Here is a 56270-nt window from a genome sequence, read left to right as displayed (position 1 = left end):
GAAGCCGAAGATCTGGCCGAGTGGGCGCGCAACGCCGACCGGCCGATGAGCGGCCTGCTGCGCCTCGGCGTCATCCCGACCATTGCCCCCTTCCTGCTGCCGTCGGTACTGCCGTCGGTGCGCGAGCAGTATCCGGAACTGCGGATCGCGCTGCGCGAGGACCTCACCGCGCATCTGCTGAACCGCCTGAATGCCGGTCAGATCGATTTCGCGCTGATCGCCCTGCCCTACGACACCGGCAAGCTGCAGGTGCAGCCGCTGTTCGATGAGGAATTGCTGCTGGTGGCGCCGGCCGGCCGCGAAGCCGACATGCCGCGAGACATCGGCAAGCTCGATCCGGAGGCGCTGCTGCTGCTGGAGGAAGGGCACTGCCTGCGCGGCCACACGCTGGGGGGCTGCCGGCTGGACGAGCCGCGCAGCACCGGCATGGAGGCGACCAGCCTGTTCACGCTGGCGCAGATGGTGGACAGCGGCCTGGGCATGGCGCTGCTGCCGGAAATGACGCTGGCGTCGGGACTGCTCGGTGGCATGAAACTGGTCGCGCACCGCTTTGCCGAACCGCGCCCGCGCCGTACCATCGCACTGGTGGCGCGGAGTTCGAACGCACGTCAGGAGTGCTTCGAACGGCTGGGCGCACTGATCTCCAGCCGCGCGCCGGTGCAGCCGCCGACGGAACCGGCCGCTGCCTCCGGCACTCACACCGATGTCCGTACAACGAAGGGAGAGAGAACATGAGCACGATCAACATCGGCATTCCGGAAGACCAGCGCCGCGCCATCGCCGACGGCCTGTCGCGCCTGCTGGCCGACACCTACACGCTGTACCTGACCACGCACAACTTCCACTGGAACGTGACCGGCCCGATGTTCAACACGCTGCACCTGATGTTCGAAGGGCAGTACACCGAACTGGCGCTGGCGGTCGATCTGGTTGCAGAGCGCATTCGCGCGCTGGGTTATCCGGCACCGGGCACCTACTCGGCCTACGCGAAGCTCACGTCGATCAAGGAACCGGACGGCGTGCCCTCGGCCAGCGACATGATCCGCCAGCTGGTGGCCGGCCAGGAAACCGTGGTGCGCACCGCGCGCAGCATTTTCCCGGTGGTGGACGAAGCGCACGACGAGCCGACCGCCGACCTGCTGACCCAGCGCATGCAGATCCACGAAAAGAACGCGTGGATGCTGCGCAGCCTGCTCGAGAACTGATCCGGCGCGCGCCGGACCGGGAAGAAAAAGGCGGCCTGCGGGCCGCCTTTTTCATTGTGCCGCCACAGTGGGGGCACCCATCTGCAAGCGCCCCTGCTTGAAGGCCATCGCCGCAGTCTGGTAGTAGGCGATCGCCTCCTTCATCCGTTGCGGATCGGGCTCGGCCGGCGTCGATTCCAGCGTCTGCGGATCCACCCGGTAAGCCTTTACCCCGCGCCGCGGCGACAGCACGGTGAGCAGATCGCCGCGCAGATAGCCCAGATCCTGATAGTTGGAAATGAAGGCGCGGTCCAGCGGCGGCGTGTCCTCGAAGAAGGAGCGACCGAAGAAATGGTCATCGCCGCGCTTGTTCATCACCTCCAGCAGCGTGGGCGCCAGATCGATCTGGCTCACCCGGTCGGCGTAGACGCCAGGCTTGAGCAGCGCAGGCGCATAGAACACCAGCGGAATGCGGTATTTCGCCACCGGCAGACGGGTCTTGCCGGCGACCGAGGCGCAGTGGTCGGCGACGAACACGAACAGCGTATCGTCGAACCAGGGCTGCTTCTTCGCGTCACGGATGAACTGTCCGATCGCCCAGTCGGTGTACTTCACCGCGCCGTGCCGGCCGCCCGGTGAAGGAATGTCGATGCGACCATCCGGATAGGTGTAGGGCCGGTGGTTCGAGGTGGTCATGAGCTGCGCGAAGAAGGGCTTGCCGGCCGCCGCCTTCGCATTCATCGCCGCCAGCGCGTTGGCGTACAGCGACTCGTCGGCCACCCCCCACACGTTCTCGAACACGATGCTGTCTTTCGGGAAGTCGGTCCGGTCCACGATCAAGTAGTCGTTGCCGCGGAAATAGCTGTTCATGTTGTCGAAGTAGCCGTAACCGCCGTAGATGAACATCGGCACCACGCCTTGCGGCGCGAGGATTTCGCCCACGGTCGACAGGTGGTTGTTGTGGGTGCGGCGCACGATGGCCTGGCCGGGGACCGGCGGCGTGCCCAGCGACAGCGCCTCCAGCCCGCGTACCGTGCGTGTACCGGTGGCGAACACGTTGGCGAAACGCAGGCCTTCTGCGGCCAGGCGGTCCAGTTCAGGCGTCAGACCCTCCTTCGCGCCGTAGGCGCCGACGTATTCCGCCGACAGGCTTTCTATCGTCACCAGCACCACATTGCGCGGACGGCGCGAGAAGGGCACGACATCGCCCGGTTCGTCGTCCATCGCGCTCGGCCGGTCGTCCGCGGTCAGCGGCAGGCGCTCGACGTGCAGTCCGGCCAGAATGTCGTCCGCCTCCTCCTGCGGCAGCGTGGCGTACCAGCGGCCGTAATCCAGCTCGTTGCGCCTCATCGCGGCGGCGAAGGTGAACAGCCCGTTGCCGGCCAGTTCGTCCGCCTGCGCATCGCCGCTGCCTTCCATCTGTTCGATCTCGGCCAGCCGGTCGGCCGCCAGCGGCAGCAGCAGCGCTGTCGCCAGCATCGCCAGGCGCGCGCGGCCGCTGCGCGGCGCGTCTGCAAAGCGCACGATGCGGCTCACGGCCCAGCACAGCGCGCCCGCCAGCAGCGCGATGCCCGCCAGCAGCCGACCGACCGGATAGGACTCCAGGATGTTGCCGATCACCTCCTGCGTGTAGACCAGATAGTCCACCGCGATGAAGTTGAAGCGGGTCGAGAACTCCTCCCAGAACACCACCTCGGACAGCGCGCCGAACAGCAGCAGCGCGACCACGCCACCGAGCGCAACCCAGCGCAACCGGCCGAAGGCGGCGCTGGCCCGCAGGCGGGCAGGCAGCAGCGCCGACAGCAGCAGCAGCGGCGACACCATCCAGGCCAGCGTGGCCAGATCGAACCAAAGCCCGCGCGCGAATACATGGACCGCGTGTCCGCCGCCGGTCGCAAGCCAGAGCCCGGCGCGCAGCAGCGTCCAGATGAGCAGTGCGGCGAGCGCGGCCACAGCCAGCCAGGGCAGGGTCGGACGGGAAGACGGCATGGCGGACTTGGGCATCGGGCAGGTTCAGGCAGAGATGGACGACTGACTGAAGCGTTTGTACAGGATGGGCAGCAGCACCAGTGTTAACGCGGTACAAGACACCAGTCCGCCGATCACCACGATGGCCAGCGGCCGCTGGATTTCCGAGCCCGGACCGGTGGCGAACAGCAGCGGCACCAGACCGAGGGCCGCCATCGACGCGGTCAGCAGCACCGGCCGCAGCCGGCGCTGGGCGCCCTGCACCACCACCTCGTGCAGCGGCAGGCCGGCGGCGTGCAGCTGGTTGAAATAGCTCACCAGCACCACGCCATTGAGCACCGCGATGCCCAGCAGCGCGATGAAACCGACCGACGCCGGCACCGACAGGTATTCGCCGGACAGCGCAAGCGCGAACACACCGCCTATCATCGCGAACGGCACATTGGCCATCACCAGCGTGGCCTGACGCAGCGAATTGAAAGTGCTGAACAGGATGAGGAAGATGAGCACCAGCGCGATCGGCACCACCAGCGCCAGCCGCTGCGCGGCGCGCTGCTGGTTCTCGAATTCGCCACCCCAGGTCAGACGGTAACCCTGAGGCAGTTCCACCTTCTGCGCCACCCGCGCCCGGGCGTCCTCGACGAAGCCGACCAGATCGCGGCCGCCGACATTGGCGATCACCACCATGTTGCGGCTGCCCAGCTGGCGGTTGATCTGCACCGGCCCGTCCACCCGCTCGAAGCGGGCCAGCTGGCCGAGCGCGATGCGGCCGCCGCCGGGCAGCGCTACCGGCAGCTGCGCCAGTTCGTCGGTCGCGCCGGCGCGGCCGGTCGAGCGCACGATGAGCGGAATGCGCCGCTCCTGCTGCTGGATCAGCCCCACCCGCTCGCCCTCGATCTGCGCCCGCAGCGCGGCCGCCAGCGCATCGATGTCCAGCCCGGCGCGCGCCAGCGCGTCGGTGTCCGGCAGCACGCGCAGATACTGCACGCCCGCGTTGCGCACGAAGAACACGTCCTCCGCGCCCGGCGTGCTCCGCAGCACCTCCGCGATCTCTTCGGCCTTGCGGTTGAGCACGTCGAGGTCCGGGCCGAAGATGCGGATGGCCAGATCGCCACGCACGCCGAGAATCATTTCCGACACCCGCATTTCGATCGGCTGGGTGAAGGCGTAGGCCACGCCCGGAAACTCCTTCAGCAGGGTGCGGATGCGTTCGGTGATGGCCGGCTTGTCCACGCCCGGCGGCAGGCTGACGAAGGTATCGGTCTGGTTCAGACCCATCGGGTCGAGGCCGATCTCGTCCGAACCGGCACGCGCCACGATCTGCTGCGCCTCCGGCACCACGTCCTTCAGTGCGCGCTGGAAGCGGGTGTCGATGTCCAGCGACGCGTCGAGGCCGATGGACGGCAGCTTTTCCAGCTGCACGATGAGGCTGCCCTCGTCCATGGTCGGCATGAAGGTCTTGCCCAGGCCGATGTAGAGCACCACCGCCACCACGCCCAGCGCGCCGGCGATGCCGCCCACCACGCGCGGTGCGGCCAGCGCCTTCTGCAGCAGCGGCGTGTAGAGCCGCGACAGCGTGCGCGGCAGCCAGGGATCGGCGTGGCTGTCGGCGCGCAGCAGCAGGCGGGCCAGCAGCGGAATGACGGTGAGCGACAGCAGCAGCGAACCGGCCAGCGCGAACACGATGGTGAGCGCCACCGGACCGAACAGCTTGCCCTCCAGCCCCTGCAGGCTGAGCAGCGGCACGAACACCAGCGCGATGATGACGATGCCTGCGGTGGTGGGCACTGCCACCTCGCGCACCGCCTCCAGCACCACTTCGTGGCGCGGCCGGCCTTCCGCCGACCGGTCGTGCAGATGCGCCACCACGTTCTCGACCACCACCACCGCCGCATCGACCAGCAGGCCGATGGCGATCGACAGGCCGCCCAGACTCATCAGGTTGGCCGAGAGCCCGGCCTGACGCATCAGCAGGAAGGTCCACAGCGCGGCCAGCGGCAGGATGACCGCCACCGCGATGGCCGCCCGCAGATTGCCGAGGAAGAGGAAGAGCAGCACCAGCACCAGCACCACCGCCTCGATCAGCGCCTTGGACACGGTGCCGACCGCACTGGCCACCAGTTCACCGCGGTCGTAGAAGGGCTCGACCGTGACGCCGGCCGGTAGGCTGGCCTTCACCTCTTCCAGCCGCGCACGGACGCCGGCCACCACCTGCTGCGCATCGGCGCCGCGTAGGCCGAGCACCAGCCCCTGCACGGTTTCGCCGCGTCCGTTATGTGTAACGCCGCCCATGCGGGTGAGCGCGCCGAGCCTCACGTCGGCCACGTCCGCCACCCGGATCTGGGCCGACGGGGTGGCGTGCACCACCAGCCTGCCGATGTCGTCGAGCGAGGTGAGACGGCCCTGCACACGCACCAGCAGGGTTTCGTCGCCCTCGTTGATGCGGCCGGCGCCGTCGTTGCGGTTGAAGCGCTCAAGCGTCGAACGCAGTTCGTCCAGCGTGACGCCGGTGGCCGCCATGCGTGCAGCGTCCGGCACCACCTCGTAGGCGGCCGCCTCGCCACCCAGCACGTTCACGTCGGCCACGCCGCGCACGGTGCGCAGCGCCGGGCGGATCACCCAGTCCAGCAGCGCGCGCCGCTCGACCAGCGGCAGATCGCCTTCGACCGTGAACATGAACATTTCGCCCAGCGGCGTCGTGATCGGCGCCAGACCACCGGTCAGGCCCGGCGGCAAATCGCCCATGATGCCGTTCAGCCGCTCGCTCACCTGGTTGCGCGCCCAGTAGATGTCGGTACCGTCCTCGAAATCGATGGTGATGTCAGACAGGCCGTACTTGCTGGTCGAGCGCAGCATGGTCTGCTTGGGCAGGCCCAGCATTTCGATCTCGATCGGCGTGGTGACGCGCGCCTCCATCTCTTCCGGCGTCATGCCCGGCAGCTTGACGATGATTTTCACCTGCGGCGCCGACACGTCGGGGAAGGCGTCGATCGGCAGATTCATCGCGGCGTGCAGGCCGCCGGCGATCAGCAGCAGCGCGGCGAGCACGGTGAGCAGCGGCCGTGCGAGGGCGCTGCGGGTCAGGGCGTCCAGCATCATTCGCCTCCGTGACCGAGCCACACCGCCTTCAGCGCCGCCACGCCGCCGACCGCCACCGGGGCGGTGGCATCGAGCGCGCCGCTGACCGTGGCGGCGGTGGCGTCCTGCGCCAGCACGGTCACCTCGACCGCGCGATAGCCGCTGGCGGTGCGCGCGAACACCCAGTTGCGGCCACTGTGATGGCTGAGCGCGGACGCCGGTATGGTCCAGGCGTTGCCGGCCGGCACGCTGCGGCGCGCCTTCACCCACTGGCCCGGGCGCAGCCCGGCCTTGCCGGCCGGCAGTTCGGCGCGGATGCGCACGGTCTGGGTGGCATCGGACGCGCCCCAGCCGATCTGCGTCACGCGCGCTTTCGCGTCCATGCCGTCGAGCGCCAGCAGGTCGCCTTCGCGCACGGTTTCCGCGTGCAGCACCGGCAGATTCAGTTCCAGCATGAGCTTGCGCGCGTCGGCCAGACGCAGCAGCGGATCCGCTTCATTGAGCCGCTGACCGGGCAGCGCCATCCGTTCGAGCACGGTGGCGGCCGCCTGCGCACGCACCTGCACCCGGCCGGCCGATGCGTCGCTGGCCGATACGCCCAGCAGCCGGAGCCGCGACTGGGCCGCACCCAGCGCCGCTTCGGCCTGCAGCGCGGCGGCTTCCGATTCGCGCAGCCGGCGTTCGGCGATCAGACCTTCGGCATGCAGCGCGCGGTCGCGGTCGCGATGAGTGCGCGCCAGGTCGGCCGCCGCCTTCGCCTGCGTAAGCGCAGCGCCCATTTCCGGCAGCTCTGCGCTGCGCAGTTCGGCCAGCACGGTGCCCGCGGCCACCTGCTGGCCCTCGACCACCGGTACCCGGACGACCACGCCACCGGACGGCGCGGTCACGACCCATTCGGCGTCAGGTGAGGCCACCACCCGCGCCGACCAGGCGGCGGCGCGCGCGTCCTTGGCCGCCTGCAGCTGCGCGTCGCGGATGCCGAGACGCTGGATCTGGGTGGCGTCGAGCGTGATGTCGGCGGCCTGCAGCGGCAGTGCCGCGCTGAGAAGGATGGAAAGAACGGCGGTACGGAGCTTCACGGCAGGATTCCCAGGCTGTGGTTGTAGCGCGCGATAGCGCGCGACCAGGCGATGTCGGCCAGCGCGGCGGCGCGGCGTGCGCTGGCAGCGCGCGCCTCGACCAGCAGGCGCTCGGCCAGCGACGTTTCACCGATGCGGTAGGCGCGGCGGGCCAGTTCGACCTCGCGCTCGGCCACCGCCTTCTGTTCGGAGGCGAGGCGGCGCACCTGTTCGCGCGCATGCAGTTCGTGTTCGGCCTCGTGCAGCGCGAGCGTGGCGCTGCGCAGTGCCCAGGCCAGTTCGTCCTCGGCGCGCGCCAGTTCGAGATGCAGCGGCGACTGCGCTGCCGCGCGGTGAACCTCGCCACCGAAAGGAATGGACAGCGTGGCGCCCACGCTGTCGGTGGTCGGCGTGTCGGTGGCGCTTTCCGAGCGCACGCCTATCAGCACACGCGGCGCGCCGCTGCCCTGGGCCTGCACGCTGCCCAGCGCACGCCGCACCCGCTCGACCGCGGCGCGGGCGATCAGCACCGGCGGGTAGGCGGAGGGGTTGTCGTCCGACGCACTGGCGGCGGGCTCGGCCGGGCGCTCGCGCACCACCGACGGCAGCGCCTTCAGTCCGGTCAGCGCGCTCCAGCCGAACAGGCTGTGCGCCAGTTCGACCTGTGCCTCGTACAGCAGCGCATCGCGCTCGCGGCGCGCGGTTTCCGCGGCCAGCTTCTCGACCGGTGCCGCATCGCCGCCGCGCACCCGCTTCGCAACGTCCTCTTCCAGCGCACGGTACAGATCGACATCGGCATCGGCCAGCGTCACTTCGGTTTCGGCCGCCAGCACCCGCCACAGGTTTTCGCGCACCTCGCCGGCCACCCGCCAGCGGAAACTGCGCAGCTCCTCTTCCGACTGCAGCCGGCTCGCGTCCGCCTCGCGGCGCAGCGCGTCGCGCTGGCCACCGCGCCACAGCGGCAGTTCAAGGCCGGCTTCCAGCTCGCGCAGGCCGCCGCCGCGACCGGGCAGGCGATCGGTCTGGTAGCGCATCTGCACGGCCGGCGGCGCGGACAGCAGGCTGTCGGCGCGCTCGGACAGCACGCGGGATTCGTTCTGGCGCGCCTGCGGCAGAGCGCTGCCCGGCGCGCGGGCGACCGCACTGTCGAGCGCGGCGGACAGCGTCAGCGCCGGGTCACGCACCACCGGCTGGTCATGCTCGTCGGCATGCGACGCCGCCAGCTGGGCGGAGGCCGGCAGCGCAGCCAGCAGAAGCGCCGTCAGAATGAGAGGTCGGAACATGGAAGCGGCATGGTGTAGGGACGATGCAGTGTGCAGTGCTCCGCCTTGCCGGCGGGTGAACACAACATGAACGATGATTCATGTTGTGGACAGCTTGCTGCAAACCGCCCGGGCGCAGTCTGACCATCATCATGGGCCCACCGCAACAGGCCCGCTACACAGGGAGACCTTTCATGCACAGCGATACCCCGGACACCGATCACAGCCGCTGGAGCCTGCCGCGCCGTCTGGCGCACGGCGCGCTCGCGCTGACCGTGCTGTTCCAGACCGTCAGCCCGGAATGGATGAGCAAGCCGTGGCGCGAAGGCGACGCCGCCGGCCGCCTCATGTTCGAACTGCACGAATGGGGCGGACTGATCGCCGGGCTGGCTGCGCTGGCGGTGGCGGCCGGGCTGTGGTGGCGCCGCCGCGCCGCCGGCCCCTCCGGCCTGAACGCGGTGCTGGCACAATCGCGCCTCGTGCTGACCGGAGCGGTCGCGCTGCGTCTGCCGCCGGCAAGCGCCACCCATGCCCTGGCACGGGCGGTCCAGATCATGGGGCTGGCGCTGATCGGCTGGTTCTGTGTCACCGGCGCGGCCATCTGGTGGGTGGGCGCGGCCAGCGACACTGCGCACCGCATCGGCGAACTGCACGAACTGGCTGCACCGCTGCTCTACCTGTACCTCGGCGGCCACATCGGCATGGCGCTGCTGCACCGGCTCGCCGGCACCGACTGACATCGACGGAACAACCATGCGCATCCTGGTGGTCGAGGACGACAACGAAATCGCCGGCTTCATCTGCCGCGGCCTGCGCGAGTCCGGCCATGTGGTCGATCACGCGCCGAACGGCCGCGAAGGCCTGTTCCTGGCCACCGGCGAACAGTACGACGCCATCGTGCTCGACCGGCTGATGCCGCAGATGGACGGACTGGCGATGCTGGCCGCGCTGCGCGCCACCGGCTCGCGCGTGCCGGTACTCATCCTGAGCGCGCTGTCCCATGTCGATGAACGCATACGCGGCCTGCGCGCCGGCGGCGACGACTATCTGGTCAAGCCCTTCGCGATGTCGGAACTGGAGGCGCGGCTGGAGGTGATCACCCGGCGCGGCCTGATGCCGGCGGCCGAATCGGTGCTGCGGGTGGCCGATCTGGAGCTGGACCGCATGACCCACCAGGTCAAGCGCGCCGGCGAGGACATTCCGCTCAAGCCGCAGGAATACCGGGTACTCGAATTCCTGATGCGCCACGCCAACCAGCTGGTCACCCGCACCATGCTGCTGGAAGGCGTGTGGGACTACCACTTCGATCCGCAGACCAATGTGATCGACGTCCACATTTCCCGGCTGCGCGCCAAGATCGACCGCGCGCCCTGGGCACCGCTCATCCACACGCTGCGCGGCAGCGGCTACTGCCTGCGCACGCCGTCATGATGCCGGAGCGCAGCGCCGAAGCCGGCCAGCCCTATCTGGTCGAACAGGACGGCCAGCTCACGCTGGCCTTCAGCGAACTGGCGGTGCAGAGCACGATGGACGCGGCCGACCCGCAGCGTCTGGTGCTCGAGTATTCGCGCCTGATGCTGGCGTCGCTGCTGTTCGTGCCGTCGCCGCGCCACATCGGCCTGATCGGTCTGGGCGGCGGTTCGCTGGTGAAGGCGGCGCACCGCCTGCTGCCGCAGGCGTGCATGACGGTGGCGGAAATTTCGCCCGAAGTGATCGCGCTGCGCGACCGCTTCCGCATACCGCCGGACGACGCGCGGCTCACCGTGCTGCAGGCCGACGGGGCCGACTGGGTGGCCACCCAGGACGGCGCGCTCGACCTGCTGTGGGTCGATGGCTTCGACATCGGCGGCATGGCAGCGGCGCTCACCACGCCCCGCTTCTTCGACGACTGCCACGCCGCGCTGGCCGACGGTGGCGTGATGGCGATGAACATGTATGCGCGCGATCCGCTGGTCGGCGTGTGGGTCGAACGCATCGCCGCCAGCTTCGCCCGCTCGGTCAGCGTGGTCATCACCGCCGACGGCGACAACCGCGTGGTGTTCGCCGCCCGCGGCGACGCCTTCAGGCTCAGCGAAACCCGGCTCGCGCAGCGCGCCGCCGCGCTCGAAGCGCATACCGGCTGCGCACTGCCCGGCATCGCCCGCGCGCTGATCGACGGCCGGCGCCGCGCGCTGGCCGAGGCGGACGCATGAAACTCGGCACCGCCGCCCGGCTCACGCTGGCCAACGCCGCACTGCTGGCCAGTGGCTTCGCGCTGCTGCTGGTGCTGGTGAGCTGGCTGGCCGGCCAGTACATGCTGGGTCACGTCGAGGAAAGCGTGGAAGCGGAACTGGACATCCTGGCCGCCGAATACCGGGTCGACGGCGTGCGCGGCATCACCGGCCTGATCGGCCAGCGGCTGGACATGCGCTCGCCCGACCACGACCGGCTGTACCGGCTGGAAGACGCGCAGGGCCGCGCGCTGGTCGGCAATCTGGATCACTGGCCGGCCGAGGCCGGACGCGAAGGCGAACCGCTGCGCCTGCCCAGCCTGCGCCACGCCGGCCACACCGACATCGTCGCCCGCTGGCAGCGCCTGCCGGACGGCAGCCGGCTGCTGGTGGGCTTTGACGAATATGAAGTCGAGAAGGTGCGCAGCGACATCCGCCATGCGGCACTCGCCAGCTTCGGCATCATGCTGCTGCTGTCCCTGGCCGGCGGCTGGCTGCTCACCCGCGCCGCGCTGAGGCCAGTCGAAACCATACGGCGTGCGGCGCAACAGATCATGGACGGCGACCTGCAGCACCGCATTCCGCTCGGCGCCGAAGGCCGGGAGAAGGACGAGTTAAAGGACGAGTTCGACCGCCTCGCGCAGACCCTGAACGCCATGCTGGACCGGATCGAAGGCCTGATCGCCAGCGTGCGCGGCGCCACCGACAACATCGCGCACGACCTGCGCTCGCCGCTCACCCGGCACCGCGCGCGGCTGGAGGCGGCGCTGCGCCACCCGCCGGCCGCCGACGAACTGCCGGACTGGCTGGAGCGCAATCTGACCGACATCGACCAGGTGCTGTCCACCTTCCAGTCGCTGCTGCGCATCGCCCGGGTCGACTCCGGTCTGCTGCGCAGCGAATTCACCGACATCGACCTGGCGCGGCTGGTGCGCGACGCGGCCGAACTGATGGAGGCGCTGGCCGAGGAACGCGGGCTGACGCTGGACCTGTCGGTGCCGCCGCAGGCACCCTGCACCGGTCACCGCGACCTGCTGTTCCAGGTGCTGCTCAATCTGATCGACAACGCGATCAAGTACAGCCCGGCCGGCGGCCAGGTGCGGCTCGCGCTGACGCCGGCGGGCGAGGGCTGGCGCATCGAGGTGAGCGACCAGGGGCCGGGCATTCCGGCGGCCGAACGCGAACGGGTGTTCGAGCGCCTGTACCGGCTGGACAGCGCGCGCAGCACACCCGGCCTGGGTCTGGGCCTGAGTCTGGTGCAGTCGGTGGTGACCCTGCACCGCGGCCGCATCCTGCTGTCGGATGCGCGGCCCGGACTGTCGGTCACCCTGCTCCTGCCCGGCCGGACGGTGGCGGGCGAGCGCCTCGGCGGCGGCTGAAGCGGCGCGGCGGGCCGACGTCTCTAGACGCCCGCGAAGCCCTGATCGTCGTCCGGCGGTTCGGGGCTGCGGAAGCCGCCCACCCAGTCCTGGAACTGTTCGGCCGGCATCGGCCGGGCGATCAGATAGCCCTGGGCCACGTCGCAGCCGAGCGCGGCCAGCGCATCCCAGTGCTGCCGCGTTTCAACACCCTCGGCCACCACCTTGCGGCCCAGGTCGTGCGCCAGATCGACGGTAGACCGCACGATGACCGCGGACTCGCTGCTGCCGGTCATCGCGCGCACGAAGGACTGGTCGATCTTGATGCAGTCCACCGGCAGCTTGAGCAGATAGCTCAGCGACGAATAGCCGGTGCCGAAGTCGTCGATATAGAGTCGCAGGCCTTCCGCGCGCAGACCGTTCAGCACGCCCAGCGCGAACTCGGCATCCTCCATCAGCGCGCTTTCGGTGATTTCGATCTCCAGCAGCCCGCTGCGCGTGGTCCAGTGGCCCAGCATCTGCCGGATCCGGTCCACCAGATCCTCGTCGCGCAGCGAACGGGCCGACAGGTTCACCGCGATCGGCAGCGCGCGCCCGACCGCCTCCCACCCGGCGTTCAGCTGCAGCGCGCGCTCGAGCACCCATTCGGTGAGTGGCTGTATCAGGCCGGTCTGTTCGGCCAGCGGGATGAATTCGGCCGGCGGTATCAGGCCTCGCTGCGGATGCTGCCAGCGCACCAGCGCCTCGGCACCGCATACGCGACCGCTGCGCATGTCGACCTTGGGCTGCAGATGCAGTCTCAGATCGCCCGCCTCGATCGCGCGCCTCAGTTCGCCGGCCATGTTCAGCCGGTGCGACGGCCCCTGATAGCAGTCCGGGTCGAACACCATGCAGTCGACACCGCGCTTCTTGGCGTGCCGCACCGCGATGTCCATATGCCTGAACAGGTCGTGCGGTGTCGAGCCGTGGTCCGGATACAGCGCGATGCCGATGCGGGTGGACACCTCGATCGGCAGTTCGGCCAGCGCGAAGGGCTGCGACAGGACGGCGCGCAGCCGCTGTGCCATCGCCAGTGCGGCCGCGCGCCCGCTGGCCGGCAGCAGCAGCGCGAACTCGTCGCCGCGCAGACGGGCGATGCTGGCACCGGGCGGCGCCACCTCGCCCAGCCGCCGGCCGAACTCCTTCAGCATGTCATCGCCCTGACCGAAGCCGAGCGCGTCGTTGATTTCGCTCAGCCGCTCGATATTCATCTGCAGCAGCGCGAACGGCCGCGCCATCCGCAGGCTGTCTTCCAGTTCCGCCGTCAGCAGTTCGCCGAACAGCATCTGGTTCGGCAGCCCGGTCAGCGTGTCGTACTGGGTGAGCCGGTACATCTGTTCACGGGTGCGCAGGCTGGTCACGCCATAGGCCAGATCGTCCGCCGACTCGCGTATCAGCGACCGGTCCTCCCGGCCGTCACCGTCCGCCGGCACGCGCACCGCCAGCACGCCGATCAGCTGGTCGCCCGCCCGCAGCGCACACGCCATCACCGGACCGCCCTCCAGCGCGTCAAGCGGTAGCGGCAGACAGTCCTGAGCGAAGCAGGCGATGCGGTCTCCTGCCTGCAGCGCCTCGATGACCGGCGCCGCCTCGGCGGCGGAGGCGGCGATCAGCGCGTCCATGCCGCCCGGATGCCCGCACTGCGCGGTCGGCACCAGCGCCCCGCCGGCATCGCTGAGCCACACCGCGGCCATCGGGTAGCCGCCCTTGTCGACCAGTTCGCGGCACATGCTGTCCAGCAGATCGTGCTCGCCGGTCGCGCGCAGCATGGCGCGGTTGCCGGCGCTCAGCGTGCGCAGCGCACGACTCACCCGCTCCAGTTCACCGACGCGCTGTTCCAGTTCGCCATTGAGCTGGCGTATCCGCGCCTCCGCCCGCTTGCGGCCGGTAATGTCGGCCCCCAGTACGTAGTAACCGGTCACCTGGCCCCGTTCATCGAAGCGCGGCAGATAACTGATGAACTGCCACTCGCCTGGAAAGGGCTCCCAGTCATAGTCCTGCGGCTCGCCCTGCAGCACGCGCCCGATCAGCGGCGCCACGACCGCGTAGCGCGCTTCACCGATCACCTCGCGCACGGTCAGGCCGGTCAGGTCGCTGCGTCCGGGTGCAAACCGTTCGAGATATCGGGCATTGACATACACGTATCGCTGACGTGCATCCACATGAGCAATGATGGCCGGCGTCCGGCTGATCACGTTGCGCAGGTGATCCTCGCTGTTGCGCAGCCGCTGACGGATCAGCACATAGGTGGCACCGAGCAGCGCACACAGCAGGATGACGACCGCAACACCGGCACCGACCAGCGCGTCGCGCGTCCTCAGCTGGGCGGCGGTGCGCTGCCTGAGCTGGCGGCGCTGCGCGTCGTCCATGTCGCCGAGCAGCCCGTCGATGCGCTCACGCGTCTGCTTCAGCGGCGCGGTAGCGACGAAGGCGCTCGCCGCGGCCTCGCCCCCGGTCTTGCGCAGCATCTCAATCTGCCGCGACAGCGCGATGCGCTGGTCGATCACCGCCTTCAGGTCGGCCCAGCGTGCGCCTTGCACCGGATCATCGGCAATCAGTTCGCGCACCCGTGTCATCACCTCTTCACGCCGGAGCATGGCACGGTCACGCTCCGCCAGCCGCGCCGGATCGCCGGTGAGCCTGAAGCCCTGGGTGCTCAGTTCCACCTGCAGCGTTTCGGCCCGGGTGCGGGCCAGTCCGTTCAGCAGCTCGTGGGCGGACGCCAGACGCAGGGCGGCGACGTGGGCGTCATGCACCACCGTCCACGCGGTGACCGACATGCCGGCCACGACGAGCACGGCCAGCAGGAACACGATGCGTATCCGCGCTTCGAAACGGGCGTGTTCCGGCGCGGGACTCATCCGGCGCTCAGTCGCCTGCCGCAACGGGCTTCACGTCGAAGGCGATGCAGATGCGTTCCTCGTTCGACTGGAAGGGAATCGTGCGGTGGAACAGCGAGGACGGGAACAGCACGATGTCGCCCACCTCGGGCAGCAGGGTCCTGCGCGGAAAGTCGTCGTGCTCGCGCGGGTAGTCGTCACCGTCGGTGCTGAATTCGATGCCGCCGGCGGTGCTGCCCTCGGGCCGGTCCGACGGCATGGCGAGATAGAGCACGCCGGACAGCCAGCCCTCTTCGTGGATGTGCGAGGTCAGATGGCCGCCCCGACTCATTTTCACGTACCAGGAACTGGCGAATTCGGTGGTCGGCGGAAAGTCCTGCGCGTACACGCAGTCCTCACCAATCAGCCGCTGCCGGTAGCGCTCGATCTCGTCGCGGATCAGCTCGACCAGCCGCGCGATCGAGGCTTCCGGCCGGCGGAACAGGTGGCCGGACGACTGCACGCCGTAGTGCAGCCGGCCCTGCTTGCGCGCCTGGATGTCGGCCTGCGTGATGTCGCGCAGCAGATCGCTGCGCAGGCTGTCCGCCGGATCGGTCAGCGGGTCGAGACGGGCGTGATGCACCAGCGCGATCGGGTCCGGACAGAAGCGGTAGGGGTCGGGCCGGCGCCGGTTGGTCGCGTGATGGGCCGACAGCGTGGCCAGCATCGGCGAGCGGTGGCGTTCGCCCAGACGGGCCTGCAGCCGCGCCTCGAATTCGTCGCTGCGGCGCAGCTTGTACAGGCAGTACAGCACGCGGTCATCGGCATCGAGCACACCCGCCTTTTCGAAACAGGGCAGCGCCTTGTCGTACTCGTGCAGGTCGTGATGCAGCAGACCGAGGTTGTAATGCGCGCCGCCGTGATCGGGGTCGATCGCCAGCGCGGCACGGAAGGCGGCCAGCGTGCCTTCGCCGTCGCCCTGGTCGCGCAGGATTTCGCCGAGATTGCTGTGCGCGTCGGCATATTCCGGCGCCAGCGCGATCGCGCGGCGATAGCTTTCGGCGGCATCCATGATCAGGCCGAAGGCACGCTGCGCGGTACCGAGGTTGAACCAGGCGGTGGCGGTGGGCTGGATGTCCAGCGCCTTCTGGTAGCAGCGCACCGCCTGTTCCGCCTCGCCCGACTGCTGCAGCGCCGCGCCGAGATTCGACCAGGCTTCGACGAAGCCGGGTTCGGCCTCGACCGCGCGCCGGTAGACCTCGATCGCCTCGCCGCGTGCGCCCTGGCGGTCGAGCACGCTGCCCAGATTGAACAGCGCCACCGCGAAGCGCGGCTGCAGCGCGATCGCGCGCCGGTAGCTGGTCGCGGCCTCGTCCAGCCGGCCCAGCGCGTCCTGCACCACACCCAGGTTGTACAGCAGTTCCGGAAAATCGCGGCGGATGGCGAGCGCCCGGGTGTAGGTGCTCAACGCCTCCTGCAGCCGGCCGCGCTGCTGCTGCACCAGGCCGAGGTTGGACAGCAGTTCGGCCGAGCCGGGATTGGCCTTCACCGCGCCGGCGAACGCCTGCTCGGCCTCGTCCAGCCGGCCCAGCGCAGCCAGCGCGGAACCGAGCACGCTGTGCACCACCACCGCAGCCGGGTAGCGGGCGGCCAGCTGGCGCGCGGCAGTCACCGCCTCGGCCAGGCGGCCTGCGTTGTACAGATTGAACAGGGGCTGTAGTTCGCCCGGTCCGGGCTGGCGTGCAGTGGCGTTCATGACGGTTCTCGTGTGGTCGTGCGCGGCGCCGCGACGACGCCGGGCGCATATATATAGCGCCCCGCGGCCCGGCGCCAGTTGACCGCGCTCAGTCCGCGTCCGATACGGCGACGCAGCAATCGGGCGCCACGGTCTGCGATGCCCGGAGCACGGGCGATCCGTCCACACTCACGACGCCGGCATCGACCAGCCGCTGCGCCGCAGCACGCGACGGCGCCAGACCGCGCGTCACCAGTAGCGCGTCAATGCGCACCTGACCGCCGCGGTCCGGCGGCGCCTTCACGGCGGCTGCAGGCTGCGGTGCCGGTCGTGCGGTACGACGGTGAAAGGACTTCATTTCAGCACCGACGGATAGGGCGCACCGGGCAGCACCGCGGTCGGCACACCGAAGCCGCCGGCCGCCGGGGCCGCGTAGCCAGCGGGTGGATCGCCGGTTTCCAGCTTCACGATGCGGCGCTGCGACGCTTCGTCCGCCACGTCCTCGACCCAGGTGATGCGCAGCCACTGACCGTCGTGCAGATCCAGCGGCGGCGTCTGCGCGTTGGTGAAGCCGGGCTGCTGCGCACCCGGCGGCCAGATGAAGGTGACGCCACCGACCACCACCCGCTCCCAGTGCCGGTAGCGACGCGTGCTGTCACGCCGGCTGTCGGTGATGTCCTCGCGCCAGCGCGCGTGGGCGAACACCGCACCCTCGACCGTCTGCACCTCGCCTGCCGCCAGGTGAGTGGCCAGCCGGTTCTGGTCCCAGGTGTTCACGCCATAGCCCAGCACCGCCACCAGCACGCCGAAGCCGGCCACCACCTTGGCGGTGGGCGAACGCTCGCCGCGCCGTCGCGCCCGCCACAGGAAGCCGCCGGCCAGCACCAGCATGCCGGCGCCGAACAGCACGAAGCCGATGTACTCGTGGGCATCGGCAGTCGAAAGGTCATAGACGGTGTGCCAGTTCATGGCAGGTCCTCGCCGTCGGCATTGAATTCCGCCAGCCGCCAGCGGCGGTCGGCGCCGGTGCGCAGGTAGAAGGTATAGGGCGCGCAGTGCAGCAGGCGGTCCTGCCCTTCGGTCAGCGGGCGCGCCTGCGCCAGACAGCGGCTGAGCCGCGCGTCGAACAGTACCGGCACCGCGCGGATGAAGGTGGCGCGGTCAAGCCGGCGCCCTTCGTACAGGAAGGGCAGTTGCGTGAGGTCGGCGATGGCCGCGGCATCGCGCGCCATGAGCGCGCTGCGGAAGCGGCCGAGGAAAGCGTCGACATCGTCCGCCTGCACCGGCAGCGCGACCAGCATCAGCAAGCACAGCGCCAGCCGCTTCATTCGGGATCGCGCCGGCAGGCCGGGTGCTCCGGCTGTTCTGTGCAAAGCCGCGGCCAGGTCGGCAGGTCAGGCGCGGTCAGCGGATTGCCTTCGATGCCGCCACAGCCGGGCGCGTCGAAGGGGCGGACGCAGGTGCGCGCGCTCTGGCCGCCGCGGCCGTCGAAGCCCTGTACCGCCTCCAGGCGGCCGCCGGGGAAGTAGAGCCGCATCAGCAGCGGCGTATCGTCCGCCGACTGCATCACCCACAGCGTGCGGCAGCCGCTGTAATCGCGGGCAAAGCCAGCGTTGCGCGGCCACACCAGCAGGAAGCCGCCGGGCGTGACATAGGCACCGGCATCGGCTGGCGGCCGGGTAAGCCCGCAGTGGCGACCGTCGGCGGGAATGCCCGCGGCGGCGACCGACAGCCACGACAGGCAGGCGCATGACAGCAGCAGACGGATTTTCATGCCGGCTCCGGGATGACGACGTGATCCCTGAAGTGTAGGGCCTGCCGTGATCCGTTTCATGCCGATCGCGCAGTCCGGAATCCGGACGCTTCCACCTCGTCGCTCGTTCGATTCCTGTCCGCCTGCTGCCGGCTGCTGATCGCCCGCCGGACTTCAGGCATGCGCGTCGAAAGCACATCCACACTGGTTCTTCGGCAATCCGACGTCATCAAACGGGATGCTTTCCCGTCACTGGCACAGCGCTTGCGCAGTCGCTGCGTCCGCGGTCGCCGAGCCGCCCCACTGGAGACAGGAAGATGAAACCGCATGTCCTCGCCGCCTTCGTGCTGGCCGCCCTGACACAAGGCACGCCGGCCCACGCCGGCGTCACCACCGCCGACATCGAGAACGACGCCCGCAGCACCGGCGACGTACTGACCTGGGGTCTGGGCACCGAAGGCCAGCGCTACAGCCCGCTGGCGAAGATCAACGCGAAGAACATCAAGCGGCTGGTGCCGGCCTGGTCCTTCTCCTACGGCGGCGAGAAGCAGCGCGGCCAGGAAGCGCAGCCACTGATCGTCGGCGGCAAGATGTTCATCACCGCGTCCTACTCGCGGCTGTTCGCGCTCGACGCCAAGACCGGCCGCAAGCTGTGGTCCTACGAGCACCGGCTGCCCGAAGGCATCATGCCCTGCTGCGACGTGATCAACCGCGGCGCCGCCGTCTATGACAATCTGGTCATCTACGCCACGCTGGACGCCCAGCTGGTTGCGCTCGACCAGAACACCGGCAAGGTGGTGTGGAAGGAAAAGATCGACGATTACCAGGCCGGCTATTCGTCGTCCGCCGCGCCCATCATTGCCAAGGGTCTGGTGCTGACCGGCGTGTCCGGCGGCGAATTCGGCATCATCGGCCGGGTCGAGGCGCGCGACGCGAAGACCGGCAAGATGGTGTGGGTACGCCCGACCATCGAAGGCCACATGGGCTACAAGTTCGACGAGTCCGGCAACAAGGTCGACAACGGCATCAGCGGCACCACCAACGCGAGCTGGCAGGGCGACCTGTGGAAGACCGGCGGTGCGGCCACCTGGCTGGGCGGCACCTTCGACGCGAAGACCGGCCTCGCCTATTTCGGCACCGGCAACCCGGCGCCGTGGAACAGCCATCTGCGCCCGGGCGACAACCTGTACTCCTGCTCGACGGTGGCCATCGACGTCGCCACCGGCCAGATCAAGTGGCACTTCCAGGGCACGCCGAACGACGGCTGGGACTACGACGGCACCAACGAATTCGTCACCTTCGACGCCGGCGGCAAGCGGCTGGGCGCCAAGGCTGACCGCAACGGCTTCTTCTACGTGCTGGACGCGAACACCGGCAAGTTCGAGCGCGGCTTCCCCTTCGTGAAGAAGCTGGACTGGGCCAAGGGTCTGGACGAGAACGGCCGCCCGATCTACGACCCGGCCAAGCGCCCGGGCGACCCGACCGCCAGCGAGGACGGCAAGAAGGGATCGTCGGTGCACGTGTCGCCGTCCTTCCTCGGCGGCAAGAACCAGATGCCCATGGCCTACAGCCCGGACACCGGCCTGTTCTACGTGCCGTCCAATGAATGGAGCATGGACATCTGGAACGAGCCGATCAGCTACAAGAAGGGCGCGGCCTATCTCGGTGCCGGCTTCACCATCAAGACCGCCGACCCGAAGGACATCGGCGGCGACTACATCGGCGCGCTGCGCGCGATCGACCCGAAGACCGGCAAGATCGTGTGGGAAGTCACCAACAACGCGCCGCTGTGGGGCGGCGTGCTGACCACCAAGGGCGGTCTGGTGTTCTGGGGCACGCCGGAAGGCCTGCTGAAGGCGGCGGACGCGAAGACCGGCAAGGAGCTGTGGTCCTTCCAGGTCGGCACCGGCATCGTCGCGCCGCCGATCACCTGGGAACAGGACGGTGAGCAGTACGTCGCAGTCACCGCCGGCTGGGGCGGCGCGGTGCCGCTGTGGGGTGGCGACGTCGCGAAGAAGGTCAATTACCTGAACCAGGGCGGGTCGATGTGGGTGTTCAAGCTGATGAAGAACTGAGCACCCGCAGCCGCCGACCCGGCGCCGCGCGACAGCGGCCCGGGGCAACGTCTCCTCATGGTGTTCGTCCGTACCGGGCGAACGCAACCGGCGCCCCGTGCGCCGGTCTTTTTTTCCGCCACCGACATCCGCCCCAGATGAACATGAGCACCCGCACCGCCGCCGCCCTGTTCGGGCTGGCCCTGCTGATCGCCTGCCTGCCCGATCTCGCGCGCGATCCGTCACCCGACCTGGCCACACGTCCGCTGGGGGCGCAGCAGGCCGGCAAATAACTGTTTCGCCGCTTCAGGAGTACGGAAGCCCTGCCGTTGTTCGGACAGCCCGAAGATTTCACGGGTGAATCAAAAGCACCGTGTCATGATGCGCGCCGCATCAGACCGTCCGTTCACACAGGGATTATCCGAACCATGAAAAAAGCCGCCCTGATCGCCGCGATCGCCCTTCCCGTTGCCTACACCGGCAGTGCCTGGTATCTCGGCCAGCGCATCGAAACCTCTCTGAATGACCAGGCAAAACAGGTCGAAGGCATCCCCAGCATCAAGGTGGTGAAGCGCGACTACCAGCGTGGTCTGTTCTCGTCGACCGAAACCGTCACCTTCGAACTGATGGGCGATGTCACCCGCGCGATGCAGCAGGCCGGCGGCCCGGCAATGGAGGCGGTGAAGATCACCGTGCGCTCCGACATCCGCCACGGCCCGTGGCTGGGCGGCGCCGAATTCGACGCCGGCGTCGCGCAGGCCGAACTGGTGCTCGAAGGCGAAGCGAAGGAATGGGTGAAGAAAGTGTTCGGCGACCGGAAGCCGATCGAGGTCCGCACCGTCTATCACTTCGCCGGCGGCGGCCGCTCGGATTTCAGCAGCCCGGGCTTCACCTTCGATCTGCCGGTCAGCGATCCGTCGGACGCCCTGCGCGTGGTGTGGGACGGCATTACCGCCCGCGTCGATTTCGCCGAGGGCATGGCCCGCTACACGCTGCAGGGCAGCGCACCGAAGATGGAAATGACCGACGCCAAGGGCGGGCGCATCGTGATGCAGGGCCTGAATTTCAGCGGCGACCAGGCGCGGCTGTTCGCCGACGATCCGCTGCTCTACACCGGCACCCAGCGCTTCACACTGGACAGCTTCGGCATTCATGATCCGAGTGGCACGCTGCCGCCGGTGGAACTGGCCAAGGTCGTCTATGAGGTCGACATTCCGAAGCAGGGCGATTTCATTGACCTGATCGCCCGCATCGGCAGCGAAAAGCTGACCGTGGCCGGCGCGAACTACGGGCCGGCGCACTACGACTTCTCCTTCCGTCACCTGCACGCCCAGACCGCCTCGCGCATGTACCGCAGCTTCGTCGCGATGTCGTCCGACCCGCAAACCATGCTGAATCCGGAGGCCATGCAGGCCCAGATGGGCCAGCTGATGGGTCCGGCGCTGGAACTGCTGGGCCATGCGCCGGTGATCGCGATCGACCGCCTCGCCTTCAACACGCCGCAGGGCCCGGCTTCGCTGAACGCCCGCGTCGCGCTTGCCGGCATCACGCCGGATGACCTGTCGAATCCGCTCGGCCTGCTGGCCAAGCTCGACGCTGCCGGCGAACTGTCGCTGCCCGAAGTACTGGTGCGCGAAACCGTGTCCGGCCGCAACCAGGGCCAGATCTACGCCAGCTACGGCGAAGAGGCGGACCCGCAGGAAGTCGCCGCGATGGCCAACGCCCTGTTCGACCAGCAGCTCACCACCTTCGTCGACCAGGGTCTGGTCAGCCGCACCAACGGTCAGCTCACGGTGAAGGCCGCCTTCAGCAAGGGCCAGTTCACGGTGAACGGCCAGCCCTTCAATCCGGCTGCCATGGGCGCGATGCCGCAGTAAGCCCTCGCCCCCTTCCCCGGCGCCTCAGCGCGGCGGCGCTCGCTCAGGCGGGCGCCCAGCCACAGCATAGACAGGCCGGCCAGCATGAGCAGCGACATGCGCGGCTCCGGCACCGGCGCCACCTCGACCGCGTTCAGCACGAAGTTGTTGCCCTGGCTGGCGCCCGGCGGCAGCTCGGTGATGAAGCCGCGCTGCAGCGCGAAACTGCCCGCAGCCCAGCTGGCCGGCACGTCGTCACCGGTGAGCGAGGACGACGGCGCGGCGGTGCTGTTGCCGAAGGTGAGCTGGAAGAAGCGCGGCAGATCCGGCGTCGCCGCCTCGACCACCGCCACGCGGAACAGCAGGGTGTCGCGATACAGACCGAGCACGAACTCGTCATTGATCACGTCGATTTCGCTGTTCGGCGCCTGCGCGGTGTACTGGGTGTAGTGCTGCGACCCGAGGGTGGCGCTGAAGCCGGTAATGGCCCCAGGGTAGTAGCCCATCCAGTTCAGCGGCTGGCCGTCGGCCACCGCCGGATCGAACAGCAGCGAGCCGGACACCGCATCGCCGACCGCGATGCCCGGAATCGCATCACCTGCGCTCAGGCTGTCCACCACGCCGGAAAAGGTGAGCCGTGACACCGCGCCGGCCGGACCGCTGACCGCCAGCATCGCAGCCAGCGCCAACCCGGCGGCCACAGCCCGACCCCTGCATGCGCGACCGAGTGTGCCACCGAGTGCACGACCCCTAGCGCCCTTCGGCCCGCACCGACGCTTCGCTCCATCCTTCATGCCCTTCTCCTCGCTGAGTGGAACTTCCAGTCAAGCAGCGCAGGGCGGGACCGTGTTGACGCGGATCAGACCGGACCCGGATCGCCCGGCGCCGCTGCTGCGACCAGCGCGTCGGCCAGCTCGTCGGCCAGCACTGCGGCCCGCTCGTACAGCCGCTGCGCTTCGTCCTCGTCGAATTCGCCGTGCTGACGCTTGCGCACGCCGTGTTCGTGCAGCCGCAGGTGACGGTCCGGCTGCAGATCGTGCCGCGCCAGGCTGTGGCGCACGCATTCCAGCGGGCAGCCGTCGAGCGCCAGTATCGGGCGGCCTGACAGCGCGACCCGCAGCAGCGGTTCGACGTCGCCGCCCACGCCGGCGATGCAGGACATTTCCGCCCGTTCGCTGCGGTCCAGCTTCACCGCGATGTGATTGGCCATCTGCGCCGCGCTGGAACAGCCGGAGCAGGCATAGACGAGGGGCAGCTGACGGTGACGGGCGCTCATGGCGGGCCTCCTTGCCGGCGAAGTGCGCGGATGCGGACGCGCCAGTCTGTGCCTGCGCCTGCCGCCCCGCCTTGCGCTGGCGCAAACCTGACGCGAACCGATGGCGCGTGGCCGCTGTCATCCGGATGGAGCCTTCCGGCAGAAGCACCGCGAAGGACGCGTCGAAGGAGCAGGCCATGAACGACTCCGCCACCGCATCACCCGCCACCCCGTCACGCGTGCCGCAGGCGAGCGCGCAGCGCATACGCGCCATCCGCCGCTGGACCGCGGACCTGTGGTCGCTGCGCATCGAGCGGCCGGCCGGTTTCCGCTTCCAGCCCGGCCACTACCTGCGGCTGGGCCTGCCGGTGGAGACGCCGGCCAGCGCGGTGTGGCGCCCCTACTCCATCGTGTCCGCGCCGGACGACGAGGCGCTGGAAATCGTGCTGGTACGGGTGCCGGACGGCGCCTTCACCTCGCAGCTGGCGCGGCTGGGCGAGGGCGACCCGGTGCTGCTGGAACAGGCGGTATTCGGTTTCTTCCTGGAAAGCCAGCTCGCACCCGGCGACACGCTGTGGATGCTCGCCACCGGTACCGGCATCGGGCCCTACGTCTCGCTGCTGCGTACGCCGGGTGCGCTGGACCGCCACCGTCGCGCGGTGCTGGTGCACAGCGTGCGCCGGGCCGACGAACTGAGCTACCGCGACGAGATCGAGGCGGCGGTGGCCGCGTCCGGCGGACGGCTGCACTACCTGCCGGTGGTCACGCGCGACACCGTGGGCGGCACGCTGAGCGGCCGCATTCCCCGGCTGATCGATGACCGCCTGCTGCAGTCGGCGGCCGACGCCGCGCTGGAACCGACCGGCAGCCGGGTCATGGTGTGCGGCAATCCGGCGTTCACCACCGACATGCGGGCGCTGCTGTCGGCGCGCGGCTTCACGCCCTGCCGGCGCGGCAGCCCGGGCACCATGCTGTTCGAGAAGTACTGGTAGGCGCCGACCTCAGACGGTGCGCGGCACCCGCCACAGATACCAGCTGGCGGCGGTGCGGTGCGGCGACCAGGGCAGCGCCAGCGCGCTCATCTGCCGCGGTGTCGGCGGTCTGTCCAGCCTGCGCAGCCGGCGGTAGCCGTCGCGCACGCCCAGATCGTCCGCCGGCAGCAGGTCGGTGCGGCCCAGCGTGTAGATGAGCATCATGTCCACCGTCCACCGGCCGATGCCGTGCAGCGGGGTGAGCCGGGCGACCAGCGCGTCGTCGCCCAGCGTGAGCGCCTCGGCCAGCGACGGCACCGTGCCGTCGAGCGCGGCCGCCGCGATGGCGCGCAGCGTGTCCGCCTTGCGGCCGGAAAAGCCGCATGCACGCAGCGCCTCGACCGGCGTGTCGCACACCTGCTGCGGCGACGGAAAGGCGACGTCGCCATAGAGCGCAAGAAAGCGCGCGATCATCGTGTCGCCGGCGCGCACGCTGAGCTGCTGGTAGGCGACCGCGCGCAGCAGCGCCTGCCAGGGCTCGCGCAGCGGCTTGGGCGCGTGCAGGCAGGGACCGACGGTGGCGACCAGCGCCGCCCAGTCCGGGTCCAGCGCGGCGAGGAAGCGTTCGGCTTCGCGGAAATCGGGCGCGTTCATGGCGACCGAGTATCGGCAGCCAGGCCCGGCGCGGCAAGCACGAATTCGAAAGCAAGCCGCGGAGTGCGCGCCGGACATGCGACGATTAAGGTCCGTCCATCGGCACCCTGCGTGCCGCTACGGAACGATGGCATCACGATGAACACGACGACGCCGCCCCTGCTCTCTCCTACCGGCTCGCAGCCGGCCTCCGTCCGCGCGCGCGCCGCCGCCACACTGGCCGATCCGCGCTGGGCCGCGGTGCGCACGCGCGACGCCACGGCCGACGGGCGCTTCTTCTACTCGGTCCGCAGCACCGGCGTGTATTGCCGCCCGTCCTGCGGCGCGCGTACGCCGCGACCGGAAAACGTGGGCTTTCACGCAAGCGCGGCCGACGCGGAAGCGGCCGGCTTCCGCCCCTGCCGGCGCTGCCGCCCGGATCTGCCGCCGCTGGCCGAAAGGCAGGCGGCGCTGGTCGCGGCCCTGTGCCGGCAGATCGACGCCGCCGACACCGTTCCGTCGCTGGACGCGCTGGCCGCGTCGGCCGGGCTCAGCCGCTTCCACCTGCTGCGCGTGTTCAAGGCGCACACCGGCCTGACCCCGCGCGCCTGGGCGGCCGCCCGCCGTGCGGAGCGGCTGCGCGCACGTCTGGCCGACGGGGCCTCGGTGACCGCAGCCATCGTCGACGCCGGCTACGGCTCGACCAGCCGCGTGTATGAAAAGTCGGCGCAGCCGCTGGGCATGACGCCACGCCGCTACCGCGCGGGCGGCGCCGACACCGACATCCGCTTCGCGATCGCGCAGTGCGCGCTGGGCGCCCTGCTGGTGGCCGAGAGCGGGCGCGGCGTGTGCGAGATCGCGCTCGGCGACGACCCGGACGCGCTGGCGCGTGCGCTGCAGGACCGCTTTCCGCAGGCGCGCCTGACCGGCGACGATCCGGCCTTCGCACGCCGGGTGGCGGAAGTGGCCGGCTTCGTCGAGGCACCGGGCATCGGCCTGGCGCTGCCGCTGGATATCCGCGGCACCGCCTTCCAGCAGCGGGTATGGGCGGCGCTGCGCGCGATTCCACCGGGCGCCACCGTGAGCTACAGCGAACTGGCACAGCGCATCGGCGCACCGGCCGCGGTGCGCGCGGTGGCCAGCGCCTGCGCCGCCAATACGCTGGCGGTGGCGGTGCCCTGCCACCGCGTGGTGCGCACCGACGGCAGCCTGTCCGGCTACCGTTGGGGCGTGGCGCGCAAGCGGGCACTGCTGGACCGGGAACGCGGCGACTGATGGATCTGTTCGACGAGCAGGAGCGCGAAGCCGGTCTGCAGCCTCTGGCGCCGGGTGCGGCGCTGCTGCGCGGTCACGCGCGCAGTCGCGGCGACGCGCTGGTGGCCGCGGTGCATGACATTGCGGCGGCGTCGCCCTTCCGTCATCTGGTCACGCCGGGCGGCCATCGCATGTCGGTCGCCACCACCAGCTGCGGCACGCTGGGCTGGCATTCGGACGAAGGCGGCTATCGCTACACCGCGCGCGACCCGCACACCGGTCACCCCTGGCCCGCGCTGCCCGAGCTCTTCGTCGCGCTGGCGCGGGACGCCGCCGAACGTGCCGGCTTTCCCGGCTTCGTACCGGACGCCTGCCTGATCAACCGCTATCAGCCGGGCACCCGGCTCACGCTGCATCAGGACCGCAACGAGCGTGACGAGTGCGCCCCCATCGTATCGGTGTCGCTGGGCATACCCGCGACCTTCCTGTTCGGTGGCCTGCAGCGCAGCGACCCGGTGCGCAGACTGCGTCTGGTCCATGGCGACGTGGTGGTGTGGGGCGGCCCCTCACGCTTCGTGTTCCACGGCGTGCAGCCGCTGATGCACGCGGAACATCCGCTGACCGGCGCCTGCCGCATCAATCTCACCTTCCGCCGCGCCGGCTGAGCGCGGCCGGTCGGCCGCTCAGGCCAGCAGCGCCTGCATGATGCGGCGATGCACGCTGCGCGGCGTGAAGCGCGTCGACCATGCGGACAGCTTGTTCATGACGCCGGGCACCACGCAGGCGCGCCCGGCCTCCAGCGCGCGCAGGCCGGCTTCGGCCACCGGCCGGGGCTTCATCCGCATCAGCGCGAGCGTGGCCGACACCTTGTGGCCGGCGGTGCGGGTGAAGGCGGTATCGGTCAGGCCGGGCGCCAGCACGGTGACCGTGACGCCGTGCGGCGCCAGTTCGTCGTGCAGCGCCTCGCCCAGGCTGAGCACATAGGCCTTGGTCGCGGCGTAGGCGGCATAGACCGGCGAGGCCATGAAGCCAAGCAGACTGGACACCAGCAGCATGTGACCGCGGCCGCGCCGGCGCATGTCCTCGCCGTACAGCCGCGCCAGCCGGGTGAGCGCCGACACGTTGAGATCCAGCATCTGCTGCAGTCGCTGCGGATCGGCCCCGGCGAAATCGCCATGCACGCCGACGCCCGCGTTGTTGATCAGCACGTCGATGCGCAGCCCCTGCCGGTCGGTGCGCCGTTTCAGCTCGGCCGCTGCGTCCGGCAGCGCCAGATCGAGCACTTCCACGTGCACTGCAACACCGTGCGCGCGGGCCAGCGTCTCCGCCAGCACGGTCAGCGCCTCGGCGCTGCGTGCCACCAGCACCAGATTGCATCCGCGCTCCGCAAGCAGCTGCGCGAACTCGGCGCCCAGTCCACCGGATGCACCGGTCACCAGCGCCCAGCTTCCCCTGTCGAGGGCCGTCATGTCGTCTCCTGTGCTTCGTGCACCGCATTCCGTCGTCTGCCAGGCGGCTGCGATGCGTTTTCTGATTCTGCGGTGTTCTTCGGTATAGACCGGCGCGGGCCGCGCTGCTGCTAATCTGCGTGCATGCGCGGCCGGGCCGGTCTCCGGTGCGCGTTCAATCGAGTCACACCCCGTGCATCTACCCATCCTCCTCGACCCGTCGCTCGGCAGCACGCTGCAGGCGCAGATCGTTGCGCAGATGCGGGCGCTCATCGAGCACCGGATGCTGCCGCCGGGCGCGGCCGTACCGGCCACGCGCGACCTCGGCCGCCAGCTCGGTGTGTCGCGCAACACGGTCACTGCCGCCTACGACGAGCTGATCGCGCAGGGCTACCTGTATACCGAGCGCGCGGTCGGCACCTTCGTTGCCCGCACGCTGCCCGACCACCTCATCCGCTCGCCGGACAGCCACGACGATCTGCGCAGCGGCGCCGAGCACCGCGCACTCAACCTGCCGCTGCCCTACGGCGGACGCGGGCTGACCGGCCTGCACCGGCCGGCGCAGCCCGAACTGGACGCCGACTTCGTGTTCGGCCGCATCGACCCGCGCAGCTTCCCGGAGCGCACCTGGCGCAGGCTGATCACCGAATGCCTGGGCGGAGCCGCCGAGCGCATGAGCGAGTACAGCCACCCGGCCGGCCTGCCCGAACTGCGCCAGCTCATCGTGAACCATCTGGCCAGCACGCGCGGCATGGTCGCCTCCGCCGAACAGGTGATGCTGGTGGCCGGCTTCCAGCAGGGCATAGACCTGGTGGCCCATCTTTTCGTCGGCACCCGCACGCCGGTGGTGATGGAAGCGCCCACCTACCGCGGCGCGGCTTTCCTGTTCGAAAGCTATGGTGCGCAGGTGATTCCGGTCACCGTGGACGCGCATGGCGTGGAAGTGCGGCAGCTGCCGCAGCGCCGGGTGAAGCTGGTCTATGTCACGCCCTCGCACCAGTTTCCGACCGGTGTCACCATGCCGCTGCACCGCCGGCTGGCGCTGCTGGAATGGGCGGCGCGCAACGGTGCCTACATCCTGGAAATCGACTACGACGCCGACTTCCGCTACGAAGGCGCGCCGCTGCCCACGCTGCAGTCGCTGGACCGCAACGGCTGCGTCATCTACGTGAATTCATTCACCCGCTCGCTCGGACCCGGCCTGCGCATCGGCTACATGGTGCTGCCGCGCGATCTGGTGCGCACCGCCACCACCATCAAGTCGCTGATGGACAACGGCCTGCCCTGGCTTGAGCAGGCGGCACTGACGCAGTTCATCCGCGACGGCAGTTACGACACCCATCTGCGCCGGCTGCGCACCGCGCACGAAGCGCGCCGTAACGCACTGATCAGCGCGCTGCGCGCGCGGCTGCCCGACGTCCGCGTGCAGGGGGCGGACGCTGGCCAGCACGTGCTGCTGCATCTGCCCGACGCCTGTCCGCCGGCAAGCGAGGTACAAACGGCCGCGCGCCGCCTCGGCACCGGCGTCTATCCGCTGGCCGACAGTCCTGCCTGGTTCCACGAACTGCTGCCGGCACACGAACGCTGCCTGATGCTGGGCTATACCCATCTGGCCGAAGCGCAGATCGAAGGCGGCATCGACGCGCTGGCGGCAGCGCTCGGCCACTGAGCCCGGCGCGGGCGAGGCCGCTGGCACCATCGTTTTTTCTCGAACTGGCCCTGTCTCCCTTCCGCAGCGCTGACTAACTTTCATCCGGCAGACATCGGGACCGGGCTCCGCAGAGGGCCCGTCCATCCACCCCTTGTCACCTTTTCCACCGGGAGAAAGCCATGTCCACCCATTCGAGCGAAACCCTTGTCGTACGGGGCGCCTGTCCGCAGGACTGCCCCGATACCTGTGCCTTCCTGTACCACGTCGAGGACGGCAGGCTGGTCGAGGTGACCGGTGATCCGGATCACCCGATGACGCGTGGCGGGCTGTGCGTGAAGCTGAAGAACTTCGCCGAGCACCACTACAACCCGGACCGCCTGCTCTACCCGATGAAGCGGGTCGGGCCCAAGGGTTCGGGCATGTTCGAGCGCATCAGCTGGGACGAGGCGCTGGCGACGATCAAGTCGAGGTGGACCGACATCATCGCCGAGTACGGCACCCAGGCCATCATGCCGCACGCCTATCTCGGCCATCAGGGCACGCTGAACGGCCTGACCGCCGGTGACGCCTTCTTCAACCGGCTGGGTTCGACCGTGGCCGAGAAGACCTATTGCGAATCCGGTTCATCGACCGCCTGGATCATGACCGTGGGGCCGACCGGCGGCATGGACGTCGAAAGTCTCGCGGTGTCGAAGTACATCATCGTGTGGGGCATGAACATGCTCAACACCAATCTGCATGGCTGGCCCTTCGTGCTGAAGGCCAAGGCGGCCGGCGCCAAGATTGTGGTGATCGACCCGGTGCGCACCCGCACCGCCAAGCAGGCCGACTGGCATATCCGCATCAGGCCGGGCACCGATGCCGCGCTGGCGCTGGGCATGATGAACGTGATCATCAGCGAGGACCTGTACGACCACGACTACGTCGAGAAATACACGCTGGGCTTCGACCAGCTGAAGGCGCGCGCGGAGGAATTCCCGCCCGAGCGGGTATCCGAGATCACCGGCATTCCGGTGGTCGACATCCTGACGCTGGCGCGCGAATACGCCGGCACGCAGCGCTCGGCGATCCGGCAGGGCGTGGCGGTCGAGCGCAGCCCGGGCGGCGGCGACGCGGTGCGCGCCATCACCTGCCTGCCGGCGCTGACCGGCGCCTGGCGCTACCCGGGCGGCGGCACCATCGAAATGCCGATCTGGGAATTCCCGTTCAAGTTCGACTTCATGTGCCGGCCGGACTGGATTCCGCCGGGCACCCGCGTAATCAACGAACTGGAGCTCGGCGCCGCGCTGACCGGCGCGATGCCGCTCGACCCGCCGATCAAGTCGCTGTTCGTCTACAACTCCAACCCGGTGTCGCAGGCGCCGGGCGCCGGCACCATCGTCGAAGGGCTGCAGCGCGAAGACCTGTTCATGGTGTGCAGCGAACTGTTCATCACCGACACCGCCAAGTACGCCGACATCCTGCTGCCGGCGACCATGCAGGCCGAACAGCTGGACATCATGGTGACCTGGGGCCACCTCTACATGCACCTGAACCAGCCGGCGATCGCGCCGCCGGGCGAATGCGTACCGAACGTCGAACTGTTCCGCCGGCTGGCGAAGACCATGGGTTTCACCGACGAGCACTGGGACCTCGACGACTGGGACATGCTGCGCCGCTGCTACGACTGGGACGCGCCGGTGATGAAGGGCATCACGCTGGAAGCACTGAAGGAAAAGGGCTGGATGCGGCTCGACGTCGGCCTGCCGGACGAGCGCACGCCGCACGCCACCGGCGACTTCAGGACGCCCTCGGGCAAGTGCGAATTCGCGTCCAGCCTGGCCGCCGGCGGCAACTTCGTCGTACCGGTGTGGCGCTCCGGCTACGAGGCGATGCAGCCGGGCACGTCGGTCGATCCGGTGCCGAACTACATCCCGTCGGTCGAAACCATGCTGCCGGACGGCGCCAGCGCCTTCCCGATCAATCTGGTGTCGCCCAAGCCGCACGCCTTCCTGAACACGCAGTACGCGAACGAGCCGACGCAGCAGCGCCGCCAGGGCGAACAGATCATCGTCATCCACCCGATGGACGCCGGCCCGCGCAGCATCGAACAGGGCAGCTATGTGAGGGTGTTCAACGAGCGTGGCGCCTTCGAGGCGCGCGCCGAGGTCAGCGAGGACGTGTCACCCGGCCTGATGATGACCAATGTCGGCCACTGGCCCGGGCTGAACCGCAGCGGCACCGCGGTCAACTCGACCACCTCGACCCGGCACTGCAATCTCGGCCAGGCCGGCACCTATTCCGACAACCGCGTCGACGTGCAGAGGGTCTGAACCATGACCCATGTCGTGACTGACAACTGCCGCGGCTGCCGCTATACCGACTGCGTGGCGAGCTGCCCGGTGGCCTGCTTCCACGTGAACGAGGTGCGCGTCTATATCGACCCGGCGGTGTGCATAGACTGCAGCGCCTGCATTCCGGCCTGCCCGGTGCACGCCATTTTCGAGGAATTCGACCTGGCGGACGACCAGCAGCACTGGATACGCATCAACGCCGAGGCGGCGCAGCGCTATCCGGTCATCCGCACGCGCCTGGCGCCGCTCGACGGCGCCGACGCGCGCCGCCAGCAGCTCGGGCTGTGATGCGCGATGTCGATACCCGGAACTGAAGGCCAGCCACTGCGCGTGGCCATCGTCGGCAGCGGGCCCGGCGGCTTCTACGCCGCCGAAGCCCTGCTGGAAAGCGGCCTGCAGGTGGAGGTCGACCTGATCGAACGCCTGCCGGTGCCCTTCGGCCTGGTGCGCTTCGGCGTCGCGCCCGATCACGCAAAACTGAAATCGGTCACCGCGGTATTCACGCAGATCGCCGAAGACCCGCGACTGCGCTTCTTCGGCAATGTCGAGCTCGGGCGCGATGTGTCGGTGCGGCAGCTGGGCGCGCTCTACCACGCGGTCATCGTCGCCACCGGTGCGGCCGGCGACCGCCGGCTCGGCATAGCCGGCGAACACCTGCCGGGCGTGCACGCGGCCGGCGATTTCGTCGGCTGGTACAACGGCCGGCCGGAATGCGCCGACATCCAGTTCGATCTCGACCAGGAGGTCGCCGTGGTGATCGGCCAGGGCAATGTGGCGATCGACGTCTGCCGCATCCTCGCGTCGCCGATCGACGCGCTGCGCCGCACCGACATCGCCGCGCACGCACTCGACGCGCTGGCGCGCTCGCGCGTCCGCGAAATCCATCTGGTGGGCCGGCGCGGCCCGGTGCAGGCGAAATTCACCCCGAAAGAGCTGCGCGAACTGGGCGCCCTGCCCGGCTGGCAGCCGCGCGTCGATCCAGGCGCACTGGTGCTCAACGACGCCAGCCAGGCCGAACTGGCCATGCCGGGCTTCGTTCACGCCCCGCGCAACCTGGACATCCTGCGCGGCTTCGCGCAAGCGCCGGTCGAAGACGGGCGGCGCCCGCTGCACCTGCATTTCCACCGCGCGCCGGTGGCGCTGAGCGGCAGGTCGCGCATCGAACGGATCGAACTGGAAGCGCAGGTGCTGTCGGGTGAAGCCGGCGCGCAATCGGCCACGCCGACCGGCGAGCGGCTGAGCCTGCCGGCCGGGCTGGTGCTGCGCAGCGTCGGCTACCGCGGCACGCCGCTGCCCGGCCTGCCCTTCGATCTGGTGCGCGGCGCGCTGCCGCATCGCGACGGTCGCATCGTCGACACCGGCGGCACGGTGCTGCGCGGCTGGTACGCGACCGGCTGGATCAAGCGCGGCCCGACCGGCGTCATCGGCACCAACCGCGCCGACAGCGTGGACACGGTGGCGGGCCTGCTGGCCGACCTCGCACAGCTCGACACGCTGAAAGCCGGCCGCGCCGGCCTGCTGGCGCAACTGTCAGCCGACCGCAGAAAGGTGATCGATTTCGCTGGATGGCGCGCGATCGCGCAGGCCGAAGCCGAGCGCGGGCGCGCGGGCGGCAAACCGGCGGAGAAGTTCGTCCGGGTCGACGACATGCTGGAGGCCGCCGTGGTGGCCGGTGCACCACGGTCGTGGGAGCGCGCCTGATCGCGCCAGCGGCCGGAATCAGCGCCCATGGCCTGCCAGCGCTGCATCGCGACCGGAGGCTGCTCCCACCCGGAATGCGCCCGATCCATGGCTGGCGCCAGGGCCGGTTTTCTGTAGGAGGGGTCTTCTGACCCCGACAGCCACCTCGATCGACGCCTGCGGACTGCCGCGGCCGTGTCGCGGCCAAGGCCGCTCCCACCAAAGCACTCGCGAATCGCGGCTCGGGCCGGGGTTCGTGGAAACGAGCCTGCCCGTGATTCCGACCCGACCGTCAGACGCTGCCGTAGCGCTGGCGTGCCACCACGGCGAGACCGCAGCCGACGCTGCCGTAGAGGTCACCCTCGACCGCCTCGGCATCGGGGAAGCGGGCGGCCAGCGCGCGGCGCAGCGCCGGCACCCCGCTGGAGCCGCCGGTGAAGAACAGCGTGTCGACCGCGGCCGGCGTCAGCCCGGCCTGGGCCACGCAGTCGAGCGCGGCGTCGCCGACCCGGGCGATCTCGGCGGCGATGGCGTCCTCGAACGCGGCGCGGCTCACCGGCACGTGCAGGCCGGCTTCGGCCACGTCCAGATCGAGGTCGACCGTCGGCGCATCCGACAGCGCGATCTTGGCGGCTTCGGAGCGGATGGCGAGGTGGTGACCGCTGCGCTCGCGCAGCACCCGCAGCAGGCGCTCGAAGCGACGGCCGTCGACCACGTCACGCGCCATGTCCTGCAGGCCGGGCAGCACGTCGCGCCGGTAGGCCAGGTGAATGGTGTGCCAGGTAGCGAGATGGAAATAGGTGCTGTTGGGCAGCACCGCACCCTTGATCAGCAGGCCGCCCATGCCCAGTTCGGGCATGACGCAGGCCAACGACAGCCGCTTGTCGAAATCGGTGCCGCCGATGTGCACGCCGGTATTGCCCAGCAGGTCGGCCGAGCGGTCGACCTGCGCGCGGCGGTCGGGCGACAGCCGTACCAGCGAGAAGTCCGAGGTGCCGCCGCCGATGTCCACCACCAGCACCAGCGATTCGCGCTGCACCGTCTGTTCATAGGCGTGCGCGGCGGCGATCGGCTCGAACTGGAAGCTCACGTCGCTGAAGCCGGCACGGCGCACGATATCGGCCAGCGTGTCCTCGGCCAGGCGGTCGGCGTCGGCGTCGTCGTCGACGAAGCGCACCGGCCGGCCGACCACGACCTGGTCAAAGCGCGTGCGCGCCGCGGTTTCGGCACGCTTCTTCACCTCGCCGATGAAACCGCCGATCAGGTCGCGGAAGGCCAGGTGACGGCCGCCGACATCGGTACCGGCGTCCATCAGGCCGCTGCCGAGCAGGCTTTTCATCGAGCGCATCAGCCGGCCTTCGTAGCCTTCGAGGTATTCGGCCAGCGCGGCGCGACCGACCGCCATCGAGTCTTCGTCCAGATTGAAGAACACCGCCGACGGCAGAGTGGGCTTGCCGTCTTCCAGCGGGAGCAGGCGCGCCGGCCCGCCATCGACGATGGCGACGGTGGAATTGGACGTACCGAAGTCGATACCGCAGGCGGAGATGTTCATCGGGCGGGGGGATGCGGCGAGGGCGCGCAGGGTAAGCGGCCTGCGCCGGCGGTGCAAGCCCGGCGCAGGCCTGCGCGGACGCTCAGGGCGCCGCCCGCAGCGCCGCCGCCAGCCGGTCGGCGCTGCCCGGCGCGGTGTCGAGGAAGAGCGAGGGCTCGATCAGTTCCAGTTCGATCAGCACCGGACGAGCGTCCAGCCTGAGCATGTCCACCCGTGCGTAGACCCAACCGGCCGGGGCGGCCGCCAGCGCCGCCTCGGCCAGCGCGCGTTCGTCGGCGTCCGGTTCGTGCGGCAGCGCGACGCCGCCGTACAGGTCCTGGCAGCGGAAATCGCCGGCCTGCGGCACCTTGCGGACCGCGTGCGAGAACCGGCCGCCGAAAAAGATGAGCGACACCTCGCCGTCCGCGATGGCGGGCAGGAAGGGCTGCAGCAGCACGTCGCCCTCGCTGGCCAGCGCCCGCAGGTGATCGGCCATTGCACCGCTGTCGGCAGCGCCCCGCAGCGCGCCGAAGGCGCCGATGGACACCGCCGGCTTCACCACCACCTCGGCGCCGCCGAACGCGGCCAGCGCGGCCGCCGCCGCCGGCTCGTCGCGCTCGATGAAGCGGGTGGGCACGATGGCCACGCCCTGGCGCTGCAGGTCGAACAGATAGCGCTTGTGGCTGTTCCACTCGATCACCGGCAGCGGATTGAGCAGCCGGCTGCGGGCGGCCACGCGACGGGCCCAGGCCAGGAATTCCGGCAGGCGGGTGTGGTAGTCCCAGGGCGAGCGCAGCACGACGCGGCTGAAGCGCGACCAGTCGGCGTCAGCGTCCCAGGACAGCAGTTCGACCGGCTCGCCGAGCGCCTGCATCAGCAGCGCGCCGTCGCTGTCCGGCTTGGGCATGTCGGCGCAGGTGATCACCGCAACCGGCTCAAAGCCCGCCCCGGCGCGGTTCCGCGCGGGATCGGGACATTCATGGGGCATTTGCATCAAATGACTTTTCAAAACAAGGGGATGAAGTTCAAGTCGGGACGGCGGAGACCGTTAACCGACACTCACGATCTCCCGGTTTTCAGGCTCCGGATTCCGGACCTCATCTTATACGCGCCACGGCACACGCCCGATCATGAACACCCCCGACCCCGACGGCTGCGGCCGTCTGCCGCCCGAAGACACGCGGACCGAAGCGCGTCGCCTTGAAGCGCTGCATCTGTACCGGATCCTCGATACGGTCCGCGAAACGCACTACGACCGCATCACCGCGCTGGCCGCCTCGATGCTGGACATGCCGGTGGCGCTGATCAGTCTGGTGGACCGCGACCGCATCTGGTTCAAGTCGGCGCACGGGCTGGAGGTTGGCGAAATTCCGCGCTGCGAGGGCTTCTGCGGTTCGGCCATCCGGCAGGACGGCGTGTATGAGGTGCCGGACACACTGGACCATCCGGTCACCCGGCACGATCCGCTGGTCACCGGCGCGCCCGGCATCCGCTACTACGCCGGCGTACCGCTGCAGGTGGAAGGCGGTCACGCGGTCGGCGTGCTGTGCGTGCTCGACTTCCGGCCCCGCCGGCTCGACGAAGAAGGCCGCGCCCGGCTCATCGCGCTGGCCGAACTGGCACGCGACCAGATCGAGTTCCGCCACGCGCTGAGCCGCCTGCGTACGCTGGCCGACGCGGACCGTCGCTTCCGCGTGCTGTTCGAGAAGATCGCCGATCCGATGCTGCTGCTGGACGTGGAATCCGGCGTCTTCACCGACTGGAATCCGGCTGCGCTGCGCATGCTGAACTATCCGGACCGCGCCCAGGTGATCGCGCTGAGGCCCGCCGACATTTCGCCCGAGTGCCAGCCGGACGGTCGCCCGTCGGCGGACAAGGCGATCGAAATGATGGCCATCGCACGGCGTGAAGGCAGCCACCGTTTCGAATGGGTGATCCGCAGCCCGTACAGCGCGGAGCGTTCGATCGAGGTGCTGCTGACCGCGGTGGTGCTGGATGGCCGCGACGTGTTCATCACCACCTGGCGCGACCTGAGCGCACACAAGCAGGCCGAGGCCGAACTGGCGGAAAGCCGTGTGCGCCTGAAGTTTGCGCTGGAGGGCACCGGCGACGGCGTGTGGGACTGGGACGTGGTGCACAGCACCGTGTTCTTCAGCCCGCGCTGGAAAGGCATGCTGGGCTACGCCGAGGACGAGATCGGCAACGGTCTCGACGAATGGTCGAGCCGGGTTCACCCGGACGATATCGGTCAGGTGATGGCCGACGTGCAGGCCCACCTCGAAGGCCATACCGAACAGTATGTGAACGAGCACCGGGTGCGCCACCGCAACGGCGACTACCTGTGGATACTGGACCGCGGCAAGGTGGTGGCACGCGACGCTGACGGGCTGCCGCTGCGCATGGTGGGCACCCACACCGACGTGACCGAAAGACGGCGGGTGATGAACGATCTGGCGCAGTCGGAACTCGCGCAGCGGGCGCTGCTCGACGCCATGGCCGACGGCGTGTTCGTCGCGCAGGACTTCCGCTTCGTGTTCGCCAACACCGCGCTTCCGCGCATCCTGGGCTACAGCCGCGACGAGTTCATCGGACTGCACTTCACTGACGTGGTGCACCCGGATTTCCTTGAACTGTGGTGCGAGCGCTTCCGGCTGCGCATCAGCGCCGGCCCGGAACCGCTGCGCCGCTACGAGGTTCAGTTCATGCACAAGAACGGCCAGCGGCCGGTGTGGATCGAACTGATCGCCTCCCGCTTCGTGCACGAGGGCGATCCGGCGGTGCTGGGCATCGTGCGCGACATCAGCGAGAAGAAGATCAACGAACAGATGATCTGGCGCCAGGCCAACTACGACGCGCTCACCGGCCTGCCCAACCGGCACATGCTGATCCACCGGCTGGATCAGGAAATGAAGCTGTGCCAGCGCCACAGCTGGTCGCTGGCGCTGCTGTTCATCGATCTCGACCGCTTCAAGGAAGTGAACGACACGCTGGGACACGCGCTCGGCGACCGGCTGCTGAAGCAGGCCGCCCAGCGCATCAGCGGCTGCCTGCGCGAAACTGACGTGGTGGCCCGCTTCGGCGGCGATGAATTCACCGTGCTGCTGGGCGCGATCGAGCAGCCGGAAGTGATCGAGGCCATCGCCGCGAAGATACTGGACCGTCTGCACCAGCCCTTCCAGCTCGATCAGCACATGGCCTATGTGTCGGCATCCATCGGCATCACGCTCTATCCGGGCGAGTCGGACAGCGTGGACGATCTGATGATGCATGCCGATCAGGCCATGTACGAAGCCAAGCGCGCCGGCCGCAACCGGGTGAGCTACTTCACCCGCTCGCTGCAGGACGACGCCGAGCGCCGCATGAGACTGGTCGCCGACATGCACGCGGCGATCGAACAGGCGCAGTTCAGCCTGGTCTACCAGCCCATCGTGCACATCGCGTCCGGCAAGGTACGCAAGGCGGAGGCGCTCATCCGCTGGCAGCATCCGGAGCGGGGCCATGTGTCGCCGGCCGACTTCATCCCGATCGCCGAGGAAACCGGCCTCATCCTGCCGATCGGCGACTGGGTGATGCGCACCGGCATCAAGTTCGCACGCGACCTGCAGGCCCGCCTCGGTGAAACCGTGCAGATCAGCCTGAACAAGTCGCCGGTGCACCTGCGCAACCGCAAGCCGGGCTATCCGTCGGTGGTCGAACTGCTGGCCGAATACGGGGTGTCGGGCAGCCTGATCGCGGTGGAAATGACTGAAGGCATGCTGATCGAGGCGGACGAGCAGACGCTGCAGCGCCTGTATGCGCTGCGTGACGCCGGTGTCCAGGTGTCGCTGGACGATTTCGGCACCGGCTACTCGTCGCTGTCCTATCTGAAGAAGTTCGACATCGACTACCTGAAGATCGACCAGTCCTTCGTGCGCGGGCTGTCCGCGCACTCCAGCGAACGGGCGCTGTGCGAAGCGATGATCGTGATGGCCCACAAGCTGGGCATCGAAGTGGTGGCCGAGGGGGTGGAAACCCATGAACAGCTCGCACTGCTGCGTGAAGCGGGCTGCGACTATGCCCAGGGCTATCTGTTCTCGCGCCCGCTGCCGGCCGAACACTTCGAAGTCTGGTTGCGCGAGAATGGCTGAAAGGACGTCCGTACCCCGGGCGGACCGCCCCTGAGCATCCGCCGGGAGACCGGCGGAAACGACCGCAGCAACCGAACACGACCATGGCACTCGACCTCATCAAGGCCACCGCACTGCTGCTGGCGCTCAGCCTGCTGGTAGGACTGAACGCCCGCGTCTGGCGCCAACGCCTGCTGGCGCGGCAGATCGTCGAAGGGCTGATCTACGGCGGCATCTGCGTGGTGGGCATGATGATGCCGATCACGCTGGCGCCCGGCCTCATCTTCGACGGCCGCTCGGCGGTACTGTCCATGGGCGCGCTGTTCGGCGGACCGGTCGCGGGCGGCATCGCCGGTCTGATCGCGGGCAGCTACCGGCTCAGCCTGGGCGGCACCGGGGCCACCGTCGGCTTCAGCGTGATCGCGCTGTCGGTGCTCAGTGGTCTCGCGCTGCGCCTGCTCATCCGGGGTGGCAAGGTGCGCGAGGGCTTCTTCGCCTTCCTCTGTCTGGGCACCGTGGTGCATCTGGCCGCGCTGCTGCTGTTCATGACCTTTCCGTCGGCACTGGCCCGGCAGGTGCTCGACGAACTGGCCCTGCCCTATCTGCTGACGCTGGCGCCGGCCACCGCGCTGCTGGGCATGCTGCTGCTCGACCTGGAACGCCGGCGGGCGACCGACGAAGCGCTGGTGGCCAGCGAGGCCCGGATGCGGGCGATTACCGAAGCCATCCCGGACGTGCTGATGGTGATCGACGAGGACGGCCGCTACCGCAAGATCCGCGCGCCCGACAGTTCGCTGCTCGCCGCCGGCATCGACCGCCTGGACGGTCAGCTGATGTCGGCGGTGCTGCCGCCGGACAAGACCGCGCTGTTCCAGCGCTACATCGAGCGCACGCTGAAGTCGGACGCCACCGAGGTGCTGGAGTATTCGCTCGATACGCTGGCGGGCCCGCGGGTATTCGAGGCCCGGGCGCGGGCGCTCGACATCACCTTCGAAGGGCGGCGCGCGGTGGTGCTGCTCACCCGCGACATCACCGAGCGGGTGCGGCTGGAGCAGGAACAGCGCATCGCGGCGATCGCCTTCGAATCGCAGCAGGGCATGATGATTACCGACGCCTACAGCGTCATCATCCGGGTGAACAAGGCCTTCACCGCCATCACCGGCTTTTCCGCCGAGGAAGCGGTGGGCAAGCGCACCAGCCTGCTGTCCTCCGGCCGCCACGACGCCGCCTTCTATCGCGCGATGTGGGCACGGCTGCACGCCGACGGCGCGTGGGAGGGCGAAATCTGGAACCGGCGCCGCAACGGCGAGGTGTTTCCGGAGCGGCTGTCGATCAGCGCGGTACGCAGCAGCCAGGGCCTGGTCACCCACTATGTGGCCGCCTTCATGGACATCACCTTCAGCAAGGCGGCCGAGGACGAGATACGCAGGCTGGCCTTCTACGACGCGCTGACCGGCCTGCCCAACCGCCGGCTGCTGTCGGACCGCCTCGGCCAGACCATGGCGGTGAGCGCGCGCAATGGCCGACACGGCGCGCTCATGTTCATCGACCTCGACGACTTCAAGAACGTGAACGACCTGCTGGGCCACCACAACGGTGACCTGCTGCTGCAGAAGGCCGGCGCGCGGCTGCGTGATCTGGTGCGTGAAACCGATACCGTCGCCCGCTTCGGCGGCGACGAGTTCGTGGTGCTGCTGGCCGATCTGCCGGAGCGGTCCATCGATGCCGCGCAGCAGGCGGAACGGGTGGCCGAAGCCATGCTGGCCGCACTGAACCGCCCCTATGTGCTGGACGGCCAGACGCGGCAGATCAGCGCCAGCATCGGCATCGCGATGTTCGCTGGCACCACGCACAGCATCGACGAAATGCTGCGCCGGGCCGATCTGTCGATGTACGAATCCAAGCAGCTGGGCAAGAACCGGCTGCAGTTCTTCGATCCGGTTATGCAGGAAACGGTGACCGCACGGCTGCGACTGGAGGACGAAATCCGTCTCGGTCTCGAACGCGACGAGTTCGTGGTGTTCTATCAGCCTCAGGTACGCGACGGTCAGGGCATCGTATCGGCCGAGGCGCTGGTGCGCTGGCGCCATCCGGGCCGCGGCTTCGTGCCGCCGGTGCAGTTCGTGCCGGTGGCCGAGCGGGCCGGGCTGATGCCCCAGCTCGGCCGGGCGGTGATGGACGCCGCACTGGCACAGCTCTCGGAGTGGTCGCGCGCACCGGCCACTTCCCACCTGTCGGTGGCGATCAACATCAGCGCCGCCCAGCTCTATCAGGACGGCTTCGCCGAATCGGTGCTCGACGCGCTGAAGCGGACCGGCGCGCCGCCGACCCAGGTCATGCTGGAGCTGACCGAATCCATCCTGCTTGGCGACATCGAAGGCGCGATCGCGGTCATGCAGACGCTGCGCAGCCACGGCGTGCGCTTCTCGATCGACGACTTCGGCACCGGCTATTCCTCGCTCGGCTATCTGCAGCACCTGCCGATCAGCGAACTCAAGATCGACCGCACCTTCGTGCGCGACCTGCCGGACAACGAAAGCAATATCGCTATCGTGCGCGCCGTGGTCGGGCTGGCTTCGGCCATCGGGCTGAGCGTGATCGCCGAAGGCGTCGAAACCGAAGAACAGCGGGCCAGCCTGGCCGCCCACGGCTGCCACGTGTTCCAGGGCTATCTGTTCGCGCGGCCGCTGCCGGCGGACGAATTCGCGCAGCTGCTGCAGGACGGCGCCCGGGCCGACGCCTGAAGCCGCCGCCGGCGTTGATGCCGGTCAACGCCCGGGCGCGCCCGGAGTGCCAGCATGTCCGCACGGAGGACATCGACATGGCACGACACACCCTGAATCCGGCCGATCTCGACCGGCTGGCCACCCGCCTTACCGAGCGCCGGCGCGCACTTGTCGCGCAGCGCCACCAGCACCTCGGCGGGCAGAGCCGCGCCGAGCACGCGCACGAGGTGCTGCAGCAGGACGGCGATGACGCGCCCCAGCGCGCGGCCGACCGCGAGGTCGACCTGATGCTCACCGATCAGGAAGAGGTCGAACTGGGCGCCATCGACGCCGCGCTGGAGCGGCTGGCCGATGGACGCTACGGCCTGTGCGAGGACTGCGGCGAAGGCATTCCGCTGCAGCGGCTCGAACTGGCGCCGCAGGTACAGCACTGCGTCGGCTGCCAGTCGGTGCGCGAACGCGGGCGCCTGCGCAGCGCCAGCCTGTAGGCGGGGCCAGCGGCCTGCCGGCGCCGGCTCAGGCAGCCGGCCTTTCCAGCACCGGGGGCAGTTCGCTCACCGGCTTCGGCCGGCTGAGCAGATAGCCCTGGAAGGCCGGGCAGCCGTGGCGGGCCAGAAACGCCAGCTGTTCCGCCTTTTCCACGCCTTCGGCCACCACGCCCAGCTCCAGGCTTGCAGCCAGCGACAGGATGGTGCGCGCGATGGCCGCGCTGTTGGCGTCGCTGAGCACCTCGTCGACGAAGGTCTTGTCGATCTTGAGCTGATCCAGCGGCAGCTTCTTCAGATAGCTCAGCGACGAATAGCCGGTCCCGAAGTCGTCCAGCGCGAAACGCACGCCGCGCTGCTGCAGCGCCCGCATGGTCTGCAGCGTCATGTCGAGATCCCGGTGCAGCATGCTTTCGGTCAGTTCGATGCGCAGCCGGTGCGGATCGGCGCCGGTGTCGGCGAGCGCCTTCTCGACCTTGTGCAGGAAGGCCGGGTCGTGGAACTGGCGCTCGCTGACATTGACCGCCACGGTCCAGCAGGCGCGCAGCGGATCGTGCGCCCAGGCCGCGAGCTGGGCACAGGCGGTTTCCAGCACCCACTGCCCCACTTCCAGGATGAGGGCACTCTGTTCGGCCAGCGGGATGAACACGCCGGGCGGCACCATGCCGCGTTCCGGATGACGCCAGCGCAGCAGCGCCTCCACGCCGAGGATACGCCAGCGCGCGTCAGCCACCGGCTGATAGTGCAGTTCCAGTTCACCGCGCGCGCCGGCACCGCGCAGTTCGCGCAGCAGCGTGGCGCGGCGGGTGGTTTCCGCCTGCAGCCCGGGGTCGAAGAAGCACACCCGGTTGCGGCCGGCCTCCTTCGCCTTGTACAGCGCGATGTCGGCCTGCTTGAGCAGTTCGTCCGGGTCGTCGCGGGCGTCGCGGAAGAACACCACGCCCATGCTCACCGTGCTGCCCACCATCTGGCCGCCCAGTTCGCAGGGCTGGGCCAGCGCCTCGCGCAGCGCTTCGCAGATGTGGCCCATGCGTATCGACGCCTCGTCCAGCTCCGCCCCCAGTTCCTCGACGATGACCACGAACTCGTCGCCGCCGAAGCGCGCCACCGTGTCGCTCGCACGCAGCCGCGCCAGCAGCCGGGAGGACACCTGACGCAGCAGCGCGTCGCCCTGGGCGTGGCCCAGCGTGTCGTTCACTTCCTTGAAATTGTCGAGATCCATCAGCAGCAGCGCGCCGTACTGGTGATCGCGGTCGGCGCCGTCGATCGCGTGGCGCAGCCGGTCGCTCATCAGCCGCCGGTTGGGCAGCCCGGTCAGTTCGTCGTGGAAGGCCAGGCGCTGCGCCTCTTCCTCCGCCCGCTTGCGCTCGGTGATGTCGGCACGGATGGCGATGTACTGCGCCGGCTGGCCATCGGCGTGCGACAGCGGCACGATGGTGGTATGCACCCAGTACAGCGAGCCGTCCTTCGCCCGGTTGCAGATGTCGCCGTGCCACACCTGCCCGGACGCGATGGTGCGCCACAGGTCGTCGAAGAAGCTGCGCGGATGGTGGCCGGAATTGATCACCTTGTGGGTGCAGCCGATCAGCTCGTCGCGCGGGTACTGCGAAATCTGGCAGAACTTGTCATTCACCCGGGTAATCACGCCGCGCGCGTCAGTCACGGCGACGATGGCGTGCGCGTCGAGTGCCGCCTTCAGCTCGCGCACCTCTTCCAGCGACTCAAGCCAGTGACGTCGTGCCCGCTCGCGCTCGGTAGTGTCGGACAGCATGATAAGCAGGCTGCGCGGCTGGCCTTCGGTCGCCGGCTCCGGCACCAGCGTGACCGCCAGATGCAGCCCGGCGCCCTCCGGCTGGGCGGCGTCGAATTCCACCCGCTCACCGGCCAGCGCGCGCATCAGCGCCGGCTGCAGCGGCTGCAGCAGGAAGGGCGGAAAGGCCTGCTCGACCGGTCGATCGACCAGCGCGTCCTCCGGCAGGCCGATCAGGCCAGCGCACACCCGGTTGGCGTAGCCCACCCGCAGATCCTGGCCGATGCGCGCGATGCCGACCGGTACATTGCCCAGCAGCGCATTCAGCTCCGCCTTGCGGGCGCGCAAGCCGGCTTCCGACAGCCGCAGCAGCTCGTACGGCTCACGCAGCCCGAGCACGAAACTGGCGCGGAACACGAAGCCGTAGGCCACGATCTTGTAGACGTGGCCGAACACGTTCAGGAAATCCGACGGCGTGACATAGCTGGTGAATGACAGCTCGCCCACCCCCATGACGAAACCGGCCACCGCGAAATGCAGCGTGCGCGGATCCGGGTTTCGGCGGTACTGCGCGAACAGCCACACCGCAGCCAGCACATTGCCGGCGCACAGCAGATACTCGGTGACCGCCTTGAAGCGGGTCACGCCCTGCCCGGGTACGAAGGTTTCGGGGAACAGGTGCAGGCCGAGACTGCCGAACAGGAAGGCACCCAGCAGCGTGAGCGCCCCGAGGGCCGACCACAGCGTACGTCCTCCGGGCAGGCGCACCCGGGCGGCCAGCATGAGCACGGTCAGCAGTTCGAAACTGCGGCCCAGCAGCCAGAAGAAGATGGCGCGCGAGGTGCTGCTCTCCACCAGCAGCGGCGGCATGCCTTCGTAGGTCAGTGCGTGAATGAGGTCGGCGCCCGCCACCACGCTGAAGCCGTAGATCAGTATCCTTGAGGCATCGTCGGCGGTGCGGTCGAGGCGGTGCCAGGCCATGACCACCACCATCGACGACACCATGACCGAAAAGATTTCCAGCACCAGGTGGTTCGCCAGCATCAGGCCATGCCGCCCCTGGAACAGTGCGACCGGCGGCAGCATGATGGCTGCCGCCATCAGCAGCACCGAGGCAAGGCAGACCGCAGGCACCCAGAAAGGCACCCGCGCAGGGGTGTTCGCTTTTATTGTCATGGTCATGGCGGAAAAGGCCGGGCCGGTCGGGCGGGCTGCTTTGCCGGCGATGAAAGCACGCTAAGTCCTCACCCGCAGCCGGTCAAGCCGTACAGGACGCAGGAGCGCGCTCGCGCGCCCCGGCTGTCGTTTTTGTCGATATGCGCACGCGCCGTTCGTCGTGTCGGGAAGCCGGCACCCCGCCGGCCCCGAACCCGAAGGAGCACGACCATGAGCGAACATCCCGCCGGCGCCCTGCCGGCAGACATGCATGCCGTCACCCCGCATCTGCTCTGCCGCGACGCGGCCGCCATCATCGACTTCTGCGTACGCGCCTTCGGCGCCACCGAAACCCTGCGCCTGCCCTCACCCGACGGCCGCATCATGCACGCCCAGATCCGCATCGGCGACTCGGCCGTCATGCTGGCCGACACCCATCCGGACTGCGGCAGCCGCGACCCGGACGGCCTGGGCGGCACGCCGGTGGTGCTGCACCTGCAGGTGCCGGACGTGGACGCGACCTATGACCGCGCGCTCGCCGCCGGCGCGGTGCCGGTCATGCCGCCGCAGGACATGTTCTGGGGCGACCGCTACGGCCAGGTGCGCGATCCGAACGGCCACGTATGGGCGCTCGCCACCCGGGTGCGCGAGGTATCGGTGCAGGCACTGCACGCCGCCGTTGCCGCCTTCGGCGCCGGCAATGCACCGAAGGAGGCCTGAATGCCCCACATGCTGCTCATCATCGAACCGGTCGGCCAGCGCGCCACCCGCACCGAAGCCGAAGGCCGCGCGGCCTACGACAGCATGACCGCCTTCGCCGGCGAACTGGCCGCGGCCGGTCTGCTGGCCGGCGCCGAATCACTGCGGGTGGAGGCCAGCCGCGTGCAGGTGCGCGGCGGCCGCACCGAAGTGGTGGACGGCCCGTTCGCCGAAGCCAGGGAAATGATCGGCGGCTATTTCATGCTGGCCACCGAGGACAGGCAGCAGGCGCTGGACATCGCGGCGCGCTGCCCGGCCGCCGCCTGGGCCACGGTGGAAGTGCGCAGCTTCGGCCCCTGCTTCGACGACAGTCACGCGCCCGGCTGACCCGGCCCGCGCCGTGTCGAAAACCGGCGCCGTCGTCCGTCGTGACGATGACGGCGCCCACCCGACCTTCGCGGGCGCCACTGCCGGGGAGACCGCACCATGCGTTACATGATCATCGTCAAGGCCAGCGCCGACAGCGAAGCCGGCGTCATGCCGGAGGCGCCGCTGCTCGCGGCCATGGCCGGCTATCACGAAGAACTGGCCCGCGCCGGCGTACTGCTCGACGCCAACGGCCTGCAGCCCAGCGCACGCGGATGGCGCATCCGCTACCGCGGCGGCGAACGCAGCGTGACCGACGGCCCGTTCGCCGAATCGAAAGAAATGATCGCCGGCTACACGCTGATCCAGGTCGGCTCGCCGGAAGAGGCGCTCGAATGGAGCCGCCGCTTCCCGAATCCGGCCGGAGAGGGGCGTGACGCCGAAATCGAGGTGCGCCGCGTATTCGAGCTGGAGGACTTCACGCCCGGCGCCGAGATCGAGCGCTTCCGCGCGCTCGACGGGCGCGCCGCCTGAGCATGGCCTGCAGCGACCTGCACCGCACGCTGGACGCGGTCTGGCGCATCGAGTCGGCGCGCATCATCGGCACGCTGGCGCGCATGGTGCGCGATGTCGGCATCGCCGAAGAACTGGCGCAGGACGCACTGGTGGCCGCGCTCGAACAGTGGCCGCACAAGGGCGTGCCGGACAATCCGGGCGCCTGGCTCACCGCCACCGCCAAGAACCGCGCGCTCGACCTGCTGCGCCACCGCAGCATGCAGGCCGGCAAGGCCGACGCGCTGACCTGGGAAATCGAGACCCAGATGCAGGACGGCGCCCCGCCGGCACCGGACGCCGGCGTCGACAATCCGGTCGGCGACGACGTGCTGCGCCTCATGTTCGTCGCCTGCCATCCGGTGCTGTCACCGGAAGCCCGGGTCGCGCTGACCCTGAAAATGGTCGGCGGTCTGGCGACGCCGGACATCGCGCGCGCCTTCCTGCTGCCGGAAGCCACGCTGGCCCAGCGCATCGTGCGCGCCAAGCGCACGCTCAGCGAAGCGCGCGTGCCCTTCGAACTGCCGGGTCCGGCCGAACTGGGCGAGCGGCTCGACGCGGTGCTCCGGGTGATCTACCTCATCTTCAACGAAGGCTACGCCGCCACCGCCGGCGAGGACTGGACCCGCCCCGCGCTGTGCGACGAGGCGCTGCGCCTGGGCCGGGTGCTGGCCACGCTGGCGCCGGGCGTGGCCGAGGTGCACGGGCTGGTCGCGCTGATGGAAATCCAGGCCTCCCGCCTGCGCGCGCGCACCGATGCTGCGGGTCGACCGGTACTGCTGCTGGACCAGGACCGCGGCCGCTGGGACCGCCTGCTCATCCGCCGCGGCCTAGCCGCGCTGGAGCGGGTGGACGCACTCGGCGGCGCATATGGCCCGTACGCGCTGCAGGCCGCCATCGCCGCCTGCCACGCGCGGGCCGCGCAGGCCGGCGACACTGACTGGCAACGGATCGCGGCGCTGTACGACGCGCTGGCCCAGGTCGCGCCGTCACCGGTGGTCGAGCTTAACCGGGCGGTCGCGGTGAGCATGGCCTTCGGCCCCGCCGCCGGCCTCGACATCGTCGACGCGCTGCGGGACGAACCGGCCTTGCGCCACTACGCCCTGCTGCCGGGCGTGCGGGGCGACCTGCTGGCCAGGCTGGGCCGGCATGCCGAAGCGAGCGAAGAATTCCGCCGCGCCGCCGCGCTGACGCAGAACGAAAGCGAGCGCACGCTGCTGACCGAACGCGCCCGTCTCAGCGCGGACGCCGCCGGCTGACACCGGGGCGGGGGCTGCGCGGCGACGGCGGCTTGCGGGCCGACGAAAAAAAAGCGGCCCGGAGGCCGCTTTGGAGAACTCACAGCCATTGCTGTGGAGGAGGAGCGCGCAGTATCGCCGCACTTCATCCGCCCGCAGCGCCGTCACGGCCGCGTCCATCCGCCGCTGTTCCGCCCTCGGCTCAGGGTGCGCAATCGCCGCCATCGATGTGATCGAGGCCTGATGCACTGCGCCCCGGCCTGCCGCGGTGTGGTGCAGCAGGCGCGGCGACGCAGGAAGGTGGGGCACTGCCCCGCCCCGCCGCGCGGTGTCCGGTCCGCACGCTCAGGGCGTGAAGAAATAGCGCGTCAGGTGGAAGAACACCGGTGCGGCGAAGCTGACCGAATCCATGCGGTCCATCATGCCGCCGTGGCCCTGGATCATGCTGCCCCAGTCCTTCGCGCCCAGGCTGCGCTTGACCGCCGACAGCACCAGCCCGCCGAGGAAACCCATCACGACGATGGCGGCCGACATGCCCGCCGCCTGCAGCGGCGTGAAGGGCGTGATCCACCACATCGCGGCACCGACCGCGGTGGCCGACAGCGCGCCGCCGACGAAACCTTCCACCGTTTTCGACGGGCTCACCACAGGCGCGATCTTCGTCCTGCCGAACAGCTTGCCGAACACGTACTGCAGCACGTCGCTCAGCTGCACAACGAGCAGCAGGTAGAACAGCAGCAGCGCGTTCTGGCCGGCGTAGTCGGGAATGTCGAGCAGCAGCAGCGCCGGCACGTGGCTGATGCAGTAGATGGTGAGCATCACGCCCCACTGGATCTTGGCGGCGCGTTCGAGAAAGTGTTCGACGTCCTGCGCGAGCACCGACAGCGAAGGCAGCAGCAGGAAGCCGTAGACCGGAATCAGGATCGAGAACAGCGCGTACCACTGGTCGGCGATCAGCGCGTACTGCAGCGGAATCGCGATGAAGAAGGACACCGACAGCGCGCGGTGGTCGCCCGGCCGGGTCGGCGTCAGCGTCATGAATTCGCGCAGCGCGAACCACGAGATGAGCGCGAACATGACGATGGTGGCCATCCTGCCGAGCATGAAGGCGACCGCGAACACGGCCACCATGATCCACCAGGCCTTGATGCGCGCATTGAGGTTGTCGACCACGGCGCGGCCCGACTCGCCGCTGACCCGCCGCGACAGCACCCAGCCGATCAGCGACGACAGCAGCAGCACGGCACCGATGCCGCCCATCAGCCAGTAGAACTTGTCCTGTGCGCTCATTCCGTTTCCTTTTTGTTGTCGCGCGGCAGGCCGGCCGCGTCGGTTCAGGCCAGATCGATGACCGCGCGCCGGGCGCGCTCCAGAAACGCCGTTTTGTCTTCACCCTCGATACGCGCCAGCGGCGCACCGAAGCGCACCGTGCAGATCAGCGGCACTGGAAAGAAGGTGCCCTTGGGCATGCAGCGGTGCAGGTTTTCCAGGTACACCGGCACCAGTTCGACCTCGGGGAAGCGCTCGGCCAGATGGAACAGCCCGGCCTTGAACGGCCCCGGCAGCGGCTGCAGATTGCGCGTGCCTTCCGGAAAGATGATCAGCGAATCGCCGGCGGCGAGCGCTTCGGTCAGCGGTGCCAGCGGGTCTTTCGTCGCCTCGCTGCGCTGGCGCTCGATGAATACCGCGTTCAGCCCGCGCACCGCGATGCAGCGGCGCACCGCGTCGGTGTTCCAGTAGTCGGCGGCCGCCACCGGTCGCGTACGGCGACGAAGCGCGCGCGGCAGGGCCGACCACAGCGCCAGCGTGTCGATGTGGCTGGAGTGGTTGGCGAAGTAGATGCGCTGCGCCGGCGACGGCGCGCTGCCCTGCCAGCGCGGTGCGGCGCCCACCAGCGCGCGGGTGATTCCGATCAGCAGCGCGGAAATCAGCATGACGGCCCCGCCGCGGTGAGCTGGCGGGCGATGCCCTGCGTGCGCGTGACGCAGGTGATCACCGAACCGGCGGCGATGACCACGCAGGCCGCCTGCAGCGCCCAGTGACTGCCGGCCCAGGCCAGTTCGCCGGCGCCGATCAGGCAGGCGATGGTCATCACGGCCATGCGGTGCTGCTTGGCCATCGGCCCGCGGAAGCTCTGCGCCAGACCGAGCGCGCCGCCGAACACGCGGATGTAGGCGGTCAGCGCCGCCGCCAGCGCGCCGAACCAGCCGAGCGCCGGCCAGCCGACCGCGTAGCCGAGCGCGATGATGAGCAGAGAGTCGGCGACGCGGTCCGGGAATTCGTTGTACAGCGCACCGAGCGCCGATTTCTTGCCGCCCTCGACCGCCACCATGCCGTCCAGCAGATTGCAGATCAGCCGCCCCTGTATCGCCAGCGCGCAGCCGACCAGACCGCCCGGCGTCGGCCACCACAGCAGCAGCGCCGCACCGGCCGCAGCGAACAGGATGCTGATGACCGAAATCTGGTTCGGCGTGACCGCACCGCGCGCAAGCGCCGCCGCACTGCGCTGCGCCCAGCCGGCCGAGCGCGCGGCGATCGGCCGCCGGTTGTCCTGCACATCGTTCGTCACTGTCGTCTCCCGCCAGACAGAAGGTCGCACGCAGCGCCCGCCGCACGCGCAACGACGGATTGTGCCGGCAATGCACCCTTTCGTCATGAGCGCACGTCCGCGCTGTCATCGTCAGCGGAAGCGGAGGGAGCGCATCGCTGCGCGCAGGAAACGGGGAGGAGGAAGAGAAAGGCGGGAAAAGCATCCATCGCCCCGGGGCAGGACGATGGATCAAGAACCACAGCAAGGCTGTGGAGGAGGAGGCCGCCAGTGTGGCCCGGCAACGTGACGCGCGTGCGACAGGCGCGTGCGCCGCTCAGCCCGCGGCCGCCGGATAGAGCGGAAACACGATGAAGCCGCAGCCGGCCAGCAGCCAGAACACCGCCGAAAACGCGTAGGGCGCCACCATGGTCAGCACAATCACGCCCTTCCAGCGCTCGTGCCCCGGCGGTCGCGGCAGCGCGCCGGCTGCGTAGGCGGCCTCCTGGTAGAAAGTGACCAGCCGCGATATGCGCAGTTCGGCCAGCAGGAAGAGCACCGACAGCGCGCCGCCCGCCGCGGCCAGACCGACCCGGTGCGGCGCGTGCGCGATGAACAGCGTGCCGCCCTGCGAAAACGCGAACGACAGCAGCGCGCCCAACACCGCGGAAAACACCGTGAACATGGCGAAACGCATGGTGCCGTAATGGCGGGCAGTGTCACCGGCGATGCGCGCCAGTTCGAGGCGGGGATTTTCGTGTTCGCCACTCATGGTCGGCGCCTCAGTACGGAATGACGGCACGATACACGCAGCCAGCCCGACATCGGCACGTCAGCCGGTCAGCACAGCCCGCAGCGCATGCGGCGTATCGCACAGCCGCACGCCGGGCAGGCCGGCGAAGCGCGCCGGCGCGGTATAGCCCCACGCCACCGCGATGAAATCCAGCCCGAGCGTGCGCGCCACGTCGAGGTCGCGCAGCTCGTCGCCCACGCTCACCGTGCGTGCCGCAGGTACGCCGGCCGCCTTCATCACCCGCCGGGTGAGCGCCGCCTTGCCGAACAGCGAAGCACCGCAGCCCCAGTGCGCGACCAGCGGCCGGCAGCCGGGGCCGAGCACCCGCTCCACCGTGTCGCGCGTTCGACATGACGATGCCGACCGGCACGTCCGCCGCCTTCAGCGCCTGCAGCAGTTCGGGCACGCCGTCGAACAGCGCGATTTCGTCCGACCGCCGGCGCACACAGTCGCGCATCGTGCGCGCCACCCACGGCAGCTTCCAGAACGGAATGCCCGACTCCGCGACGATTTCGCGCGCACTGAGCTGGCGCAGGCGCTCAAGCTCCGCATGCTCGAAGCAGCGGAAGCCATGCCGCTTCGCCGCGTGGGTCCAGGCATCGAGGAACAGATGGAAGGAATCGGCCAGCGTGCCGTCGAAGTCGAACAGGACGAGGTCGGGCTTCATGATGATGACCGGCTGACTGCGGCAGACCGCATCCGCCGACCTGCCGTGACGGGATGAAAGGCCGGCCGGACGAACCCGCCCGCGCTCAGCGTTCGAGATACCACACGTCAATCAGCGGGCCGACAGTGGCTTCGCTCACCTCGGGGCGCGCGGCGAGCCAGGCGCGAACCGCCTCGCGGTGCGACTCCTCCGCCGAGCCGCGCTTGCGCAGACAGGCCATGCCGTCGGTCGAGCCGCCGTAGAGCAGCCCGTTGGCTTCGATCGCGTCACCGATGAAGGCGTCCCAGAAGACGCCCATCTGTTCGGCGGACAGGCCGGCGTTCAGTCTGAACGTGACCTCGAAACCCATTTCCTGAAACTCGTCGACATGCAGCTTCTTGCGCAGGCGGCGCGAACGGTGGCGTGACATCCAGTACTCCCGAATCGTGAAAACAAAGAGGGCCTCGAAGCCCGGACGGCTGTTCGACCAGCCCCGCGGCAGGTCCGGCGCGACATCGCCGGGCCGACAGTATCGCCCGCCCGCGCGGGTCACGGCACGTTCGATGACGCTTTCAGCGCCCGCCCCTGCTCAGGTGAGCGTGATGACGAGCCCCGCGCCCCGCTCCGCCGCCCGCGTGACGAAGGCCTTCAGTTCGCTGAAGTACTCCAGGCAATAGCCCAGGCTGTCGTCTTCGGCCGGGTCGCGGTCCCAGATGCCGGGGTAGATGTCGAGCTGCATCATCTGCGCCGGGTCGAAGCGCGCGCGCATGAACGCCTCGTCGATGCCGGCGAGCGCGCCGGCCACCGCCTTCACCTCGGCCGCCGTCATGCCGCGCGCCGGGCCATAACCGACCTCGACCTCGCCGATCTCCGTACCGCCGTGCAGCAGGAAGTTCAGCGGCGGCGCGCCCTCCCAAGCGGTGCCGGTCAGCATGAAATGAATGCCGTGCCAGGCCTTGTCGAGATCAATGGTGTCGACCTCGCCCGGGGCCAGCGAAAAATCCACCGCAGGCGGCCTTGCGCGCGCAGGCCAGCCGAACAGGCGCTGGAAGAACCCGGCCTCCGCGCCACCCGCCTCTGCGCGCGCCGCGTCGTACAGCGTGTCGTCGTCCGGCGACACCACCTTCCACACCAGCGGCGGATCTGCCAGCACGCGGGCCAGGCTGGCGTCGCTGACGGTATGCAGTTCGAGAATCATGCTCATGGAGGGGGCTCACTCGGGGCAGGCAGCAGGGGAGAAACCGGCACCGACGGCGACACGCATGTCCGATGACAAATCAGGATCGTCGCTCGCCGTGCGCGGGATGGCGGCTCTGGTACCGAACCACCAGCACCTGCAGGCCGTAATCCTTCCTGCAATAGATGATGACCGCGTAGGGAAAGCCGACAAGCGGATATGCCCGGCGATCAGCGCCAGTAGGCGTGCCGAGGTCCGGGTATTCGGCAAGAAGCTTCGTTACGCGCTCGAACTCGGCCAGAAACCGGCCCGCCACACGGCTACCGGCCTCCGATCTGTAGAAGCGGAAAGCATCGGTGAGATCACGATCCGCACCCGGGTGAATCGAAACCTTCACTCCAGTTCCGCACGAAGGCGGGCGAGCGTCTGCTCGACCGGAATGGCCACTGCCTCACCGGATTCAAGCTCGGCGTCCCGCTCCGCGGCCAGCGCATCCCAGGCGGCATCACGGGCACGATCCGCATCCAGACTGGCCACCACACGGTCGAGCAGCCTGGCCCGTGCTTCCGGCGCAAGTTGGAGCACTTCTTCGGCAAGGGCTTCCAGCGGACGGGGCATAGCAACCTCCATATTCATCTGCGTAGAGTGCCACAACGGGACGGAACAGCCATGAAGCAGGACAGCTGCGGGGCCTGAAAGCGAGCGATGAAAAGAACCTTCGTACGCACGTGTTCACTACCGCGTGACCAGCACAAAAGCCGCGATGACCGCCATCGCAACGCACACGCCCCGCAGCGGATACAGCGACCACGCATTCAGCAGCACGAACAGCCCGAGCAGGCAGCGGCCGCGCAAGCGTCTGTCCTGCCGAAGCCGCCCGAAGTTCGCCTGCAGCGCATCGCGCTCACCCTGACAGGCGAAGAATGCGTGGTAAAGCGGCAGGCCGATCAGCCATAGCGCGGCGAAGAAGGCGCACAGGAAGAACAGGGTCATGTGGGCGGTCTCCGTCGCGGCGCAGTGAAATTGACGGGAATCAAGATGCATCACCACATCAGGCCTTGCGCTCGCCTGAAGCGTGCGGCGCATACCGGGGCCAGTCGGCCGGAACCACCAGAGCCCGCCCGATGAATGGCCCGAACGCGACCAGGGCCATCGAGAGCAGCGCAAGCGACAGCGGCGTCTTGACGCCGAACAGCAGCGCTCCTCCATTGAGTATCGCAACCCCGATCAGTACCCACCGCGAGGCAGCGCATTCAAAGGGGTGAGGATGCAGTTGCAGCGCGCCGGTGCAGGCCGGACATTCGAGAAACCATCTGAATGCCAGCCATGACGATTCGCCGGGAAGTGCCACCTTCTTCAATCGTCGGCGCGAGATGTTCTCGCCACACAGTGGGCAATTACAGTTCATGCCGACATGCCCTGCGATGGCACCTGGGGTTATGCGAGGTGTCTTGAGCCTGTCCGTCATGGAGCCATGAGTGTTTGAAGTTCATTCCCTATCCACCCCGACCCGGTCGGCGCGCCCGGGGGAATCGAAGCCGACCACCAGCGCGCTGTGCCGCCAATCCCAATGGCACTGGCCGAGACCATAGCGCAGCGTCTCCGCAGCGCCTTCGTCCGGCACACCGAGCCGCGCAATCACCTCGGCGCGGGTGCGTCTGGGCATCGCATCAGTGCGCACGAGCGCCAGCGCCATGCCGCCCCGGACGCAGCCCGGATCGTTGAGTCGCACCTGATCGCGCAGCCGCGGCCACCGCGCCGCATCAAACGGCTCTTCTGCCGCCCCGACGGACTGGGCACACCAGACAACACTGGCTACCAGGACGGCGATGGACACGTCGATTACGACGAGGCGCTTGCTCCGCATGGCGCAAAAGATTGGCATGAAGGCGACCGAACGCACTTCAGCATGCGTTCACCGCCATTGCCATCGGCATTTCGTATGACTGCGTGGCTCGCGTCTCCGCACGTCACACGAATCCCGATGGCCGTTGCGGTTACCCGAGCAGAAAGAGCTTGAGCCGAAGTGCTGATTTGAAAGCCGAGGCGCCGACTGCCTCGTTCGCGTATTCGGCGTGCGGGGCAGACTGATCGAGGTCGTTGTCGACCAGATGGCAGAGGGCGAACTCGAAGGTACCGGGCAGTACCTGCTGCGCGAAATCGACCGGGATGAGCTTCAAGCCGTAGTCGGGCGTCTTGAATCGCGGCATCGCATGGCTCCGGAGAGGCGATGCGCAATCATAACGACGGCATTTGGACGGCGGGAGGGGTGGGAGGGGTTTCTCTACAGCCTCAACGACGCTGTAGAAATACCCCGTTCCGGGGCAAGCGGTTGCATCCGGCCTTGGCCGGTCCGAAGTCGTTCATCCTCATTTCAGCTCCGCGATCTTCGTTTCATCGTCGTCTCCTGACCTCAGCCCTTGCCCGTGACCGGCGCGATGCCGTCGTCGTGGCTCGTTCGCGAGCTTACCTAATTTGCGTAGCCGTGGTGCCCGAGCTTTTCGATGTTGTGCACCAGGCAGTACAGCTTCCATTGCCCATCCACCTTTGTGCGCCCACGCAGCGTGAAGCGGGCGAGCCGCTTGTTGTGCCGCAGGTTGCCGAACACCGGTTCTACCGTGGCGAAGCGGGCGGCGATCATCCGTTTGCCTTCCGTGGAATCGATGCGCCGCTTCATCCGCTCGGTGTGTGATTCGGCGTCGCCTCGCTTGCCGCGGAAGAAGGCGACCTGCCGCACTTTCGTTGTGTCCGGCGTACGCAGGCAGCGGCTGCGCTGATCGCACGGCACGCAGTCGCGTGCGGCGCCGGTGTATTTGGTGGCCGCGTAGCCGTTGATCGTGCATTCGCCGCCGTTGCGATACAGCCGCTTGCCCGCCGGGCAGAGGCAGTGGCTGCGGTCTTCCGCTTCGGTGAAGTCGGT

53 protein-coding genes and 2 pseudogenes (1 of these 55 running past the window's edge) are annotated in these 56270 nt (G+C 69.1%); 23 read left to right on the top strand and 32 right to left on the bottom strand.

The genetic code is table 11. The features are described 5' to 3' along the window. Window positions 1-735 carry the 3' portion of a hydrogen peroxide-inducible genes activator gene (locus METUNV1_RS10880; RefSeq protein WP_008061675.1) on the top strand. Its footprint begins 234 nt before the window's first position, so 735 of the gene's 969 nt are visible here — the last part of the coding sequence; the start codon falls outside the window, past its left edge; the stop codon is at window positions 733-735. Beyond that, window positions 732-1205, top strand: coding sequence for a Dps family protein (locus METUNV1_RS10875; RefSeq protein WP_008061674.1), 474 nt, complete (start codon window positions 732-734; stop codon window positions 1203-1205). The genes METUNV1_RS10880 and METUNV1_RS10875 overlap by 4 nt, the downstream gene beginning before the upstream one ends. A 51-nt stretch (window positions 1206-1256) precedes the next feature. On the opposite strand, the gene METUNV1_RS10870 is transcribed toward METUNV1_RS10875, so the two are convergent. Genes METUNV1_RS10870 through METUNV1_RS10855 form a run of 4 tightly spaced genes read right to left on the bottom strand, consistent with a single transcriptional unit; the run spans window position 1257 to window position 8571 of the window. Beyond that, window positions 1257-3188: an LTA synthase family protein gene (locus tag METUNV1_RS10870; protein WP_008061673.1), complete on the bottom strand. Its 1932-nt coding sequence runs from the start codon at window positions 3186-3188 to the stop codon at window positions 1257-1259. Between the two features lie 9 nt (window positions 3189-3197). Further along, entirely contained in the window at window positions 3198-6248 is a 3051-nt protein-coding gene (locus METUNV1_RS10865; protein WP_008061672.1) for an efflux RND transporter permease subunit, read from the bottom strand. After that, the gene (locus METUNV1_RS10860) at window positions 6248-7309 is read right to left on the bottom strand and encodes an efflux RND transporter periplasmic adaptor subunit (RefSeq protein ID WP_008061671.1); all 1062 of its coding nucleotides are present in this window, start codon (window positions 7307-7309) and stop codon (window positions 6248-6250) included. The genes METUNV1_RS10865 and METUNV1_RS10860 overlap by 1 nt, the downstream gene beginning before the upstream one ends. Beyond that, window positions 7306-8571 carry a TolC family protein gene (locus METUNV1_RS10855; RefSeq protein ID WP_008061670.1) on the bottom strand — a complete coding sequence of 422 codons (1266 nt, stop codon included), beginning with the start codon at window positions 8569-8571 and terminating at the stop codon, window positions 7306-7308. The genes METUNV1_RS10860 and METUNV1_RS10855 overlap by 4 nt, the downstream gene beginning before the upstream one ends. A 173-nt stretch (window positions 8572-8744) precedes the next feature. Between METUNV1_RS10855 and METUNV1_RS10850 the strand changes: the two genes are divergently transcribed. From METUNV1_RS10850 to METUNV1_RS10835, 4 genes are read left to right on the top strand one after another with little or no spacing between them, the layout of a single operon-like run. After that, entirely contained in the window at window positions 8745-9287 is a 543-nt protein-coding gene (locus METUNV1_RS10850; RefSeq protein ID WP_008061668.1) for a cytochrome b/b6 domain-containing protein, read from the top strand. A 16-nt stretch (window positions 9288-9303) separates the two neighbouring features. Next, complete coding sequence (locus tag METUNV1_RS10845) at window positions 9304-9981, top strand: response regulator transcription factor (RefSeq protein WP_008061666.1); 678 nt, start codon at window positions 9304-9306, stop codon at window positions 9979-9981. Beyond that, a complete protein-coding gene (locus METUNV1_RS10840) occupies window positions 9978-10742 on the top strand; it encodes a class I SAM-dependent methyltransferase (protein ID WP_008061660.1) in 765 nt (254 codons plus the stop codon). The genes METUNV1_RS10845 and METUNV1_RS10840 overlap by 4 nt, the downstream gene beginning before the upstream one ends. Then, window positions 10739-12139 (top strand): sensor histidine kinase, encoded by a 1401-nt coding sequence (locus METUNV1_RS10835; RefSeq protein ID WP_008061654.1) that lies wholly within the window; start codon window positions 10739-10741, stop codon window positions 12137-12139. The genes METUNV1_RS10840 and METUNV1_RS10835 overlap by 4 nt, the downstream gene beginning before the upstream one ends. Window positions 12140-12162: 23 nt before the next feature. Here the strand turns inward: METUNV1_RS10835 and METUNV1_RS10830 are convergent, their stop codons facing one another. The 6 genes from METUNV1_RS10830 to METUNV1_RS10805 all read right to left on the bottom strand — a co-directional run bounded on the left by METUNV1_RS10830 (window position 12163) and on the right by METUNV1_RS10805 (window position 18485). Further along, window positions 12163-15018: an EAL domain-containing protein gene (locus METUNV1_RS10830; RefSeq protein WP_043359719.1), complete on the bottom strand. Its 2856-nt coding sequence runs from the start codon at window positions 15016-15018 to the stop codon at window positions 12163-12165. A 7-nt stretch (window positions 15019-15025) separates the two neighbouring features. After that, on the bottom strand, window positions 15026-16732 hold the full coding sequence (locus tag METUNV1_RS10825; protein WP_008061650.1) for a tetratricopeptide repeat protein: 1707 nt from the start codon (window positions 16730-16732) through the stop codon (window positions 15026-15028). Window positions 16733-16820: 88 nt separating this feature from the next. Further along, a complete protein-coding gene (locus METUNV1_RS10820) occupies window positions 16821-17069 on the bottom strand; it encodes a S4 domain-containing protein (protein WP_008061648.1) in 249 nt (82 codons plus the stop codon). Further along, window positions 17066-17680, bottom strand: coding sequence for a hypothetical protein (locus METUNV1_RS10815; RefSeq protein WP_008061646.1), 615 nt, complete (start codon window positions 17678-17680; stop codon window positions 17066-17068). Before METUNV1_RS10815 ends, METUNV1_RS10820 begins: the two co-directional genes overlap by 4 nt. Beyond that, the gene (locus METUNV1_RS10810; protein WP_008061644.1) at window positions 17677-18039 is read right to left on the bottom strand and encodes a hypothetical protein; all 363 of its coding nucleotides are present in this window, start codon (window positions 18037-18039) and stop codon (window positions 17677-17679) included. Before METUNV1_RS10810 ends, METUNV1_RS10815 begins: the two co-directional genes overlap by 4 nt. Further along, window positions 18036-18485, bottom strand: coding sequence for a hypothetical protein (locus METUNV1_RS10805; protein WP_008061642.1), 450 nt, complete (start codon window positions 18483-18485; stop codon window positions 18036-18038). The genes METUNV1_RS10810 and METUNV1_RS10805 overlap by 4 nt, the downstream gene beginning before the upstream one ends. A 296-nt stretch (window positions 18486-18781) precedes the next feature. On the opposite strand from METUNV1_RS10805, the gene METUNV1_RS10800 reads away from it, so the two are divergent. The 3 genes from METUNV1_RS10800 (at window position 18782) to METUNV1_RS10795 (ending at window position 22395) form a co-directional block, all read left to right on the top strand. Next, window positions 18782-20539 carry a methanol/ethanol family PQQ-dependent dehydrogenase gene (locus METUNV1_RS10800; RefSeq protein ID WP_008061637.1) on the top strand — a complete coding sequence of 586 codons (1758 nt, stop codon included), beginning with the start codon at window positions 18782-18784 and terminating at the stop codon, window positions 20537-20539. Window positions 20540-20682: 143 nt separating this feature from the next. Beyond that, complete coding sequence (locus METUNV1_RS20110) at window positions 20683-20811, top strand: hypothetical protein (RefSeq protein WP_269746557.1); 129 nt, start codon at window positions 20683-20685, stop codon at window positions 20809-20811. A 135-nt stretch (window positions 20812-20946) separates the two neighbouring features. Then, complete coding sequence (locus METUNV1_RS10795) at window positions 20947-22395, top strand: YdgA family protein (protein ID WP_008061633.1); 1449 nt, start codon at window positions 20947-20949, stop codon at window positions 22393-22395. Here the strand turns inward: METUNV1_RS10795 and METUNV1_RS10790 are convergent. Together METUNV1_RS10790 and METUNV1_RS10785 are read right to left on the bottom strand one after the other, a co-directional pair. Then, a complete protein-coding gene (locus METUNV1_RS10790) occupies window positions 22302-23075 on the bottom strand; it encodes a hypothetical protein (protein WP_232416332.1) in 774 nt (257 codons plus the stop codon). The two genes, METUNV1_RS10795 and METUNV1_RS10790, sit on opposite strands and share 94 nt — an antisense overlap. A gap of 158 nt (window positions 23076-23233) precedes the next feature. Further along, window positions 23234-23650 carry a putative zinc-binding protein gene (locus tag METUNV1_RS10785; RefSeq protein WP_043359717.1) on the bottom strand — a complete coding sequence of 139 codons (417 nt, stop codon included), beginning with the start codon at window positions 23648-23650 and terminating at the stop codon, window positions 23234-23236. A gap of 176 nt (window positions 23651-23826) precedes the next feature. Between METUNV1_RS10785 and METUNV1_RS10780 the strand changes: the two genes are divergently transcribed. Beyond that, window positions 23827-24621, top strand: a complete 795-nt coding sequence (locus tag METUNV1_RS10780; RefSeq protein WP_008061628.1) for a ferredoxin--NADP reductase — start codon at window positions 23827-23829, stop codon at window positions 24619-24621. A 9-nt stretch (window positions 24622-24630) separates the two neighbouring features. Here the strand turns inward: METUNV1_RS10780 and METUNV1_RS10775 are convergent, their stop codons facing one another. Then, window positions 24631-25254 (bottom strand): DNA-3-methyladenine glycosylase family protein, encoded by a 624-nt coding sequence (locus tag METUNV1_RS10775; protein WP_008061627.1) that lies wholly within the window; start codon window positions 25252-25254, stop codon window positions 24631-24633. Window positions 25255-25392: 138 nt separating this feature from the next. On the opposite strand from METUNV1_RS10775, the gene ada reads away from it, so the two are divergent. Continuing rightward, window positions 25393-26508 (top strand): bifunctional DNA-binding transcriptional regulator/O6-methylguanine-DNA methyltransferase Ada, encoded by a 1116-nt coding sequence (gene ada / locus METUNV1_RS10770; RefSeq protein ID WP_008061626.1) that lies wholly within the window; start codon window positions 25393-25395, stop codon window positions 26506-26508. Continuing rightward, window positions 26508-27152 (top strand): DNA oxidative demethylase AlkB, encoded by a 645-nt coding sequence (alkB, locus tag METUNV1_RS10765; RefSeq protein WP_008061625.1) that lies wholly within the window; start codon window positions 26508-26510, stop codon window positions 27150-27152. The genes ada and alkB overlap by 1 nt, the downstream gene beginning before the upstream one ends. A gap of 18 nt (window positions 27153-27170) precedes the next feature. Here alkB and METUNV1_RS10760 read toward each other — a convergent pair whose 3' ends face one another. Beyond that, on the bottom strand, window positions 27171-27956 hold the full coding sequence (locus tag METUNV1_RS10760; protein WP_008061623.1) for an SDR family NAD(P)-dependent oxidoreductase: 786 nt from the start codon (window positions 27954-27956) through the stop codon (window positions 27171-27173). Between the two features lie 172 nt (window positions 27957-28128). Between METUNV1_RS10760 and pdxR the strand changes: the two genes are divergently transcribed. The 4 genes from pdxR to METUNV1_RS10740 all read left to right on the top strand — a co-directional run bounded on the left by pdxR (window position 28129) and on the right by METUNV1_RS10740 (window position 33620). Continuing rightward, window positions 28129-29604 (top strand): MocR-like pyridoxine biosynthesis transcription factor PdxR, encoded by a 1476-nt coding sequence (pdxR, locus tag METUNV1_RS10755; protein WP_008061622.1) that lies wholly within the window; start codon window positions 28129-28131, stop codon window positions 29602-29604. Between the two features lie 161 nt (window positions 29605-29765). After that, a complete protein-coding gene (locus METUNV1_RS10750) occupies window positions 29766-31898 on the top strand; it encodes a molybdopterin-containing oxidoreductase family protein (protein WP_008061621.1) in 2133 nt (710 codons plus the stop codon). 3 nt (window positions 31899-31901) lie between these two features. After that, window positions 31902-32207 carry a ferredoxin family protein gene (locus METUNV1_RS10745; RefSeq protein ID WP_008061620.1) on the top strand — a complete coding sequence of 102 codons (306 nt, stop codon included), beginning with the start codon at window positions 31902-31904 and terminating at the stop codon, window positions 32205-32207. A gap of 6 nt (window positions 32208-32213) precedes the next feature. Beyond that, a complete protein-coding gene (locus METUNV1_RS10740) occupies window positions 32214-33620 on the top strand; it encodes an FAD-dependent oxidoreductase (RefSeq protein WP_008061619.1) in 1407 nt (468 codons plus the stop codon). A 271-nt stretch (window positions 33621-33891) separates the two neighbouring features. On the opposite strand, the gene METUNV1_RS10735 is transcribed toward METUNV1_RS10740, so the two are convergent. Together METUNV1_RS10735 and METUNV1_RS10730 are read right to left on the bottom strand one after the other, a co-directional pair. Further along, entirely contained in the window at window positions 33892-35151 is a 1260-nt protein-coding gene (locus METUNV1_RS10735) for an Hsp70 family protein (protein WP_008061618.1), read from the bottom strand. An 82-nt stretch (window positions 35152-35233) separates the two neighbouring features. Next, window positions 35234-36055 (bottom strand): ATP-grasp domain-containing protein, encoded by an 822-nt coding sequence (locus tag METUNV1_RS10730; RefSeq protein WP_008061617.1) that lies wholly within the window; start codon window positions 36053-36055, stop codon window positions 35234-35236. A gap of 205 nt (window positions 36056-36260) precedes the next feature. Between METUNV1_RS10730 and METUNV1_RS10725 the strand changes: the two genes are divergently transcribed. The 3 genes from METUNV1_RS10725 (at window position 36261) to METUNV1_RS10715 (ending at window position 42450) form a co-directional block, all read left to right on the top strand. Then, on the top strand, window positions 36261-39257 hold the full coding sequence (locus METUNV1_RS10725) for an EAL domain-containing protein (RefSeq protein WP_008061615.1): 2997 nt from the start codon (window positions 36261-36263) through the stop codon (window positions 39255-39257). 83 nt (window positions 39258-39340) lie between these two features. Next, the gene (locus METUNV1_RS10720) at window positions 39341-41980 is read left to right on the top strand and encodes an EAL domain-containing protein (protein WP_008061614.1); all 2640 of its coding nucleotides are present in this window, start codon (window positions 39341-39343) and stop codon (window positions 41978-41980) included. A 77-nt stretch (window positions 41981-42057) separates the two neighbouring features. After that, window positions 42058-42450 (top strand): TraR/DksA family transcriptional regulator, encoded by a 393-nt coding sequence (locus METUNV1_RS10715; RefSeq protein WP_008061612.1) that lies wholly within the window; start codon window positions 42058-42060, stop codon window positions 42448-42450. A 28-nt stretch (window positions 42451-42478) separates the two neighbouring features. Here METUNV1_RS10715 and METUNV1_RS10710 read toward each other — a convergent pair whose 3' ends face one another. Beyond that, on the bottom strand, window positions 42479-45379 hold the full coding sequence (locus METUNV1_RS10710) for a bifunctional diguanylate cyclase/phosphodiesterase (protein ID WP_232416331.1): 2901 nt from the start codon (window positions 45377-45379) through the stop codon (window positions 42479-42481). 204 nt (window positions 45380-45583) lie between these two features. Here METUNV1_RS10710 and METUNV1_RS10705 point away from each other — a divergent pair, with 204 nt between their 5' ends. From METUNV1_RS10705 to METUNV1_RS10690, 4 genes are all read left to right on the top strand, one after another. Beyond that, window positions 45584-46072, top strand: coding sequence for a VOC family protein (locus METUNV1_RS10705; protein WP_008061608.1), 489 nt, complete (start codon window positions 45584-45586; stop codon window positions 46070-46072). Next, window positions 46073-46438, top strand: coding sequence for a YciI family protein (locus tag METUNV1_RS10700; protein WP_043359715.1), 366 nt, complete (start codon window positions 46073-46075; stop codon window positions 46436-46438). 99 nt (window positions 46439-46537) lie between these two features. Continuing rightward, window positions 46538-46951 carry a YciI family protein gene (locus METUNV1_RS10695; RefSeq protein WP_008061598.1) on the top strand — a complete coding sequence of 138 codons (414 nt, stop codon included), beginning with the start codon at window positions 46538-46540 and terminating at the stop codon, window positions 46949-46951. Window positions 46952-46953: 2 nt separating this feature from the next. Continuing rightward, on the top strand, window positions 46954-48228 hold the full coding sequence (locus METUNV1_RS10690; protein ID WP_008061596.1) for an RNA polymerase sigma factor: 1275 nt from the start codon (window positions 46954-46956) through the stop codon (window positions 48226-48228). 324 nt (window positions 48229-48552) lie between these two features. On the opposite strand, the gene METUNV1_RS10685 is transcribed toward METUNV1_RS10690, so the two are convergent. The 15 genes and pseudogenes from METUNV1_RS10685 to METUNV1_RS10620 form a co-directional block, all read right to left on the bottom strand. Continuing rightward, entirely contained in the window at window positions 48553-49497 is a 945-nt protein-coding gene (locus METUNV1_RS10685; protein WP_008061593.1) for a phosphatidate cytidylyltransferase, read from the bottom strand. Between the two features lie 44 nt (window positions 49498-49541). Further along, a complete protein-coding gene (locus METUNV1_RS10680; RefSeq protein ID WP_008061591.1) occupies window positions 49542-50141 on the bottom strand; it encodes a lysophospholipid acyltransferase family protein in 600 nt (199 codons plus the stop codon). Further along, a complete protein-coding gene (locus METUNV1_RS10675; protein WP_008061589.1) occupies window positions 50135-50776 on the bottom strand; it encodes a CDP-alcohol phosphatidyltransferase family protein in 642 nt (213 codons plus the stop codon). Before METUNV1_RS10675 ends, METUNV1_RS10680 begins: the two co-directional genes overlap by 7 nt. A gap of 295 nt (window positions 50777-51071) precedes the next feature. Next, window positions 51072-51506: a hypothetical protein gene (locus tag METUNV1_RS10670; protein ID WP_008061587.1), complete on the bottom strand. Its 435-nt coding sequence runs from the start codon at window positions 51504-51506 to the stop codon at window positions 51072-51074. A gap of 60 nt (window positions 51507-51566) precedes the next feature. After that, complete coding sequence (locus METUNV1_RS19985) at window positions 51567-51860, bottom strand: HAD hydrolase-like protein (protein WP_008061585.1); 294 nt, start codon at window positions 51858-51860, stop codon at window positions 51567-51569. 52 nt (window positions 51861-51912) lie between these two features. Then, a pseudogene (locus tag METUNV1_RS19980) lies at window positions 51913-52194 on the bottom strand (HAD hydrolase-like protein); the annotation flags it as partial. A gap of 85 nt (window positions 52195-52279) precedes the next feature. Further along, entirely contained in the window at window positions 52280-52603 is a 324-nt protein-coding gene (locus tag METUNV1_RS10660; protein ID WP_008061584.1) for a YggL 50S ribosome-binding family protein, read from the bottom strand. A 159-nt stretch (window positions 52604-52762) separates the two neighbouring features. Further along, on the bottom strand, window positions 52763-53377 hold the full coding sequence (locus METUNV1_RS10655) for a YfbM family protein (RefSeq protein WP_008061577.1): 615 nt from the start codon (window positions 53375-53377) through the stop codon (window positions 52763-52765). A 73-nt stretch (window positions 53378-53450) separates the two neighbouring features. After that, window positions 53451-53747 (bottom strand): type II toxin-antitoxin system RelE/ParE family toxin, encoded by a 297-nt coding sequence (locus METUNV1_RS10650; protein WP_008061575.1) that lies wholly within the window; start codon window positions 53745-53747, stop codon window positions 53451-53453. Then, window positions 53744-53968: an addiction module protein gene (locus METUNV1_RS10645; RefSeq protein WP_008061573.1), complete on the bottom strand. Its 225-nt coding sequence runs from the start codon at window positions 53966-53968 to the stop codon at window positions 53744-53746. Before METUNV1_RS10645 ends, METUNV1_RS10650 begins: the two co-directional genes overlap by 4 nt. Window positions 53969-54085: 117 nt before the next feature. Next, window positions 54086-54436 (bottom strand): hypothetical protein, encoded by a 351-nt coding sequence (locus METUNV1_RS10640; RefSeq protein ID WP_232416330.1) that lies wholly within the window; start codon window positions 54434-54436, stop codon window positions 54086-54088. Further along, the gene (locus METUNV1_RS10635; RefSeq protein WP_232416329.1) at window positions 54402-54701 is read right to left on the bottom strand and encodes a hypothetical protein; all 300 of its coding nucleotides are present in this window, start codon (window positions 54699-54701) and stop codon (window positions 54402-54404) included. The genes METUNV1_RS10640 and METUNV1_RS10635 overlap by 35 nt, the downstream gene beginning before the upstream one ends. Before the next feature lie 138 nt (window positions 54702-54839). Beyond that, entirely contained in the window at window positions 54840-55253 is a 414-nt protein-coding gene (locus METUNV1_RS10630; protein WP_139026348.1) for a hypothetical protein, read from the bottom strand. Window positions 55254-55350: 97 nt separating this feature from the next. Beyond that, window positions 55351-55560, bottom strand: a pseudogene (locus METUNV1_RS10625) (IS1182 family transposase); the annotation flags it as partial. A 260-nt stretch (window positions 55561-55820) separates the two neighbouring features. Beyond that, a partial coding sequence (locus tag METUNV1_RS10620; protein WP_193374311.1) for a transposase occupies window positions 55821-56270 on the bottom strand: 450 nt, incomplete at its 5' end.

The organism is Methyloversatilis universalis FAM5 (assembly GCF_000214035.2).
In the GTDB taxonomy this organism is placed as follows: Bacteria; Pseudomonadota; Gammaproteobacteria; order Burkholderiales; family Rhodocyclaceae; genus Methyloversatilis; species Methyloversatilis universalis.
The sequence above is the reverse complement of the archived record's forward strand: the minus strand, read 5'-3'. Positions and strand labels throughout refer to the sequence as shown.

Coding starts and splice junctions, on each gene's coding strand:
- METUNV1_RS10785 (WP_043359717.1), bottom strand. CDS start 23,650: ATGAGCGCCCGTCACCGTCAGCTGCCCCTCGTCTATGCCTGCTCCGGC.
- METUNV1_RS10845 (WP_008061666.1), top strand. CDS start 9,304: ATGCGCATCCTGGTGGTCGAGGACGACAACGAAATCGCCGGCTTCATC.
- METUNV1_RS10660 (WP_008061584.1), bottom strand. CDS start 52,603: ATGTCACGCCACCGTTCGCGCCGCCTGCGCAAGAAGCTGCATGTCGAC.
- METUNV1_RS10850 (WP_008061668.1), top strand. CDS start 8,745: ATGCACAGCGATACCCCGGACACCGATCACAGCCGCTGGAGCCTGCCG.
- METUNV1_RS10670 (WP_008061587.1), bottom strand. CDS start 51,506: ATGAGTGGCGAACACGAAAATCCCCGCCTCGAACTGGCGCGCATCGCC.
- METUNV1_RS10795 (WP_008061633.1), top strand. CDS start 20,947: ATGAAAAAAGCCGCCCTGATCGCCGCGATCGCCCTTCCCGTTGCCTAC.
- METUNV1_RS10830 (WP_043359719.1), bottom strand. CDS start 15,018: ATGAGTCCCGCGCCGGAACACGCCCGTTTCGAAGCGCGGATACGCATC.
- METUNV1_RS10720 (WP_008061614.1), top strand. CDS start 39,341: ATGGCACTCGACCTCATCAAGGCCACCGCACTGCTGCTGGCGCTCAGC.
- METUNV1_RS10825 (WP_008061650.1), bottom strand. CDS start 16,732: ATGAACGCCACTGCACGCCAGCCCGGACCGGGCGAACTACAGCCCCTG.
- METUNV1_RS10865 (WP_008061672.1), bottom strand. CDS start 6,248: ATGCTGGACGCCCTGACCCGCAGCGCCCTCGCACGGCCGCTGCTCACC.
- METUNV1_RS10685 (WP_008061593.1), bottom strand. CDS start 49,497: ATGAGCGCACAGGACAAGTTCTACTGGCTGATGGGCGGCATCGGTGCC.
- METUNV1_RS10810 (WP_008061644.1), bottom strand. CDS start 18,039: ATGAAGCGGCTGGCGCTGTGCTTGCTGATGCTGGTCGCGCTGCCGGTG.
- METUNV1_RS10815 (WP_008061646.1), bottom strand. CDS start 17,680: ATGAACTGGCACACCGTCTATGACCTTTCGACTGCCGATGCCCACGAG.
- ada (WP_008061626.1), top strand. CDS start 25,393: ATGAACACGACGACGCCGCCCCTGCTCTCTCCTACCGGCTCGCAGCCG.
- METUNV1_RS10820 (WP_008061648.1), bottom strand. CDS start 17,069: ATGAAGTCCTTTCACCGTCGTACCGCACGACCGGCACCGCAGCCTGCA.
- METUNV1_RS10715 (WP_008061612.1), top strand. CDS start 42,058: ATGGCACGACACACCCTGAATCCGGCCGATCTCGACCGGCTGGCCACC.
- METUNV1_RS20110 (WP_269746557.1), top strand. CDS start 20,683: ATGAGCACCCGCACCGCCGCCGCCCTGTTCGGGCTGGCCCTGCTGATC.
- METUNV1_RS10750 (WP_008061621.1), top strand. CDS start 29,766: ATGTCCACCCATTCGAGCGAAACCCTTGTCGTACGGGGCGCCTGTCCG.
- METUNV1_RS10705 (WP_008061608.1), top strand. CDS start 45,584: ATGAGCGAACATCCCGCCGGCGCCCTGCCGGCAGACATGCATGCCGTC.
- METUNV1_RS10745 (WP_008061620.1), top strand. CDS start 31,902: ATGACCCATGTCGTGACTGACAACTGCCGCGGCTGCCGCTATACCGAC.
- METUNV1_RS10725 (WP_008061615.1), top strand. CDS start 36,261: ATGAACACCCCCGACCCCGACGGCTGCGGCCGTCTGCCGCCCGAAGAC.
- METUNV1_RS10735 (WP_008061618.1), bottom strand. CDS start 35,151: ATGAACATCTCCGCCTGCGGTATCGACTTCGGTACGTCCAATTCCACC.
- METUNV1_RS10760 (WP_008061623.1), bottom strand. CDS start 27,956: ATGACGGCCCTCGACAGGGGAAGCTGGGCGCTGGTGACCGGTGCATCC.
- METUNV1_RS10640 (WP_232416330.1), bottom strand. CDS start 54,436: ATGCGCCGCACGCTTCAGGCGAGCGCAAGGCCTGATGTGGTGATGCAT.
- METUNV1_RS10680 (WP_008061591.1), bottom strand. CDS start 50,141: ATGCTGATTTCCGCGCTGCTGATCGGAATCACCCGCGCGCTGGTGGGC.
- METUNV1_RS10780 (WP_008061628.1), top strand. CDS start 23,827: ATGAACGACTCCGCCACCGCATCACCCGCCACCCCGTCACGCGTGCCG.
- METUNV1_RS10775 (WP_008061627.1), bottom strand. CDS start 25,254: ATGAACGCGCCCGATTTCCGCGAAGCCGAACGCTTCCTCGCCGCGCTG.
- METUNV1_RS10835 (WP_008061654.1), top strand. CDS start 10,739: ATGAAACTCGGCACCGCCGCCCGGCTCACGCTGGCCAACGCCGCACTG.
- METUNV1_RS10875 (WP_008061674.1), top strand. CDS start 732: ATGAGCACGATCAACATCGGCATTCCGGAAGACCAGCGCCGCGCCATC.
- METUNV1_RS10800 (WP_008061637.1), top strand. CDS start 18,782: ATGAAACCGCATGTCCTCGCCGCCTTCGTGCTGGCCGCCCTGACACAA.
- METUNV1_RS10855 (WP_008061670.1), bottom strand. CDS start 8,571: ATGTTCCGACCTCTCATTCTGACGGCGCTTCTGCTGGCTGCGCTGCCG.
- METUNV1_RS10645 (WP_008061573.1), bottom strand. CDS start 53,968: ATGCCCCGTCCGCTGGAAGCCCTTGCCGAAGAAGTGCTCCAACTTGCG.
- METUNV1_RS10805 (WP_008061642.1), bottom strand. CDS start 18,485: ATGAAAATCCGTCTGCTGCTGTCATGCGCCTGCCTGTCGTGGCTGTCG.
- METUNV1_RS10700 (WP_043359715.1), top strand. CDS start 46,073: ATGCCCCACATGCTGCTCATCATCGAACCGGTCGGCCAGCGCGCCACC.
- METUNV1_RS10840 (WP_008061660.1), top strand. CDS start 9,978: ATGATGCCGGAGCGCAGCGCCGAAGCCGGCCAGCCCTATCTGGTCGAA.
- METUNV1_RS10690 (WP_008061596.1), top strand. CDS start 46,954: ATGGCCTGCAGCGACCTGCACCGCACGCTGGACGCGGTCTGGCGCATC.
- METUNV1_RS10710 (WP_232416331.1), bottom strand. CDS start 45,379: ATGACCATGACAATAAAAGCGAACACCCCTGCGCGGGTGCCTTTCTGG.
- METUNV1_RS10695 (WP_008061598.1), top strand. CDS start 46,538: ATGCGTTACATGATCATCGTCAAGGCCAGCGCCGACAGCGAAGCCGGC.
- alkB (WP_008061625.1), top strand. CDS start 26,508: ATGGATCTGTTCGACGAGCAGGAGCGCGAAGCCGGTCTGCAGCCTCTG.
- METUNV1_RS10655 (WP_008061577.1), bottom strand. CDS start 53,377: ATGAGCATGATTCTCGAACTGCATACCGTCAGCGACGCCAGCCTGGCC.
- METUNV1_RS10870 (WP_008061673.1), bottom strand. CDS start 3,188: ATGCCCAAGTCCGCCATGCCGTCTTCCCGTCCGACCCTGCCCTGGCTG.
- METUNV1_RS10740 (WP_008061619.1), top strand. CDS start 32,214: ATGTCGATACCCGGAACTGAAGGCCAGCCACTGCGCGTGGCCATCGTC.